Below are 57,671 nucleotides of genomic sequence, written 5' to 3'. Positions count from 1 at the left end.
TCCTTCGGCATGCCGGTCACGTCGGGCATCACCATGCCGGCGCTCACGAAGATGCCGACCTTCGCGCCCTCCTTGACCTTCTCGCCGGCCTCGGGGGAGCTGCGGATCACCTTGTTCCGCTCGACCTCGCCGTTGGGCAGGCGCTTGACGCTGCCCACGGTGAGCCCGGCCTCGGCGATCTTGACGCGGGCCTCGTCGCTGGTCAGGCCCCTGACGCTGGGGACGATCACCCGCTTGGGGCCGAGCGAGGGCACCAGCGTGATCGTGCTGCCGCTCTCCACCTCGGTCTTGCCCTCGGGGTCGGTACGCAGCACCAGCCCCTCGGCGGTGTCCTCGTTGTACTCGCCGGCGACCTTGTTGACCTTGAAGCCCTTGCTCGTGGCGGCGCGCTCGGCGACCACCACGTTCTGGCCGACGAGGTCGGGCACCTGCACGTACTGGGTCTGGGAGAAGTACCAGCCGGTCACCGCCACCGCGACGACCATGACCGCGGCGAGCAGGACCAGGAACCAGTTGGGCCTGAACGAACGCCTGGACGGCGGCGGCGACACCGGCGGCGTCACCTCGGCGCGCGGCTGGATCAGCGTGTGCGCCGGCGCGGCCAGCGGCATCGACGGGGCGCCCGCGCCGCTCGGCCGCGGCGGCATCGACTGGTTGAACACGGCCGTCATGGCCGGCGGGGTGCTCAGCCGGGGCAGCATCCGGTGGGCGTCGACCGCCTCGACCAGCATCGCCGTGGCGTCGGCCGGGCGGTCGTGGGGCTCGCGGGCCGTGGCGTGCCCGACCAGCGTGTCGATCAGCGGCGGCACCTCGGGCACCAGCGACGACGGCGGCGGCACCGTGTCGTGCACGTGCCGGTAGGCCACCGACATCGGCGTCTCGCCGTCGTAGGGCTGCTGCCCGGTCACCAGCTCGAACAGCATGATGCCGGCGGCGTAGACGTCGCTGCGCACGTCGGCGCCGCCGGTGGTGACCTGCTCGGGCGACATGTAGCCGATCGTGCCGATCATCACGCCGGTACGGGTCTGGTTGGTCGCCTCGATCGCCCTGGCCAGCCCGAAGTCGACGACCTTGACCCGGCCGTCGTCGGTCATCAGCACGTTCTCGGGCTTCACGTCGCGGTGGACCATCCCGGCCTGGTGGGCCGCGCCCAGGGCGGCCAGCACCGGGATCATGATCTCCAGCGCCTCGCGGGCGGGCAGCCTGCCGCGCTCGCGCAGGATGTCGCGCAGCGTGCGGCCCGGCACGTACTCCATCGACAGGTAGACGACGTCGGTGTCGGTGCCCTGGTCGAAGACGTGCACCACGTTGGGGTGGGACAGGCTGGCCACCGACTTGGCCTCGCCGATGAACCTGCGGACGAACGCCGGGTCCTCGGCGAGCGAGCGGTGCATGACCTTCAACGCGACAGTGCGATCCAGCCGGACGTCGAGCGCCAGGTAGACGGTCGCCATACCGCCCCGGGCGATCCGGCTCTCGATGCGGTAACGCCCATCGAGGAGCCGCCCGACCAGGGGGTCCGCAGTCGTCTTATCCACCACCCCCCTGAGTTTACGGGCGTTTTGCCACCGGCAGGGCCCACGCGCCCGAAACCGATGCGGAGACGTTCCCGCGAGAGCGGCCCCGACCGGCGGAAGGGCCGGCGCGAGCCGGTCCCTCCGGCAGTCTCGGAGGGGGATCTCCAGGGGATCACCAGGTCGTCTCCGGGGCGTCTCCGGGGCCGTCTCGCGCGGGCGTCTCCGGGCCGTCTCCCGGGGGCGTCCCCGGGGTGTCTCCGGGGTGTCTCCGGCCGTCTCCTGGGCGTCTCTGGGGCGCCTTTAGGGGGTCGTCGGTGAGGACGCCTCGGCGTAGCGCCGGCGCGGGATCCGGCCCGCCTGCCGAGCCTGGCGTCCGGCCGCCACGGCCGCCCTCATCGCCGAGGCCATGAGCTCGGGCCGCTGCGCCCGGGTGACCGCCGTGGCCAGCAGCACCGCGTCGCAGCCCAGCTCCATGGCCAGGGCGGCGTCGCTGGCCGTGCCGATGCCGGCGTCGAGGATCACCGGCACCCCGGCGGACTCCACGATGAGCTCGATGTTGTGCGGGTTCCTGATCCCGAGCCCCGAGCCGATCGGCGCGCCCAAGGGCATCACCGCCGCGCAGCCGGCCTGCTCCAGCCGCCGCGCCAGCGCCGGGTCGTCGCCGATGTACGGCAGCACCACGAACCCGTCGGCCACCAGCCGCTCGGCGGCGTCGAACGTCTCGATCGGGTCGGGCAGCAGCGTGCGCTCGTCGGCGATGACCTCAAGCTTGACCCAGTTCGTCCCCAGGGCCTCGCGGGCCAGCCGGGCCGTCAGCACGGCCTCGCCCGCGGTGAAGCAGCCCGCGGTGTTCGGCAGCACCTTGATGTCGCGGCGGCGCAGCACGTCCAGGACCGAGCCGCGGGCGCCCGGGTCGAGCCGCCGCATGGCCACCGTGGTCAGCTCGGTGCCCGAGGCGACCAGGGCCTGGTCGAGCACCTCCAGGGAGGGCGCGCCGCCGGTGCCCATGATGAGCCGGGAGGCGAACTTCTCCCCGGCGATGATCAGCTCATCCACCCTGCACCGCCGTCAGAACCTCGACGCGGTCGCGGTCGCCGAGCGCCGTCGTCTCCCACGAGCTCCGCGTCACCACCTCGTCGTTCACGGCCACGGCCACGCCGGTGGTGGCGGTGGTCAGCGTCCGTACGGCCTGGGCCACGGTGGTGCCGTCGGCCACCTCGTGCGCGGCGCCGTTGATCGTCACAATCATGAAATATCCCGAAATCTCGCGGGCGAGCACAGCGCGGCGAGCTCGCCCTCCTCACCCGTCAGAATCCCCGCGCCCGTCGAAACCCCCGCCACCCGAGCCGCCGCCTGGGCCGCCGGCTGCGTGCCTGTCTGCACCGCCGCCTGGGCCGCGGCCTGTGTGCCTGTCTGGGCCGTTGTCGGGGCCGCCGTCGGGGGCCTCGACGTCGCGGACGGGGGCGTCGTGGACGGTGTCAGCACCGCCGACGTGACCAGGGCCGCCGTCAGGGGGGCCAGCAGCACCCCGCCCCGATGGTGGCCGGTCGCCAGCACCAGCCCCGGGACCTCGCCCGCCCCGATGATCGGCAGGTTGTCGGGGGTGCCCGGACGCAGCCCGGCGACCACGTCGGCGACCTCCAGCTCGGTGACGCCCGGCACCAGCTCCCTGGCGTCGCGCAGCAGCTCGTAGAGCCCGCCCGCGGTCACCCGGGTGTCGAACCCCAGCTCCTCCTGGGTCGCCCCGAGCACCAGCTCGCCGTCGCCCCTGGGGACGAGGTAGACGGGCGCGCCGTGCACCATCCCGCGTACGCACCGGCCGAGCAGCGGCTGCGGCGAGCGCAACCGCATGATCTGCCCCTTGACCGGCCGGACGGGCACGTCGGCCAGCTCCCCGCTCCACGCCCCGGCGGCCAGCACCACCCGCTCGGCCGCGATCTCCGGCACCGCCGGCTCAGGCTGACCGAGCACGGCCTCAAGCCGCACCCCTGTCACAGCACCTGTCACGGCTCCCGCCACAGGTCCTGCCGCACCGCCTGCCCCAGCACCGATCCCAGCGCCGGTCCTAGAGCTGATCCCACCGCCGGTCAGAGCGCCGGTGCCAGAGCTGGTCCCAGCGCCTGTCGCGGCGCCCGGAGCGGCGTCGCCGTCGCGCAGCAGGCCGGTCACCCGCGCCCGCACCACGGGCACGCCCAGCCGGTCGAGCGCGGCCAGCAGCGCCGCCGTGACCCGGCGCGGATCGACCCAGGCGTCACCGGGGGCCAGCAGCCCGCCGCGCACCGAAGGGGCCAGCATGGGCTCCAGACGCCGGCACTCGCGCCCGGTCAGCCGCTCGACCCGCAGCCCCAGCTTGTCCATGAACGCCGCCAGGTCGTCGAGCGCCGCGAGGTCGTCGGCCCCGAAGGCGACGTCGAGCGTGCCGTCGGCGCGCAGGTCGAGCGCACGACCAGCGGCCCCCTCCGGCCCGATCACCCCGAACGCGCCCCCGAACGCCTCCCCGGCCCTCGCCCCGGCCCCGCCACCGGGACCGCCGCTCAGCCCCGTGCCGAGACCCGCCCCAGAGCCCGCACCGAGATCGGGGCCGAGGCCCGCGTCGGCGGCCAGTTCGGCGGCGAAGGACGGCCATCGGCTCAGCGAGGCGGCCCCCAGCCGCAGCAAAGGCTCCTCGGTGTAGGCGACCTCGCTGACGGGCGCCAGCATCCCGGCCGCCGCGTAGGACGCCCCGCGCCCCGGGGCCGGATCGACCACCGTGACGGGCAGCCCCTCGCGGGCCAGCCGCCAGGCGATCGACAACCCGACGACGCCGCCGCCCACGATCACATTCATCCGCGCTCCCTTCGCCGGCATGATCCGGATCAGGTGTCTTGCGGTCGAAGGCCCGCTCAAGCCTTCCTCTCAGCCCGGTGACGGCCGGACTCCCGCGCGTCTTGCGCCTCCAGCCTACGGCCTCGGCGCGACGTGCCGGCACCGCCCCCGTTATGGTCATGAACGTGAACCATGTCGTAGTGGTGGGAGCGGGCCTGGCCGGGCTGCGCAGCGCGGAGGCGCTGCGCGGGCGCGGCTTCACCGGACGGATCACGCTGATCGGCCAGGAGCGCCATCGGCCCTACGACCGTCCGCCGTTGTCCAAGGCCGTGCTGTCCGGCGCGGCCGACTCCAGCTTCCTGGAGGCCGACCTCGACGCGCTGGAGGTCGACTTCTGGCCAGGGGTCACCGCCAAGGCCCTGCGCGAGGGCGTCGTGGAGACGACCGAGGGCGAGCTCGGCTACGACGGCCTCGTGATCGCCACCGGCACCGAGCCGATCACCGTGCCCGGCGACGGCCCCCAGCACGTCCTGCGCACCCTCGACGACGCCCACGAGCTGCGCGCCGGGCTCGTGGCCGGAGCCCATGTGGCGATCATCGGCGCCGGCTGGATCGGCGCCGAGGTCGCCACCGCCGCCCGCAAGGCCGGCTGCTCGGTGACCGTGATCGAGGCCGGCCCCGCCCCGCTGGCCAACGCCGTGGGCCCGGAGATCGGCGCCCGCACGCGACACTGGTACGACGGCATCGACCTGCGCCTGAACACCATGGTCGACGAGGTGGACGAGGGCGGCGTGCGGCTGGTGGGCGGCGAGTTCGTCCAGGCGCACGTGGTCGTCACGGGCATCGGCGTGCGCCCGGCCGTCGAGTGGCTGGCCGGCTCCGACATCGACCTGCACAACGGCGTCGTCACCGACGAGCACCTGCGCACGTCCATGCCGAACGTGGTCGCCGCCGGCGACTGCGCGGCCTGGTGGTCGCGCCGCTACGGCGTCCGGCTGCGCGTCGAGCACTGGGACACCGCGCTCGGCTCGCCCGAGGTCGCCGCCGCGACCCTGCTGGGGGAGGAGGCCGTCTACGACCCGGCCCCCTACTTCTGGTCCGAGCAGTTCGGCCACATGGTCCAGTACATCGGCCACCACCCCTCCGGCGACCGCCTGCTCTACCGGGGCGAGCCCGAGGGCAAGTGGTCGGCCGTCTGGCTGACGTCCGGCGACACCCTCGCCGCCGTGCTCGCCGTCGACCGGCCCCGGGACTACGTGCAGGGCCGTAGGATCATCGAAGGCGGGCATCGCCTCGACACAGAACGCCTGGTAGATCCAGAGGTCCCCCTACGGGATTGTGTTGTTTGAGCAAGGACGGCATGTGGTAGTTGTGGTTTCGTGACGCTTTCTGTTGCACAGATCGACCGGGAGACCGACCAGCTCGTCGACGAGTGGCTCACTCTCCCCGAAGTGGCCTCACGCCTCGACCTCTCGATCGGGCGGGCCAAGCAACTCCTCAAGGACCACAAGCTGCTCGGCGTGCGCCGTGGCGGCGGCGGGCCACAGGTTCCCGCGGTGTTCCTCGACGGGAAGGACGTGATGAAGGGCCTGCCCGGCACACTGACCGTGTTGCAGGACGCCGGCTACGACGACATCGAGTCGTTGCGCTGGCTCTTCACCCCAGACGAGTCCCTGCCGGGGTCGCCCATCGAGGCGATCAAGGCCGGCCGTCACACGGAGGTCAAGCGGCGTGCCCAGGCCCTCGCTTTCTGAGGCCCGCCTCTATCTCTGCACCGACGGCCGCCGCGACCGCGGCGACCTGGCAGAGTTCCTCGACTCGGTGCTGGCCGGCGGCGTGGACATCATCCAGCTGCGGGAGAAGGGCCTGGAGGCACGCGAAGAACTCGCGCTCCTGGAAGTCTTCCGCGACGCCTGCGACCGGCACGGCAAGCTGCTGGCCGTCAACGACCGGGCGGACATCGCCTTCGCCGCCCGGCCCGACGTGCTCCACCTGGGGCAGGACGACCTTCCCGTGACGGTCGCGCGAGAGATGCTCGGCGACGACATCGTCATCGGCCGGTCCACCCACTCCGTCGCCGAGGCGTCCGCCGCGGCCGTGGAGGAGGGCGTCGACTACTTCTGCTGCGGCCCGATCTGGCCCACGCCGACCAAGCCGGGCCGCCACGCGCCCGGCCCGGCGCTGCTGCGGCACGCGGCCTCACTGGGACCGGCCCCGGGGGCGGCCGCGCCGCGGCCATGGTTCGGGATCGGCGGCATCGACCTCACCAACCTCGACGAGGTCATGTCGTACGGCGTGAGCCGCGTGGTGGTCGTACGCGCGATCACCGACGCGGAGGACCCGGGGGCGGCGGCGGCCGAGTTCGCCAAACGCCTGACCCCCTGACCCCTTGCCCCCCTGACCCTGACACTGACCCCCTGACACTGACCGGGCGCCCGTCCACGACGGGCGCCCGCACTCCGCGGCGAGGCCGCCTGCGAAGCGGGCCGCTCAGGCCGGCCGCCGGTACCAGGGGCCCGGGGTCAGGTCCTGCGGGATGTCGCGGCGATGGCCAGCTCGGTCAGCGCCGTGCGCGAACCGGCGGTGACCGGCGCCTCGTCGAGCGCGGCCAGCGCGTCGGCGAGATAGCCGGCGATCAGGTCCTCGCACTCCCGCAGCGCGCCGCTGTCCGTGATGATCTCGCGCAGGGCGCTCACCCCGTCCTCGTCGAGCGCGGGGTCGCCGAGCAGCCTGCGCACCGTCGCGGCCGCCTCCGGAGCCGCCCCGGCCAGGGTGCGGGCCACCAGCATCGTGCGCTTGCCCTCCCGCAGGTCGTCGCCGGCCGGCTTGCCGGTCTGGGCCGGGTCGCCGAAGACGCCGAGGATGTCGTCCCTGAGCTGGAAGGCGATGCCGACGCGGCGGCCGTAGCCGGTGCACAGCTCGTCCATCCACGGCTCCAGCGCGCCGGCCGCGAGCACCAGGCCGAGCCTGAGCGGCTGCTCCACCGAGTACTTGCCGCTCTTGAACAGCGCCACCCGCAGCGCCGACTCGAAGGTGTTCTCGCCGTGGGCCTGCTCCAGCAGGTCGAGGTACTGGCCGCACATCAGCTCGGTGCGCATGTGGTCGTGGACGGGCTGGGCGGCGGCCAGCGACGCCGGCGGCAGGCCGCTGGTGCGCCACATCTCGCCCGACCACACCAGCAGCAGGTTGCCCAGCAGGATGGCGGCTCCCTCGCCGAACTGCTCGGCCGAGCCGTGCCAGCCCTCCTTCTCGTGCAGGGACTGGAAACGGCGGTGGGCGGCCGGCATGCCCCTGCGCAGGTCGCTCTTGTCCATCACGTCGTCGTGCACGAGCGCGCTGGCCTGCAACAGCTCCAGCGACGCGGCGGCGGTGAAGATCTCGGGCACGTCGGTGCCGCCCGCGCCGCGCCAGCCCCAGTAGCAGAACGCGGGACGCAGGCGCTTGCCGCCGGCCAGCAGGTCGCCCGCGGCGGCGCGCAGCGGTTCGAGCTCGGCGTCGCCCGAGGCGGGCAGCTGCCGTTCGACGAACTCCCCGAGGGCGCGCTCCACCTGGGTGCGCAGGGCGTCCATGCTCGCGGCGTCAGTGGTCATGCCTTGAGACTAGTGGGCGCGGACTCGGGGTCGGGTCCCCGGTCTAGGGGCGGCCGACCCGGACACCGGCCTGTACGCTTGGGACATGGCGCTTGGTCGACCCTCCATCCTGCCCGATCGTGTCCCCACCGTCCGCGAGCTGCTCGCCGCCGGTGGCCGGTCGTTCTCCTTCGAGTTCTTCCCGCCGAAGACCGACGAGGGCGAGCGGCAGCTGTGGAAGGCGATCAGGGAGCTGGAGTCCCTGCGCCCCACGTTCGTGTCGGTGACCTACGGGGCCGGCGGCTCGACCCGCGACCGCACGGTCGACATCGTCGAGCGCCTGGCCCACGACACCACGCTCACCCCTGTGGCGCACTTCACGGCGGTCAACCACTCGCTGCGCGAGCTGCGCCACCTGGTCGGCCGCTTCGCCGACGCGGGGGTGCGCAACATCCTGGCCGTGCGCGGCGACCCGCCCGGCGACCCGACCGCCGAGTGGGTGCGGCATCCCGAGGGCGTGCTCTACGCCGAGGAGCTGGTGCGGCTCATCCGGCAGGCGGGCGAGTTCTGCGTGGGGGTGGCGGCGTTCCCGTACAAGCATCCGCGCTCGCCGTCGATCGAGTCCGACACCGAGTACTTCGTGCGCAAGTGCCGCGCGGGGGCCGACTACGCGATCACCCAGATGTTCTTCCAGGCCGACGACTACCTGCGGCTGCGCGACCGGGTGGCGGCCCAGGGCTGTGACACGCCGATCATCCCGTGCATCATGCCGGTCACGCAGATGAGCACGATCGCGCGGTCGGAGCAGTTGTCGGGGGCGCCGTTCCCGGCCGAGGTGGCGGCCCGCTTCGAGGCGGTCGCCGACGACCCGGCCGCGGTGCGGGCGCTCGGCATCGAGCACGGCGCGGAGTTGTGCCAGCGGCTGCTCGACGAGGGCGCGCCCGGCATCCACTTCATCACGTTCAACCGGTCCAGCGCCTCGCGCGAGGTGTTCCAGCGCCTGACGCCGGTCGCCGCCACAGCCTGACCCGCCGTCCCGACCCCACGCAGAGCGGATGCCCGTCACCCGCCCGCAGGGGGACCGGGCGGGTGACGGGCAGGGGGTGGTATCCAGTCGGTAACGTGTCCGTCACTTTCTGTCATGAAGATGCCCTCGGGCATGACCTGGCAAACCCTGCGAGTACGGGCTTTACCTGCGGTGATGTGCGGCGCCCTCAGTCGAGGGGGAGTGGGCGGCCGACGATCGCGTACTCCTCGTGGCCGCCGGGGAAGACGAAGCGGGTCAGCAGGTCGGCGAAGCCCATGCTGGCGTAGAGGTGGCGGGCGGCCGTGGGGCGGTCGTGCGTGGACAACACGGCCGAGCGCTCGGCGCGGCCGGCGCACAGAGTCCGGATCATGGCCCGGCCGATGCCCTTGCCCTGGTGGTCGGGGTGCACGTGGATCTCGGCCAGCTCGAAGGCGTGGCCCATCCAGGCGTGCGCGGCCTCCTCGCCCGCCTCGTCGGCCAGCGCCCTGCTCACCACGTCGTGCCACCACTGGCCGGTCGCGCCGCGGAAGCCGTACGCGAAGCCGACGGTCCGGGGGCGCGCCACACCGGTCGGGTCACGCAACTCTGCGAAATAGCACTGGAAATGGGGATATGTGCCGTGGTTTCGCATGATGGTCTTGCGGCCGGCGATCTGCTCGGGGGGCGGGTTCATCGCCGCCGTGTAGATGTCGATCACCGTGTCCAGGCGTTCGGTGAACTCGGCCGGGCCCGCCCCGCGAAACTCGATCACTCGTCGCACATTACTCGACGTCGACCGGAGTGCCTCCGGTGATCGCCACCAACTCCTCGAACGTCGTCGGGAACACTGTCAGCGGGTGGCCGCCGGCCGCCCACACCACCTCGTGCTTGCTCAGCCAGTTGTCCACCAGGGTGCGGACGGGGGCAGGATGGCCGACCGGGGCCACCCCGCCGATCGGCTGACCGGTCGCCGCCCTGACGAACTCCGGCGTGGCCCGCCGCACCTTGGCGACACCGGCCGTACGGGCGATGAGCTCGACGTCCACCCGGTGGGCGCCGCTGGTCAGGACCAGCAGCGGCGCGCCGTCGGCGTCGAAGATCAGGCTGTTGGCGATCGCCCCCACCTCGCAGCCGAGCTGGGCGGCCGCGGTCGCCGCGGTCGGGGCCTTCTCGGGCAGGACGACGATCTCTCCGGTGGCGCCCGCCGCGCGCAGGGCGGCCTCCACGACGACGGCGTTCGCCGGCAACTTCTCGGACATGAGGACACTCTAAACAGGTTGACCGGCTTATTACCTGTTCATGGTAGGTGGTGTAGGGTCCATCGATCCGGATAGTTCGTGATATGAGAGGTGGTACCGGTGGGGGCTCGACGGCTGCCCGGAGTGGCTGCTCTGCTGACGGCTGGGGCCGTCGTACTCACGGGCTGCGGCGCGCACGCGGGCACATCAGCCGCGACGACCGTCACCGGCGTGTCCAGCACGCCAGGCGCGGCGGGGGCCAAGGCAGGCCCCGCGAAGGCGCCCGTCACAGCGCCTGTCACGGCGCCTGTCACGGCGCCGCGCAAGACGCTGAAGCTGGGCGCGAAGGGCACGTCCGTCACCTGGCTGCAGCGGCGCCTGGCGGCTCTGGGCTACCTGCCCGGCAAGGCCGACGGCCGTTACGGCGGCACCACCCTCGCCGCCGTCTGGGCCTTCCAGAAGGTCAACGGCATCACGCCGACCAGCACGATCGCCCGCAGGACGTGGGAGGCGCTGGAGCAGCCGAAGACCCCGAAGGTGCTGGTGGGCAACGGCAAGCCGACCCGCGCCGAGGTCAACCTGACCAAGCAGATCATGGTCCTCTACATCGACGGCCAGGTGCGGCTCATCACCCACGTCTCCTCCGGCAGCGGCGTCCCGTACTGCGAGACGACCACTTGGCAGGGCAAGGAGCAGCGCTTCTGCGGCTCGGCCCGCACGCCGACCGGCGACTTCCGCACGACGTGGCGGGCGAGCGGCTGGCACAAGTCCTACCTGGGGCAGCTCTACAACCCGATCTTCTTCAACGGCGGCATCGCCTTCCACGGCGCGCTGTCGGTGCCGCTCTCCCCGGCCTCGCACGGCTGCGTGCGCATGCCGATGAACGTCGCCGAGGTGCTGCCCGGCCTGCTCGGCAAGGGCGTGCCGGTGCATGTGAGAGGCGCCTTCAGGCGCGCATAACGTCCGCATAACCGGATCCGGTGACGGCCGGGTTATCCGCCTCTTGCTGGACTTCCCCCGATTTGAGGGGGAATTCCATGACGACGTTCGCAGCTCGTGTTCCGGCTCCTGCCCCGTACGTGCGGCGCGGGAGCCGGTCGCGTTCGTGGTGGTTGCTGGCGATCGGATGGGTGGCGCAGGTCGCGCTGCGGCTGTGGTTGTTCCGGCAGCACGCCGGGCCCGTGGCCAACCCGGACGAGACCGGATACCTGATCGCCGCCCGGTGGCTGGCCGGCGGGCCCGGGGCGGATCTGACCGGCTTCACCTTCTACCAGGGCGGCTACCCGCTGCTGCTGACGCCGGTGTTCTGGTTCACGCAGGATCCGGTGGTGGCCTACCGGCTGGTCGTGGCGGTGGGGTCGATGGTGGCGGCGGGGGCGTTCCCGCTGGCGTACCTGCTGCTGCGGCGGCTGGGGACCGGGCCGCGGGCGGCGATGGCGGCGGCGTTCGCGGGCGGATTGTCGCCGTCGCTGCTGCTGTTCTCGGGGCTGGCGCTGGCCGACGCGGTCCTGCCCACCCTCGTCCTGGCCTGGCTGGTCGCGCTGCACGACCTCGTGGCCAGGGGGTCGGTCAGGGCGGGGGTGCTGGCGGGCGGCCTGGCGGGGTACGCCATGGCGGTGCACCTGCGCGGCACCGTCGTCCTGGCGGTGACCCTGCCGGCGATGGCGGGGCTGCTCATCGCGGGCCGCCGGGGCCCGGCAGGGAGGTTCTTCGCGCGCCGCCGCGGCGCGGTGGCCGGGACGGCGACGGCGGGGCTGTCCATCGCGCGCCGCAGGGGCGCGGCGGCCGGGCTGGTGGCCGCCGTGGTGGCGGCGGGAGCGGCGACGGCGCTCAACCGGGTGTTGTCCGCGGCGCTGTACCCCGGCGGGGCGCGTGACCTGTCCGGCCTCCTGGCCGAGCGGGTGAGCGGGCTCGACGGGCAGGCGTGGGCGCTGGCGGGGGCGGCCGGGCAGCTCTGGTACCTGATCGCCGGGACCTGGGGGCTGGCCGGGGTCGGGCTCGCGGGCGCCGTCGCCGTCGTGGCCAGGCGGTCGGCGCCGGGTCCGCGGCGCGTGCTCGCGGCCGTCCTGCTGGCCACGACCCTGGGCATCGCCTACGCCTCCTCGGCCGCGCTCCCCGACGAGCACCGGATCGGCAACTACGCCTACGGCCGTTACCTGGCCTGCGTGGCGCTCGCCTGGACCCTGGCCGGGCTGCTCGTGCTGGCCAGGGCCGGCCGCGGGGCCGTCGTGCGGCACGCGCTCGCGGCGGCCGGGCTGCTCGCGGCGACCGGCGGCGTGGTGGTCCGGTACGCCGGGGACCGGCTCCAGCGATACGCGTTCATCGCCTTCGACTTCCCCGAGGCGATCTTCCTCAGCCGGGTGCGGGACTCCTTCGACCTGGTCGCCACCTCCCTGGCGGCGCTCGTCCTGCTGGCGGGCCTGGTGGCAGCGGCGCTGCTGACCGCCCGCCGGGGGTGGCCGGCGGTCCTGGCCGTGCTGGCGGCGGTCAACGTGGTCTTCGCCGCCGACCTGGCGCCGAAGTCCGCGCCCGCCGCCGGGCCCGACTGGCTGCCCGTGCTCACGGGCCCGGGACGGGTGGCCGTGGACCGGCGGGTGGTGTGGAACGTCCGGGCCGTCCTGGCCTACCGCGTCTCCTGGACCGAGGCCGAGCTCTACGACGGCACGCCGCCGGCCGGCGTCTGCACCGCCGTCGTCCCGCCCGGCTCGGGGCCGGCGCCCGCGGGGTGGGCCGCGACCGGCGCGGGCGGCACCCGCGAGGGCTGGACCACCTGGGTCAGCGACCGCTGCCCCGGCGGGTCAGCGCGGGAGCGTTGACGCCGTCCGGGCCGCGGTGTACGCGCGGACCATGCCAATGGCCTGGGCCAGGGCCGCCGCCAGCAGGAGCAGGGCCGAGAACCACTGGTACGGCGGGAGCGCGTCGGCGAAAGCCTGATGGTCGTAGAATCCGGCCAGCCCCGGCACGGGGTTGTAGACGGCCGCCGCGAGCCCGAGCGTGTACGGCAGGATGAGCACGCCCGACAACACCAGCAGCGCGCCGCGACCCCGGGCCGCGCGGCGCAGCAGCAGCAGGCCCACCACGGCGATCCCCGCGGCCGCGACGCCCGCCACCAGCGCGATGCCCCTGACGATCCACCACAGGTCCGAGCCCAGCGACGTCAGGCCGCCGGAGGTCATCGGGTCCGCCGGATCGGGGCCCCGCGCGCCCGACGCCGTGCGCAGGGCCGCGTAGTTGACGGCCGCGTACGCCGCCGCCAGGACCGGCCCCGACAGCAGCAGGATGAGCGTGCCCGTCCGTCCTCGCACCGATCCCCCTCACCCGGCCGTGCCCGTACGGCCGATCCGCCGGTTGTCCGCCACCCGCGCCGATTCGCGTACGGCCGGTCCGTCAGCTGTCCGCCATCCGCGCCGACAGCCTGTCAGACGCGTGCCGTCACCCGCCACCCGCGGCCGCGCGGGCAGGGTGGTCAGCGGGGGAGGCCGTGGAGGGCGATGTCGGCGGCCCGGCGGGCGGCGTCGCGGGCCTCCTCCACCGGGAGGCCGTCGTTGAGCGTGGTCATCACGGCCAGCTTCACCGCGCCGATCAGCGACCCCACGGCGGCCGCCGCCTCGACCCGGTCGAGCCGGCCGGGATAGGCCGCCGACAGCGCGTCCGCCAGCCGAAGCTGGCTGTCGAACAGCAGGTGCAGCGCCCGCGCCTGGAGGGGCGGCTCGCGCATGATGAGCTCCAGGCGCAGCGCCGTCTGCTCCGACCAGGTGTCCTGGCCGTCGTCCGACGTCGAGAGCGCGTCCTCGATGAAGGCGCGCAGCAGGTCGGCGGGCGTCTGGCCGGGGGCGGGCGCGGACAGGAACGCCAGCGCGCGCTCGATCTGGTGCTCGGAGTCGTAGAAGAGCACGTCCTCCTTGCTGGCGAAGTAGCTGAAGAAGGTGCGCGTGGAGACCTCGGCGGCGGCGGCGATCTCCGCCAGCGTGGTCTCCTCGTAGCCCTTCTCGCCGAACAGCCGGAGCGCGCCCTCGATCAGCGCCCGGCGCGTGCGCTGCTTCTTGCGCTCCCGCAGTCCTACCATGACGGAACTCTACACCGATTTACGAATTTCATGCATTGAAGTTTTGCATCGATTGAGGTTTTCTAGGGAGTGAGCTCGGAAGGGAGCCAGCATGTCCGACCTGACCTTTCCCATCACCCGCCGGCGGCCGTTCGATCCGCCCGAGGAAGCCACGGCCCTGCGACAACAGGGCGCCATGCACCGCCTGACCTTCGCCGACGGCCACCTCGGCTGGCTGGTCACCGGCTACTCGGCCGCCCGCGCGATCCTGGCCGATCCCCGCTTCAGCAACCGTCCGGAGCGGCTGCACCCCGTCGTGCCCACCCGGGTGCAGCTCCAGCAGCAGCTGCCGCCCGGGTTCTTCCTGCGCATGGACGCGCCCGAGCACACGCGCTACCGCAAGCTGCTCATGGGACAGTTCACCGTCCGACGGATGAAGGCGCTGGAACCCAGGATCGAGGAGATCACCCACTCCTGCCTCGACGCCATGCAGGCCGCCGGGCCGCCCACCGACCTGGTGCAGTCCTTCGCGCTGCCGATCCCGTCGCTGGTGATCTGCGAGCTGCTCGGGGTGCCGTACGAGGACCGCGCGGTGTTCCAGGAGGAGACCAAGATCCTGGTCAACCTGGAGACCAAGGCCGACGACGCCCTGGCCGCGTTCGCCAGGATCGGGGCGTACCTGTCGGAGCTGATCGGCCGCAAGCGGGCCGAGCCGGCCGACGACCTGCTCAGCGGGCTCGTCGGGGAGCTGAACCACGAGGAGCTGACCGGGGTCGCGTTCCTGCTCCTGCTGGCCGGGCACGAGACGACCGCCAACATGCTGGGGCTGGGCACGTACGCGCTGCTCACCAACCCCGACCAGCTCGCCGCCATGCGCGACGACCCCTCCGTGGTGGACAACGGCGTGGAGGAGCTGCTGCGCTACCTCACGATCATCCACCTCGGTCCGGTGCGCAGCGCCCTGGAGGACGTCGAGATCGAGGGCCACCTGGTCAGGGCGGGCGAGTCGGTCGCCTTCCACCTGCCCACTGTGAACCGCGACCCCTCCCGCTTCCAGGACGCCGACCGCCTCGACGTCCACCGGCCGGTCGGCGGGCACCTGACCTTCGGTCACGGCATCCACCAGTGCCTCGGGCAGCAGCTCGCCCGGGCCGAGATGCGCATCGCGTACCCGGCGCTGCTGCGGCGGCTGCCTGGCCTACGCTTGGCCGTAACGCCTGAGGAGGTGCCGATGCGTTCGGACATGAGCGTCTACGGAGTGCACCGCCTCCCTGTCACTTGGTAGGTCACGATGAAGATCACAGCGGATACGACGGTGTGCATCGGGGCGGGCATGTGCGCCCTGACGGTGCCGGAGGTGTTCGACCAGAGTGAGGACGAGGGCACGGTGGTGCTGCTGCGCGAGGTGCCCGAGGAAGGGCAGGAGGAGGCCGTGCGGCGCGCGGTGTCCCTGTGCCCGTCGGGGGCCATCTCCGTGTCCTGAGCCGCCGTCTCGTCCGGTCTGACCGTCCGCCGCCGCCACCGCCCCCGGTGGCGGCGGCTTCGTGCGCTCCTGGCGCCCTCGCGGGCGGCGATCACCGTGCCCGAACGGAGGGACGTCGCGGGACGGATCGATCATTTCGCGGCATGGTCATCGAACCTGTGTTCGTGGAACAGGTTGACACCGAGCGTGATCGAAATTATGTTCGACCTAGTGGCGGTGAGGCTCGCGGCTCAACGTCACCCAAGGGCCTGGCCGCGGTCGTTCGCTTCCCCAAGCGATTCCCGTGGCCAGGCTCCACGGGCGAAGGGCGCGTCCTCGTCGTCGGCGGAGACGAGTGGGCGTGTCCTGGCCGGACGGGGAGAGGGGAAGCTCCTCGTCCGGCCGGCCCGGCGGAAATGTCGGTGGCGTCTGAGAGTGTTGGCCTCACCGGCGGAGACGCCGGCCGCCGCCCACGACTCCAAGGAGGCGCGCAAGATGGCACCACGGCCTAGAGAAACGCCCGGGCCCCGGCTGTCGCCTGCGGTTCGGGCACACTTGACCGATTCACGTTCCTGCCTGGCGGAGGCGACCGCCGCTCGCACCCCGGCATCCCGATATGTGGCCGCCCACCTGGCGGCTCTTCGTGCGGCTGCGGCGATCCTGGCCGCCCGTCCCCGTCCCATGGAGGGCCGCAGGCGCCGTCTGCGCAGCGCGTGGGAGCTGCTGCCCGAGGCCGAGCCGCACCTCGCCGAGTGGGCCGCCTACTTCTCCGTGAGCGCCGCCAAGCGCGCGGCCGCGGAGGCGGGCGTGGTCCGCGGCATCAGCGCGGCCGACGCCAATGAGATCCTGGCCGAGGCCGAGACGTTCGTCTCGACGGTGGAAGACCTGCTCGGCGTCCCCGCCCAGCCCCAGCTTCCGGTGGACGTGCCGCTGGCGGGCTGACCCCGCCGCCCGGCTCTCCAGGCGACGCCGCCGCGCGGAAGAGCGCGGGTGGCGGGGTCTAACAAAGCCGATGAACGTGAGCAAGGCGGCTGTTGCTGACACGTGTGCCCAAAGGGGCCGGGGGAGGTACCGCGACGCCTGTGGGGCCTGTTTCGAGGGGCGCGGCTTCGCCGGCTTTTCGCCAGGACGGCCGGGTCTTCGCTACGTCGGGCCTTGGTGGTCCCGCTTGTCCCTCTGATGGGCCTCGCTTCGCGCCTGGCCCCTCGGGGGCGCGTGCAGGCCGCAGGAATCCGTTTTTGGGATTCGGGCCCTTTGTCGCGTTCGCCGAATAATTGAAAGTTCATTTTCGGGGCGGTACGACGGAGGGCCCGCCAGGGGAATTGGCGGGCCCTTCGGGGGTGAAGCGGTGGGTTCTAGAAGGACTCGACGGCCCGGCGCGCCTCGGCGTCGAGCACGCCCCAGCTGATGAGCTCCTCGGTCAACTCGCTCGGCGACTTGTCATAGATCACAGCCAACGAACGCAGGTCCTCCTGGCGGATCGACAGGACCTTGCCGTTGTAGTCGCCACGCTGGCTCTGAATGGTGGCGGCGTAACGGGCAAGCGCTCCGGCCTTCTCCTTCGGCAGTGTCGCCAGGCGCTCCAGGTCGATCACAAGCTTGGGAGTGGGCCCGAGCGGGCTCGGCGCGGCGCCTCCGGGCAGCAGCTCGGAGACGGGCACCCCGTAGAAGTCGGCAAGCTCGGCAAGCTTCTGCACGGTGACAGCTCGGTCGCCACGCTCGTAAGAGCCCACGACCACGGCTTTCCACCTGCCGCGCGACTTCTCTTCGACTCCATGCAGGGACAGCCCCTGCTGGGTGCGGATGGCGCGGAGTCGTGCACCCAGCGACTTTGCGTACTCAGACGGCATCGTGTGGCCCCCCGGCTCTCGTATGTATCGCTCTTAGTAGATTGTGCTCCCTTGCGGCATATGCCCCAGCCACCGGGGGGTACGGTGCCAGGCTCGGCACCATCGGTAGCCGTGGCCCTGGGTTTACCCCAGAACGCCGCGCGGTGTGGTTACGCACAGTGACGGTAAAGGGGTGGGAGCCTAAGGTCAAGCTGATTGGAAAAAAGATGCCGAATCCGGTCCGGGAGGGAACGCAACAAACGCCCCTCTTGTACCGGTGGCAACACTACTTCGTCATAGTTTGACGAGTGAAATCGAGCGTCAGGTCTCGCGCGTCAGAATCATGACCGGGCAGGTCGCGGCCTGGACGATCTTGATGGACGTGTCGCCCAGGAAGACCCGGCGCAGCGGCCCCGCGTCGCTGGAGGCGCACACGAGCAGCTCTCCCGGCAGCCACGTGGTCGTGCCGAGCGCCTGTGCCACGTTCCGGCCCTCCAGGAGCTCCACCTCGACCTGAAGCCTGCGCCGCTGCCCCCGCGCCGCCGCGCGCAGGTCCGCGGCGGCCTGGTCGCGCAGCCGTACGAGCATGTCCTCCTCGACCTGGACGCGGCGGCCGGTCCTGACCACCAGGGTGACCAGCCGCAGCGGGATGTCCAGGGTGACCGCGGCCTTGGCCGCGCCCCGGACGGCGGCGTCGGCGCCGGGCCCGCGGCGGTAGGCGACGGTGATGCGCTCGAACGCGGCCGGCGGGTCGTCGCCGTAGCCGCGCGGGGCCAGCAGCACGGGCACCGGCGAGGAGTGCAGGAGCTGGTCGGCGGTGCTGCCGACGGTGATGCGGGACCGGGTGCCGCCGGGCGCCGAGCCGATGACCACGACGTCGGCGCCGCGCCTGCGGGCCACCTCCACCAGGCCGCGCCCGCTGCCCTTGTTGGTGTGGCGCACGTACTCGGCCTGGTCGCCGGCCAGCTCGCGGGCCCGCGCCAGCGCGGTCTCGGCCTGCTCACGCAGGTAGGAGCGCCAGGCGCCCTCGTCGGCGCGGGCGGGGCCCGGCGTGGTCGTCACGGGCGGCTGGACGGTCGCGACCGTCAGGCTGCCCCCGGTCTGCCGGGTCAGCACGACGGCCAGCGCGAGCCCGTCCCCGCCGCGCGGCTCGGCGATGTACCCGGCCAGCACCTTGTCGAACTTCATGTCACCGCACCTCGGCATTCAGCCGTGAATGCCCGTAGCCGTACAGGAAATAGCAGATCAGGCCGACCAGCATCCACAGGCCGAAGGCGGCCCAGGTGACGCCGGCCAGCCCGGCCATCACGATGACGCAGAAGATCGCGCCGAGTGCCGGGGTGAGGGGGAAGAGCGGCGTGCGGAAGCTGCGCGGCAGCTCCGGGCTGCGGTAGCGCAGGACCAGCACGCCGACGTTGACGATGAGGAAGGCGAACAGCGTGCCGATGCTGGTGGCCTCGGCGAGCTGGCCGAGCGGCACCAGCCCGGCCAGGACCGAGATGAACAGGGCCACGATCAGCGTGTTGGCGACCGGCACCTGGTGGCGCGGGTTCACCCGCTGGAAGATCCGGGGGATGAGCCCGTCGCGGGACATCGCGAACAGGATGCGGGTCTGGCCGTAGATGACCGTGAGCACGACGCTGGCGATGGCGATCACCGCGCCGAAGGAGACGATCACGCCCGGCCAGGTGGCGCCGGTGGCCTGGTCGACGATCTGCGACAGGCTCGCCTCGGTGCTCTCCGGGGCGAACTCGGTCCACGGCTTGGCCCCGATGGCGGCCACGGCGACCAGGACGTACACGGCGGTGACGATGAGCAGGGACAGCAGGATGGCCAGCGGCAGGTCGCGCTTGGGGTTCCTGGCCTCCTCGCCGGCGGTGGAGGCGGCGTCGAAGCCGATGTAGGAGAAGAACACCTGCGAGGCGGCCGCCGTGATCCCGGCCACCCCGAGCGGCGCGAACGGGGTGAAGTTCCCGGACTGGAACGCCGTGAACGCCACCGCGCAGAAGAACACCAGCACCGCGATCTTGATCAGCACGAACACCGCGTTGGCCTTGGCCGACTCCGAGGCCCCGTAGAGCAGCAGCCAGGTGGCCAGGAGCACGATGAGGATCGCGGTGACGTTGACCACGCCGCCGTCCTGGCCGGGGGAGCGGGTGATCGCCTCGGGCAGCGTCCAGCCGAACAGGCTGCGCAGGAACGCGTTGAGGTACTCGCCCCAGCCCACGGCCACGGCCGCGACGGACACCGCGTACTCCAGCATGAGGCACCAGCCGCACACCCAGGCCACCAGCTCGCCCAGCGTCGCGTACGCGTAGGAGTAGGACGACCCGGACACCGGGATCGTCCCGGCCAGCTCGGCGTACGACAGGGCCGAGAACAACGCCGTGACGGCCGCCAGCACGAACGCCAGCACCACCGCCGGCCCCGCCTTGGGCACCGCCTGGCCGAGGATGACGAAGATGCCGGTGCCCAGCGTGGCACCCACGCTGAACAGCGTCAGCTGCCACAACGTCATCGTGCGCCGCAGCTCGCCGCCCTCGCCCTGCCCGCCCTCGGCCACGATGCGCTCGGTCGGCTTGGTGCGCAGCAGCCGTGCGGCCAGTGTCACGTCGGTCTCCTAGCGGGTCGGTCTCCTAGAGGGTGCTGGTCAACGGCCACATCCCGTTGGGCGTGACAATCGTGCCCGCGGAACCGGCGAGTATGTCCTTCGCCTCGTCCAGCCTGCCGATGGCGGCCATGTCACCGGTCGTCTCGACGAAGCGGCACACCGCCTCGACCTTGGGTCCCATCGATCCGGCCGGGAAGCGCAGGCCGCGCAGCTCGTGCGGGGTGGTGCAGGCGATCTCGCTCTGGCCGGGGGCGCCGAAGTCGCGGTACACCCGCGGGACGTCGGTCAGGATGAGGAAGGCGTCGCACTCCAGCGCCTCGGCCAGCATCGAGGCGGTCAGGTCCTTGTCGATGACGGCCTCGACGCCCGCCAGCCGGCCGCGCGCGTCCCGCACCACCGGGATGCCGCCGCCGCCCGCGCAGACCACCACGACGCCCTCGCGGACCATCTTGCGGATCAGCCGGGTCTCCACGATGCGCTGCGGCGTGGGGGAGGGGACGACGCGCCGCCAGTGGTCGCCGTCGGGCTTGACCGTCCAGCCGTACTCGGCGGCCAGCTTGCGGGCCTCGTCCTCCTCGTAGATCTGGCCGACGAACTTGGTGGGGTCGTCGAAGGCCGGGTCGACGGCGCTGACCAGGGTCTGGGTGACCATGGCGAGCACCTGCCGGCCGGGCAGGGCGTTCTGCAGCGCCTGTTGCATCCAGTAGCCGAGCATGCCCTGCGTCTGCGCGCCGAGCGTGTCGAAGGGGTAGGGCCGGCTCAGGTTCGGGTCCGCGGCGCTCTCCAGCGCCAGCATGCCGACCTGGGGGCCGTTCCCGTGGGTGATGACCAGCTCGTGCTCGCCGGCCAGCTGTGCCAGCGTCCTGACGGCGGTGGCGATGTTGTCCCTCTGCACGCCGGCGTCCGGCTTCTGGCCGCGCTTGAGCACCGCGTTGCCGCCGAGTGCGACGATGACCCGCATTCAGTCCCCCAGGGTTGCGACCATGATCGCTTTGATGGTGTGCAGCCGGTTCTCGGCCTCGTCGAAGACGATGGAGTGCGGCGACTCGAAGACCTCGTCGGTCACCTCCAGGGCCTCCAGGCCGGTCCTGGCGTGGATGTCGGCGCCGACGCCGGTCTCCCGGTTGTGGAAGGCGGGCAGGCAGTGCATGAACTTCACGTCCGGATTGCCGGTGGCCCGGACGACGTCGTCGTTCACCTGGTACGGCAGCAGCAGCTCGATCCGCTCGTCCCACACCTCCTTCGGCTCGCCCATCGAGACCCACACGTCGGTGTAGAGGAAGTCGGCGCCCCTGACGCCCTCGGCCACGTCCTCGGTGATGGTGATCCGGGCGCCGGTGGACCTGGCCAGCTCCTCGGCGGGCCGCACCGCGAGGTCCCGGTCGGGCCGCAGCGCGGCCGGGGTGACCAGCCGGATGTCCAGGCCGAGCAGCGCGCCGGTGACCAGCAGCGAGTGGCCGGTGTTGTTGCGCGCGTCGCCCAGGTAGGCCAGGGACACCTCGCGCAGCGGCTTGTCGCTGTGCTCCTGGACGGTGAGCATGTCGGCCAGCATCTGCGTGGGGTGCCACTCGTCGGTCAGGCCGTTCCACACCGGCACGCCGGACAGCGCCGCCAGGTCCTCGACGTAGGACTGCTTGCTGCCCCGGTACTCGATGCCGTCGAACATGCGGCCCAGCACCCGAGCGGTGTCCCTGACCGACTCCTTGTGCCCGATGTGCGAGCCGGCCGGGTCGAGGTAGGTGACGTGCGCCCCCTGGTCGTGGGCGGCCACCTCGAACGCGCAGCGGGTGCGGGTGGAGGTCTTCTCGAAGATGAGCGCGATGTTCTTGCCCTTGAGCCGCTGCCGTTCGATCCCGGCGTACTTGGCGGCCTTCAGCTCCGCCGACAGGTGCAGCAGGAAGCCGAACTCCTCCGGCGTGAAGTCCAGTTCCTTGAGGAAACTGCGGTTGCGCAGGTTGAACGCCATGTCGCCCCTTCCTGTGGCCGTCCGGGTGCCGGCCGGACGTCCGCTAGATGCCGTCGCGCTCCAGCGGGCAGCTCATGCACCGCGGGCCGCCGCGCCCTCTGCCGAGCTCGCTGCCCCGGATGGTGATGACCTCGATGCCGTTGTCGCGCAGGTGGTTGTTCGTGGTGGTGTTGCGCTCGTAGGCGATGACGACGCCGGGCTCGACGGCCAGGCCGTTGCAGCCGTCGTCCCACTGCTCGCGTTCGGCGGCGTACACGTCCTGGTGGGGGGTCAGGACGGTGATGTCGTCCATGTCGAGGGCGCGGGCGATGGCCTTGTGCATGTCCTGGGGCGGGTGGTCGGTGACCCGCAGCTCCTTGGAGGTCTCGCCCGGCTCGATCGTGTACGTCGGCAACATCCCGAGCCCGGCGTACTTGGTGAACACCCCGACGTCCAGCATGGTCATGACCGTGTCGAGATGCATGAACGCGCGCGCCTTCGGCATGTCCAGCGCCACGATCCGGGTCGCGGACCCGGCCGCGAACAGCCGCTGGGCCAGCATCTCGACCGCCTGCGGCTGGGTGCGCTCGCTCATCCCGACCAGCACCGCGCCGCGCCCGATGACCAGCACGTCGCCGCCCTCCAGGGTCGCCGGGGCCATCGCGTGGCCGGGCAGCCAGCAGTGGAAGCCGCCCTCGTAGGGCCGGTCGAAGCCGGCGGCGAACATCGGGTGGAACCGGTAGACGGCCTCCAGGTTGACCGTCTCGCGCATGCGGGCCTTCTTGCGCATCGCGTTGATCGACACGCCGTCGTAGATCCAGCAGGAGGTGTCGCGGGTGAACAGGTGGTTGGGCAGCGGCGGCAGGACGAAGTCGTCGTCGGCGGTGGTGTGGAAGGCCACCGACTTGGGGTCGCAGCCCATCGCGACCAGCTCGCGCTTGGTGATGCCGCCGGTCAGGTGCATCTGGAGGGTGCCGGCGTCCATGCCGTCGAGGGTGTTGCGGATGTCGTCGATGGCGGTCGGGCCGAGCCAGCGTTCGTCGATGACCGCGTCCAGGATGTGCTTGCGGGCCTCGGGGATGTCGACCACGTCGCGCAGGAGGTCGGCCAGCATGTGGACGACGATGCCGCGCCCGCGCAGCACCCGCTCGAACTCCTCGTGCTCCTCCACCGCGCGCTGCACCCACAGCACGTCGTCGAACAGGAAGGCGTCCTTGTTGCTGGGGGTCAGCCGCTTGAGGGCCAGCTCCGGCTTGTGCAGCAGGACCTGGCGCAGTCGGCCGACCTCTGAATCGACATGAAAGGTCATTTTTCAGATATCCCCTCAGCGCGCCGGACATCACGCGGGCCGTACTCGCCGTGCCTGGCCTTCAGCCAGATGTAGACGGGCACGCCGACCAACAACATCAGCGTCCCGCCGAGCACGGCGGGGGGCCCCGAGCCGTACGCCATCCAGAACGAGAACAGCAGCGCGAGCACCGCGACGGCCAGGTCGCGGGCCAGCCGCCCGCGCTCGATCCGCCGCTCCCGGGTGACCAGCCAGAACAGTTGCGCGGCGGCCGAGAAGAAGTAGGGGATGACCGTGGTGAAGGAGGCCAGCAGCACGATCGTGTCGAAGGCGTTGGCGGAGGCGTAGCCCACCAGCAGCATGAGCGAGGTCAGGACGGTCCCGGCCAGGATGCCCGTCAGGGGCGCGCCGCGCCGGGAGACCACGGAGAAGGCGGGCGGGAACAGGCCGTCCTTGGCGGCGGCCAGCGGCATCTCGGCGACCAGCAGGGTCCACCCGTTGAGCGCGCCGATGCCGGAGACGACGGCGCAGGCCGCCATGAGCAGCCCGCCGCCGGTGCCGCCGAACATGTGGTCCAGCGCCGCGGCGAAGGGCGCGGTGGACCCGACGAGCTCCTCCTGCGGCACGGTGCCCATCACGGCGACCGTGCTCAGGATGTACATGACGGCGCAGGCCAGCACGCCGATGACGCTGGCCCGGCCGATGGTGCGGACCGGGTCCTTGACCCGGTCGGCCGCGATGGCGGCGCTCTCCACGCCCGAGTAGATGAACAGCGTGACCGCTCCCGCCAGGGAGACGGCCGAGACCCAGCCGCCGCCGCTGGCGTTGAACGCCGGGTAGTTGTCCTGGTGCACGAAGAACAGGCCCACGATCGCCACGAACAGCAGCGGGGTGAACTTCAGGACCGTGGTGACCACCTGGAAGGCGGCCGCGTTGCGCACGCCGGCCAGGTTGACCACGGCCGGGATCCACAGCCCGGTCAGGCCGATGAGGATCGCGCCGAACGTGCTGCCCCAGTTGAGCCCGAACAGCCCGTGGGCCAGGTACTGGACGTAGCCCACCCAGGCCACGGCGATGGCCGCGTTGCCGATCCACGCGGTCAGCCAGAACGACCAGGCGATCCAGAACCCGGCGAACTCCCCGAACGCCTCGCGCGCGTAGGCGTAGGGGCCGCCCGCCGCCGGGATGCGCCCGCCCAGGCGGCCGAAGACGATCGCCATGGCGATGGCGCCCGCGGTGACCAGGACCATGGAGACCAGGCTCACCGTGCCGAACGCGGCCAGCGAGGCGGGCAGCAGGAAGATGCCGGTGCCCACGACGTTCCCCATGACCAGCGCGACGGCCGCGCCGAGGCCGAGGCCGCCGGCGGCCGCCGGGCGCCTCCCGCGGGCCGCCGTGGTCACGCCGTCGGAGGGCGGACGTGGTTCCCCCATGCGTGCCCCCCGCGCGAGTCCCCAGGAAGAGCCGCCGCCGAGCGCGTACGGCCCTCGGGGACGTGCCCTACGCGAAGGACGCCGACACGGGAGGTTGCGGGGGTTTTACCTGATCACGGCGTGCGGCAGGGGGTCGGGTGAACCCGTCACCAGCAGCACGACGGCGAACACCGCCAGGCACAGCGCCATCAGCGCCAGCGGCCAGGCCAGCGACGCCGGAGCGCCGTGCCGGGACATGGCCGCGAACAGCTCGGGGTCCTCGTCCCTGACCTGCCGGGCGATGGCCTTGAGTACCGACTGCTCGCGTGCCGACAGCGCCATGTGAAACCTCCCCCGAGAAGACTTAGAGCAGGTTTTATACCTGTATGTCGGTAATTGCCAAATTCGCCGGGCCGGCCGGGGTGAACGGCCGGCCGGGACGCCCGCCACACCCGGACGGCAGGGCGGGGCGCTCACGTTGTACCAGGTAGCCCCTGGTACTGTGTGTCCCGACCAACACCCTTTTAAGACCCGTCCCGTGAGGCGGGAAAGGTGGTGAGATCCCTCCATGTCCGATTCCAGGGCCGTGCTCGAAGGCCCGGACATCCACCGGGCGCTGACCCGAATCGCGCACGAGATCCTCGAACGCACCAAGGGCGCCGGTGACGTAGTCCTCCTCGGCATCCCGACCCGCGGCGCCACGCTCGCCCGCCGGCTCGGCGACCGCGTCGAGCAGTTCGAAGGGCTCAAGATCCCCGTCGGCTCGATCGACATCACCATGTACCGCGACGACCTGCGCCGCGGCCCCGTCCGCCCGCTCGGGCGCACCGAGCTGCCGCCCGACGGCATCGACGGCAAGGTGGTCGTCCTCGTCGACGACGTGCTCTACTCCGGCCGCACCGTCCGCGCCGCGCTCGACGCGCTCAACGACCTCGGCCGCCCGACCGCCGTGCAGCTCGCCACGCTGGTCGACCGCGGCCATCGCGAGCTGCCCATCCGGGCCGACTACGTGGGCAAGAACCTGCCCACCGCCAAGAGCGAGAAGGTCAAGGTCTACCTCTCCGAGATCGACGGCCGCGACGCCGTCCTGCTCATGAAGGAGGACGACAGGTGAACCGGCACCTCATCTCGGCGGGCGACCTGACCAAGGACGACGCGCTGCTCATCCTCGACACCGCCGAGGAGCTGGCCAGGGTCTCGGAACGATCCATCAAGAAGCTGCCCACGCTGCGCGGCCGCACGGTGGTCAACCTGTTCTTCGAGGACTCCACCCGCACCAGGATCTCCTTCGAGGCGGCGGCCAAGCGGCTCTCGGCCGACGTCATCAACTTCTCGGCCAAGGGGTCGAGCGTCTCCAAGGGCGAGTCGCTCAAGGACACCGCGCTCACCCTGGAGGCCATGGGCGCCGACGCCGTCGTCATCCGCCACGGCTCCTCCGGCGCGCCGCACCGGCTGGCCGGCTGGGTGCGCGGCAGCGTCGTCAACGCCGGCGACGGCACCCACGAGCACCCCACGCAGGCGCTGCTCGACGCCTTCTCGATGCGCCGCCGCCTCGGTGGGCTCGACGGCCGCCGGGTCACCATCGTCGGCGACGTGCTGCACAGCCGGGTCGCCCGCTCCAACGTGCTGCTGCTCAACACGCTCGGGGCCGAGGTCACCCTCGTCGCGCCGCCCACGCTGCTGCCCGTCTCGGTCGGCACCTGGCCGTGCGAGGTGTCCTACGACTTCGACGCCGTGCTGCCCAAGTCCGACGCGGTCATGATGCTGCGGGTGCAGAAGGAGCGGATGAACGCCGCCTACTTCCCCAGCGAGCGCGAGTACTCCCGCCGCTACGGCCTCGACCGCGACCGCTTCGCCAAGATGCCGGACGAGGCCATCGTCATGCACCCCGGGCCGATGAACCGGGGCATGGAGATCGCCGCCGAGGTGGCCGACTCACCGCGCTCCACCATCGTGGAGCAGGTCGCCAACGGCGTGACCATCCGCATGGCCGTCCTGTACCTGCTGCTCGGGGGAGAGATCCAGTGATCATCAAGAATGTCAGGATCCTCGGCGGCGAGCCGGTGGACCTGCGGATCGCCGACGGGCGCATCGCCGAGATCGGCGCCGGCCTCGACGCCGGCCCCGGCGGCGAGACCGTCGACGGCGGCGGCGCGATCGCGCTGCCCGGCCTGGTCGACCTGCACACCCACCTGCGCGAGCCCGGCCGCGAGGACGCCGAGACCGTCCAGACCGGCACCCAGTCCGCGGCCCGCGGCGGCTACACCGCCGTGCACGCCATGGCCAACACCTCGCCCGTCGCCGACACCGCCGGCGTGGTCGAGCAGGTGTGGCGGCTCGGCCACGAGTTCGGCCACTGCGACGTGCAGCCGGTCGGCGCGGTGACCGTCGGCCTGGAGGGCAGGCAGCTCGCCGAGCTCGGCGCGATGGCCGACTCGGCGGCCCGGGTCCGGGTCTTCTCCGACGACGGCAAGTGCGTCAGCGACGCCGTGCTGATGCGCCGCGCCCTGGAGTACGTCAAGGCGTTCGACGGCGTCGTCGCCCAGCACGCCCAGGAGCCCAGGCTCACCGAGGGCGCCCAGATGAACGAGGGCGTCGTCTCCGGCAGGCTCGGCCTGACCGGCTGGCCGGCCGTGGCCGAGGAGGCGGTCATCGCCCGCGACTGCCTGCTGGCCGCGCACGTCGGCTCCCGCCTGCACGTCTGCCACGTCTCCACCGCCGGCTCGGTCGAGATCATCCGCTGGGCCAAGTCCAAGGGCTGGAACATCACCGCCGAGGTCACCCCTCACCACCTGCTCCTCACCGACGACCTCGTCGAGGAGTCCCCGGTCGGTGCCTACAACCCGATCTACAAGGTCAACCCGCCGCTGCGCACGCACGCCGACGTCCAGGCGCTGCGCGCCGCGCTGGCCGACGGCACGATCGACGTCGTCGCCACCGACCACGCCCCGCACCCGGTCGAGGACAAGGAGACCGAGTGGCCGGCCGCGGCCATGGGCATGATCGGCCTGGAGACCGCGCTGAGCGTCGTCCAGGAGGCCATGGTCGAGACCGGGCTGCTCGACTGGGCCGGGGTCGCCGAGCGCATGTCGATCACCCCCGCCCGCATCGGCCGCCTGTCCGGCCACGGCCGTCCGCTGGAGCCGGGCGCGCCGGCCAACATCACGCTGTACGACCCGTCGGCCCGCACCGAGGTGGACCCCTCCGCCTACGCCTCCAAGAGCAGGAACACCCCGTACGAGGGGATGACGTTGCCCGGCCGGGTGGTCGCCACGTTCCTGCGCGGCACGCCGACCGTTCTCGAAGGGAAGCTGGTTTGAACACCGCGGTGCTCGTCCTGGAAGACGGCCGCGTCTTCCACGGAACTCCTTACGGCGCCGAAGGCGAGACGTTCGGCGAGATGGTCTTCAACACCGGCATGACCGGCTACCAGGAGACCCTCACCGACCCCTCCTACCACCGGCAGATCGTCGCCATGACGGCCCCGCACATCGGCAACACCGGCGTCAACGACGAAGACCCCGAGTCGGGCCGCGTCTGGGTCGCCGGGTACGTCGTGCGCGAGCCGTCCAGGATCGTCTCCAACTGGCGGGCCGACCGCTCGCTCGACGACTACCTCAAGCAGCAGGGCGTCGTCGGCATCGCCATCACCGGCACCCGCGCCCTGACCCGCCACCTGCGCGAGCGCGGCGCGATGCGGGCCGGCATCTTCTCGGCCCCCTCCGCGACGGTCGAGGAGCTCGTCGAGCGGGTGCGGCGCGCGCCCGCCATGGAGGGCGCCGACCTGGCCGCCGAGGTGGCCACGGCCGAGCCCTACGTCGTGCCCGCCGTGGGCGAGAGGCGCTTCACGGTCGCCGCCGTCGACCTCGGCATCAAGGGCATGACCCCGCACCGCATGGCCGAGCGCGGCTGCGAGGTGCACGTGCTGCCCGCCACGGCCACGTACGAGCAGATCATGGCGGTCGAGCCCGACGGCGTGTTCTTCTCCAACGGCCCCGGCGACCCCGCCACCGCCGACGTGTCGGCGCTGCGCGGCGTCCTTGAGGCCGGGGTGCCGTTCTTCGGCATCTGCTTCGGCAACCAGCTGTTCGGCCGGGCGCTCGGGCTGTCCACGTACAAGCTGCGCTACGGCCACCGCGGCGTCAACCAGCCGGTCCAGGACGTGCGCACCGGCAAGGTCGAGATCTCGGCCCACAACCACGGGTTCGCCGTCGAGGCGCCGATCGGCGAGCCGTTCGAGACGCCCTACGGCCCGGCCGAGGTCAGCCACGTCAACCTCAACGACCGGTGCGTGGAGGGCCTGCGCCTGCTCGACGGGCGCGCCTTCAGCGTCCAGTACCACCCCGAGGCCGCCGCGGGGCCGCACGACGCCGCTTATCTCTTCGACGAGTTCTGTGAGGTCATGAGCCGTGCCCAAGCGTGAGGACATCCGGTCGGTCCTGGTGATCGGCTCCGGCCCGATCGTGATCGGCCAGGCGTGCGAGTTCGACTACTCGGGCACGCAGGCCTGCCGCGTGCTGCGGGCCGAGGGCTTCCGCGTCATCCTGGTCAACAGCAACCCGGCCACGATCATGACGGACCCCGAGTTCGCCGACGCCACGTACGTCGAGCCGATCACCCCCGAGTACGTCGAGAAGATCATCGCCAAGGAGCGCCCCGACGCGCTGCTGCCCACCCTGGGCGGCCAGACCGCGCTGAACACCGCGGTCGCGCTGCACGAGTCGGGCGTGCTGGAGAAGTACGAGGTCGAGCTGATCGGCGCCGACTTCGACGCGATCCAGGCGGGCGAGAACCGCGAGAAGTTCAAGGAGATCGTCGCCAAGGTCGCCCGCGAGCACGGGCTGAACGCCGAGTCGGCCAAATCGGTCATCTGCCACACCATGGAGGACTGCCTGGCCGCCGCCGGCGAGCTGGGCTACCCGCTGGTCGTACGGCCCAGCTTCACCATGGGCGGCGTCGGCTCCGGCTTCGCCTACGGCGAGGACGACCTGCGCCGCATCGCCGGCGCCGGCCTCGACGCCTCGCCGACCACCGAGGTGCTCCTGGAGGAGTCCATCCTCGGCTGGAAGGAGTACGAGCTGGAGGTCATGCGCGACAAGGCGGACAACGTCGTCATCGTGTGCTCCATCGAGAACATCGACCCGATGGGCGTGCACACCGGCGACAGCGTCACCGTCGCGCCCGCGCTGACCCTGACCGACCGCGAGTACCAGAACATGCGCGACGTGGCCATCGCGGTCATCCGCGAGGTCGGCGTGGACACCGGCGGCTGCAACATCCAGTTCGCCGTCGACCCGCGCACCGGGCGCATGATCGTCATCGAGATGAACCCGCGCGTCTCCCGCTCCAGCGCCCTGGCCTCCAAGGCCACCGGCTTCCCGATCGCCAAGATCGCCGCCAAGCTGGCCATCGGCTACACCCTCGACGAGATCCCCAACGACATCACCAAGGAGACCCCGGCCTCCTTCGAGCCGACCCTCGACTACATCGTGGTCAAGGTGCCGCGCTTCGCCTTCGAGAAGTTCCGCGGGGCCGACCGCACGCTGACCACGCACATGAAGTCCGTCGGCGAGGCCATGGCCATCGGCCGCTCCTTCACCGAGGCGCTGCAGAAGGCGCTGCGCTCGCTGGAGAAGAAGGACTCCGCCTTCACCTGGGCGGGGCCCGTCCAGGACAAGGACGAGCTGCTGGCGGCCTGCCGCACCCCGCACGACGGGCGGCTGCGCACGATGCAGCAGGCCGTGCGCGCGGGCGCGACCGCGGCCGAGCTGTTCGAGGCCACCAGCGTCGACCCCTGGTTCCTCGACCAGCTCCTCCTGCTGGAGGAGGAGGCCCAGGAGATCGCCGCCGCGCCCGAGCTCACCGCCGCCGCGCTGACCCGCGCCAAGCACCACGGCTTCTCCGACGCGCAGATCGCCGAGATCCGCGGCGTCGAGGAGGCCCACGTGCGCGGCCTGCGCCACGCGCTCGGCGTGCGGCCGGTCTACAACACCGTCGACACCTGCGCCGCCGAGTTCGCCGCCAGGACGCCGTACCTGTACTCCACCTACGACGAGGAGACCGAGGTCCCCTCCGGCGAGCGGGAGAAGGTCATCATCCTCGGCTCCGGGCCCAACCGCATCGGGCAGGGCATCGAGTTCGACTACGCGTGCGTGCACGCCTCCTTCGAGCTGTCGCGGGCCGGGTTCGAGACCGTCATGGTCAACTGCAACCCCGAGACCGTCTCGACCGACTACGACACCTCCGACCGGCTCTACTTCGAGCCGCTCACGCTGGAGGACGTCCTGGAGGTCGTGCACGCCGAGCAGCAGACCGGCCCGGTCGTGGGCGTGATCGTGCAGCTCGGCGGCCAGACGCCGCTCGGCCTGGCGCAGGCGCTCAAGGACGCGGGCGTGCCCGTGGTCGGCACCTCGCCCGAGTCGATCCACCTGGCCGAGGAGCGCGGCGCGTTCGGGCGGGTGCTGGCCGAGGCCGGGCTGCCCGCGCCCAAGCACGGCACCGCGCTGACGGTGCCCGAGGCGCTGGAGATCGCCGGGGAGATCGGCTACCCGGTGCTCGTGCGGCCCTCGTACGTGCTCGGCGGGGCCGGCATGGCCATCGTCTACGACGACGAGACGCTGACGACGTACATGGCGGCCCAGGAGGGCGGCCACCCGGTCCTAGTGGACAAGTTCCTCGACGAGGCCATCGAGATCGACGTCGACGCGCTCTACGACGGCCAGGAGCTGTTCCTCGGCGGCGTCATGGAGCACATCGAGGAGGCCGGCATCCACTCCGGCGACTCGGCCTGCGCGCTGCCGCCGCTCACGCTGGGCAGCCACGACGTCAAGCGCATCCGCGCCGCCACCGAGGCCATCGCCGCCGGGGTGGGCGTGCGCGGGCTCCTGAACGTCCAGTACGCCATGTCGGCCGGCGTCCTGTACGTCCTGGAGGCCAACCCGCGGGCCAGCCGTACCGTGCCGTTCGTGTCCAAGGCGACGGCCACGCCGCTGGCCAAGGCGGCGGCCCGGGTGATGCTCGGCTCCTCGATCGCCTCGCTGCGCGCGGAGGGCATGCTGCCGGCCACCGGCGACGGCGGCACGCTGCCGCTGGAGGCGTCCATCGCGGTCAAGGAGGCCGTGCTGCCCTTTAACCGCTTCCGGGGCGTCGACACCGTGCTCGGGCCCGAGATGCGCTCCACGGGCGAGGTCATGGGCATCGACGCGTTCTTCGGCGTGGCGTTCGCCAAGTCCCAGGCCGGGGCCTACGGCGAACTTCCGACCAAGGGACGCGCGTTCGTGTCCGTGGCCAACAGGGACAAGCGTGCGATGATCTTCCCTGTGAAGGCACTGGCCGACCTCGGCTTCGAGATCCTCGCCACCGAGGGCACGGCCGAGGTGCTGCGCCGCAACGGTGTCCATGCCAAGATCGTGCGAAAGCACAGCGAGGGGACCGGGCCCGGAGGTGAGCCTACGAGCGTGCAGGCGATTCTCGACGGCGAGGTGGACCTGATCGTCAACACGCCGTTCGGCAGCCCCGGTCAGTCCGGGCCGCGCCTGGACGGCTACGAGATCCGCACCGCGGCGGTGCTGCGCGGCATCCCGTGCATCACCACCGTCGCGGGGCTGGCCGCGGCGGCGGCCGGGATCCAGGCGATCGTCCGCGGCGACGTCGGCGTGCGGTCACTCCAGGAGCACGCACAGGCACTACGCGGCTGACCCGCGCGGGAGGTGAAGACGACTGGCCGGCACACCTGTGCAGGTGACGGGCACGGTGCTGACGACGCGCCGGGTCGACGCCTACCATGCGCTGACGGTGGTGGCGCCCGGCATCGCCGAGCGTTACCGCCCCGGCCACTTCGTCTCCGTGGCGGTCGGCGGGGCCCACACGTCGATGGTGACGCGCCGCGCGCTGTCCATCCATGACGTCAAGTCCGACTACGGCGGCACGGTCGAGCTCGTCTTCACCGTCGCCGGGCCGGGCACGTCCTGGCTGGCCGAGCGGCGCGCCCGCGACACGCTCGACCTGGTGGGGCCGCTCGGCCGGCCCTTCCCGCTGCCGCGCGACCCGGTCAACTGCGTGCTGGTCGGCGCCGAGTACGGCTCTGCCGTGCTGTTCCCGCTGGCCGACGCGCTGCTGGCGCGCGGCTGCCGGGTCGACTTCGTGCTCGGCGGCGCCGGGGCCGACCGCGTCTTCGGCGCCATGCGGGCCCGCCGCATCGCCGAGACGACGACCCTGACCACCGAGGACGGCTCGCTCGGCCTGCGCGGCAAGGTCACCGACGCGCTGCCCTCGGTGATCGCCGACACCCGGGCCGACGCCGTCTACGCCTGCGCGCCCATGCCGGCGCTGCGGGCGGTGACGGCGGTGGCGATGGAGTTCGACATCCCCGTGCAGGTGGCCGTCGAGGAGCAGATGGCCTGCGGCATCGGGGTGTGCATGACGTGCGTCATCCCCGTCATCGGCGACGACGGCGCGACCAGGATGGTCCGCGCGTGCGCGGAGGGACCGGTGTTCCGGGGGGAGCGGGTGCGCTTCGAGGACGTGGGAACGATCCCGTTCGACGCGCTCGGCGCCCCCGGAGGCGGTGCACGACATGTCAGTTGATATGCGTACGTTTCTGGCGCACGTCGAGCTGGCGAACCCCGTCACCACGGCCGCCGGCTGCGCGGGCTCCGGACGCGAGCTCGCCCAGTTCTTCGACCTCCACCGGCTCGGCGCGCTGACCACCCGGTCCATCACCATGGCCCCCCGGGCGGGCCGGCCGACCCCGCGCATGGCCGAGACGCCCTCCGGCATGCTCAACGCCGTCGGGCTCCAGGGGCCGGGCATCGAGGCGTTCCTGGAGCGCGAGCTGCCCTGGCTGGCCCAGCGCGGCATCAAGACCATCGTCTCGATCGGCGGCGGCACCGTCGCCGAGTACTCCGAGCTGGCCCGCAGGCTCGCCGACGCGCCCGGGGTGACCGCGCTGGAGGTCAACCTTTCTTGCCCGAACATGGAGGACAGGGGGCGTGTCTTCGCGCGCGAGGGCAGCGCCGCGGCCGAGGTGATCGCCTCGGTGCGCTCCATCATGCGCTACGACGTCCCCGTGGTGGCCAAGCTCGCGCCCGACGTGGCCGACATCGTCTCGGTCGCGCGCGCCTGCGTGGACGCCGGGGCGGACGCCCTGTCCATGATCAACAACCCGCTCGGCATGGCCATCGACACCGAGGCGCTGCGCCCGTCGCTGGCCGCCGTCACCGGAGGGCTGTCGGGGCCCGCCATCCTGCCCCTGGCCGTCCGGTGCGTGTGGCAGGTGCACGCGGCCCTGCCCGGGGTGCCGCTGATCGGCATGGGCGGCGTGATGACCGGCCGGGACGCCTTCCAGCTCATCCTGGCGGGCGCCTGCCTGGTCGGGGTGGGCACCGCGCTGTTCCACGACCCCTACGCGTGCCTGCGCATCGAGCGCGAGCTGGAGGACCTGCTGCGGGCACGCGGCTTCCAACGCCTCGCCGACGCCGTCGGCCTGGCCCACCGGCCGCCGGGGAGCGCTCCCCGGCACCTTCTAGTCGACTCCGAGGAGAGCTCCCCTTGACGCCCGCACCCATCGCCGTCGCCCTCGACGCCCCCGACCTGGAGACCGCCGCCAGGTGGGCGAGCCTGGTGACGCCGCACGTCAGCACCATCAAGGTGGGCCTGGAGCTGTACCTGCGCTACGGCCCCGACGTGATCGCCTCCGTGCGCGGCGCCAGCGGCGTCCAGATCTTCCTCGACCTCAAGCTGCACGACATCCCCAACACCGTCGCGGGCGCCGCCAAGGCCGTCGCCCGCCTGCGTCCGGCCATCCTGACCGTGCACGCGGCCGGCGGGGCCGCCATGATCCGGGCCGCGGTCGAGGCCGCCCCGCAGACCAAGATCGCCGCTGTGACGATCCTCACCTCGCTGGACGAGTCCGACCTCGACCGCATGGGCCTGGCCGGACCGGCCGACGAAGCCGTGCGCCGCCTGGCCGCCCTGTCGGTCGAGGCCGGGGCCACGGCGCTGGTGTGCTCGCCCAACGAGGTCGCGGCGGTGCGGGCCGAGGTGGGGCCCGGCATCACCCTCATCACGCCGGGCGTGCGCCCTCAGGGGGCCGACGTCCAGGACCAGGTGCGCGTGGCGACGCCCGAGCAGGCGCTGGCCGACGGCGCCGACCTGCTGGTCATCGGACGTCCGATAACGGGCGCGGCGGACCCGGGCGCGGCGGCCGCCGCCATCGCCGCCTCACTGCGCCGCACGACCGCCTCCTGAACCCCGGCCGAGGCCCCGCCCCCGGCCACCCGCCTCCCACCCGCCGCGCCGGCTCCCGGCTCAGGCGGGCCCCGGCCTCGGGCACCCGCCTCCGACCCCCCGGCGGCGGCTCCCGGCTCGGGTGTGGCCTCGCGAGGGCAGGGCAGGGCTCTTTGCGGCGCGCGGAGGCGCGCTTCTGGCGTGCCGCGAGGTGTGCTTGTCCGCGGGAGGCGGGGGCACGATCGTCGCGTGCGCGGAGGGGGTGTTCTCCGTGCGGGCGCGGGGCATGGCGGCAGGTGTCGCCGGACCGTTCGCACAGCCCTCGCTTCACAAGATCGTAATGCATCCGCAGGGCGTTCGCGCACCCTTCCTGATTCTGGTTTCGGTCCAGGTCCGGCCCTGGTTTCGGACATCGTCCGGTGCCGCGCGGGCGATCTTCGCCCTGCTCCGGGACGCCGTCCGGAGCGGACGCGCGAAGCGGGAAGTGAGGGCGATTTGATCAGCAGTGTGTAATTTTACGCTCACGGACAGTGATGAAGTGGATTTTGTGAGGAGAGAAACCGCTCTTGACGTTGCTTAGGGGGCGATGACCAGCTAGTTTCCCTTCCCGTCCGAGTACATCGACAGAAATTCGAGGTGACCCGGCGTGGCTCTTCCTCCCCTGACCCCTGAGCAGCGCGCCGCAGCCCTTGAGAAGGCTGCCAAGGCCCGTAAAGAGCGTGCCGAGGTCAAGAACCGGCTCAAGCATGGCGCGGTTTCTCTGGCTGAGGTGCTCAAGGATGGGCAGACCGACGACGTCATCGGCAAGATGAAGGTGTCGGCCCTGTTGGAATCGCTCCCCGGCGTGGGCAAGGTCCGCGCCAAGCAGCTCATGGAGCGGCTTGCCATCGCCGAGTCCCGCCGCGTGCGGGGTCTCGGCGCGAACCAGAGGGCTTCCCTCGAGCGCGAGTTCGGTGGCAACGAGAGCTAATCTCTGTTCCACAAGAAAGCGCAGGTTCAACGGGGGGTAGGAAGTGACCGACAGGTCCTGGTCCGGCGAAGCAAGGGCCCACGAGGCAGTCGGATCGGGAGCGAAGGTCGGCTTCCTCCCCCTGAGCAGGAGGCGTCTGACGGTCCTGTCAGGGCCGTCGGGCGTCGGCAAGTCCACGGTCGTCGCCGAGCTCCGGCGGGCACACCCCGAGGTGTGGCTGTCGGTCTCGGTGACCACCAGGAGGCCCCGTCCCGGCGAGGTCAACGGGGTCCACTACTTCTTCGTCGACGGCGAGGAGTTCGACCGGCTCGTCGAGGCCGGCGAGCTGCTGGAGTGGGCCGAGTTCGCGGGCAACCGCTACGGCACCCCGCGCGAGCCGGTGCTGGACAAGCTCGCCCAGGGCGTGCCGACCGTCCTGGAGATCGATCTGGAAGGCGCCAGGCAGGTGCGCACCACCATGCCCGACGCCCTGCTGGTCTTCCTGGCCCCCCCGACGTGGGAGGAGCTGGAGAAGCGGCTGCGCGGCCGCGGCACCGAGCCGGAGGACGTCATCGAGCGCCGGCTCAAGGCCGGCCGGGTCGAGATGGCGGCCGAATCGGAGTTCGACCTCACGCTGGTGAACACGAGTGTCCAAGAAGTGTGCCACCGGCTGATAGCCTTGATGACTGACCCTCAGGGGGTCACCACCACCATCAACCGAGAGGTCTGACAATCGTGGCAGGCACCACCCCGGCCGCGGAGGGCATCACCAACCCGCCGATCGACGCGCTGCTCGACATCGTCGACAGCAAGTACTCCCTGGTGATCATGGGTGCCAAGCGCGCCCGCCAGATCAACGCCTACTACTCCCAGCTCGGCGAGGGCCTGCTGGAATACGTCGGGCCGCTGGTCGAGACGCATGCTCAGGAGAAGCCGCTGTCCATCGCGCTGCGCGAGGTCTCCGAGGGCCTGCTCAACGCCGAGCCCATCGAAGGCGCGGTCTGACCCCTTCGATGAAGGTCGTCCTCGGCGTCAGCGGCGGCATCGCCGCGTACAAGGCATGTGAGCTGCTGCGGCTGTTCACCGAGTCAGGTCACGAGGTGCGGGTCGTGCCGACCCGCGAGGTCCTGCGTTTCGTGGGCGAGCCCACGTGGGCCGCCCTGTCGGGCAACCCCGTGACCGCCGACGTCTGGGACGACGTTCACGAGGTGCCCCACGTCCGCATCGGCCAGCGCGCCGATCTCGTCGTGGTGGCGCCGGCGACCGCCAACACCCTGGCCAAGGCGGCCCACGGGCTCGCCGACGACCTGCTGACCAACACGCTGCTGACGGCGCGCTGCCCGGTCGTGTTCGCCCCGGCCATGCACACCGAGATGTGGCAACATCCGGCCACCCGCGCCAACGTCGCGACCCTGCGCGAGCGCGGGGCCGTCGTCATCGACCCGGCCGTGGGGCGCCTCACCGGCGCCGACACCGGCCCCGGCCGCCTGCCCGACCCCGCCGAGATCTTCCAGGTCTGCCTGCGCGTGCTGCGCGGCAGGCCACGCGACCTGGCCGGGCGCAAGGTGGTGATCTCCGCCGGGGGCACCCGCGAGGCGATCGACCCGGTCCGCTACATCGGCAACCGCTCGTCCGGCCTGCAGGGGTACGCCCTGGCCCGCACGGCGGTCGCGCGTGGCGCGGAGGTGACCCTCGTGGCGGCCAACGTCGCCCTCCCCGATCCCGCGGGGGCCGCCGTGGTGCGGGTGGGGTCCACGGCCGAGCTGCGCGAGGCGGTGCTGGCCGCCACCGAGAAGGCCGACGCCGTCGTCATGGCGGCCGCGGTGGCCGACTTCCGCCCGGCGTCCCGGCACGAGACGAAGATCAAGAAGACCGACGGCGAGCCCGATCCCATCCACCTGACGAAGAACCCCGACATCCTGGCCGAGCTGGGCCGGCTGCGGCGCGAGGGCGGCGCAGGTCCGCGTGTGATCGTCGGGTTCGCGGCCGAGACCGACGACGTGCTCGCCAACGGGCAGGCCAAGCTGGCCAGGAAGGGCTGCGACCTGCTGGTCGTCAACCAGGTGGGGGAGGGGCTGGCGTTCGGCACGCCCGACAACGCCGCCACCGTCCTCGTCGCCGGCGGCGAGCCGGTCGAGGTGCCGCGCGGCCCCAAGGACGACGTCGCCGACGCCGTCTGGGACCTGGTCGCGCCCCGTCTGTCCTGACGCGCGGTTTTCGCGCAAGAACGATTACCTGATCGCCAGTTGCGGCACCCCGGACGCCTACCGATACTTGGGGGCAAAGGGGGACGGAATGCCGGTGGGTTCCGCTGTCAGGGAACGTTGCAGGAGATTGCTGGAGGACCAGGGAGGTATCCGTTACGTCTTCCCCGCGTTGTCCGTGGGGCCGACGGGAACGGGCCACTTCCTCATCGTCGTCACCGATTCGTCCGTCTCGGTGCTCACCACCAGGACCCTCAGGAGCGACCGGCCGGTCGCGGTGTTCGCCACGTACCCGCGGCACACCAGGCTCGGCCCGATCCTGCCCGGCCCGTTCATCGAGCTCGGCACCACCGTGTTCGAGTTCGACGAGGAGTACGCGGCGGTGGTGTCCGCCGCCGACGCCGAGGTCTTCGCGCCGGAGACGCTGCCGCCGGATCCCCTTCCCGACCTGTGACCGGTCACAGGTCCGGACACATGCCGGACATGTGACCGGACACGGACACGGGACGGTTTCGCGACCGGACGCCGGGTGGGGCTAGACTTCGGCGAGGCCCTGGCGTGTTCTTCCGTCCCGGGCCCAACATCCGTCAGCAGCCGCTGCATGAGGAGCCACTGAGTTGTCACGTCGCCTGTTCACCTCCGAGTCGGTCACCGAAGGCCACCCGGACAAGATCGCCGACCAGATCAGTGACGCGATTCTCGACGCCATGCTCAAGGACGACCCCAAGAGCCGGGTCGCCGTCGAGACGCTGATCACTACCGGCCAGGTCCATGTCGCAGGCGAGGTCACGACCGAGACCTACGTCGACATCCCCGGCGTCATCCGGGAGAAGATCCTGGAGATCGGCTACGACGCTTCCCACAAGGGCTTCGACGGCGCCTCCTGCGGCGTGTCGGTGTCCATCGGCGCGCAGTCGCCCGACATCGCCCAGGGTGTCGACGACGCCTACGAGCACCGCGTGGGCGGCGACGCCGACGAGCTCGACCGCCAGGGCGCCGGCGACCAGGGCCTGATGTTCGGCTACGCCTGCCGCGAGACGCCGGAGCTGATGCCGCTGCCGATCACGCTCGCGCACCGGCTCGCCCAGCGCCTGTCCGAGGTCCGCAAGACCGGCAAGGTTCCCTACCTGCGCCCCGACGGCAAGACCCAGGTCACCATCGAGTACGACGGCGACAAGCCCGTCCGCCTCGACACCGTGGTCGTCTCCACCCAGCACGCGGCCGAGATCGACCTCAAGGAGATGCTCGCCCCCGACATCAAGGAGCACGTGGTCGACCCCGTGCTCGACGGTCTGGAGATCGAGACCGAGGGCTACCGGCTGCTGGTCAACCCGACCGGCCGCTTCGAGATCGGCGGCCCGATGGGCGACGCCGGCCTGACCGGCCGCAAGATCATCATCGACACCTACGGCGGCATGGCCCGCCACGGCGGTGGCGCGTTCTCGGGCAAGGACCCGTCCAAGGTCGACCGCTCGGCGGCCTACGCGATGCGCTGGGTGGCCAAGAACGTCGTCGCGGCCGGGCTGGCCGACCGGTGCGAGGTGCAGGTCGCGTACGCGATCGGCAAGGCGCAGCCGGTGGGCCTGTTCGTGGAGTGCTTCGGCACCGAGAAGCTGCCGGTGGAGCAGATCCAGGCGGCCGTGCTGCGCGTCTTCGACCTGCGTCCGGCCGCGATCATCCGCGACCTCGACCTGCTGCGCCCGATCTACTCCGAGACCGCCGCCTACGGGCACTTCGGCCGTGAGGGCTTCTCCTGGGAGTCCACCGACCGCGCCGAGGCCCTTCGGACGGCTGCGGGTCTCTGACCTACTCGGTTTCTGGTTTCGTGCAGGTGCCGCATTCGGCCCTTTTGAGGGCTGGGTGCGGCACTTGTCGTCGGCTGGGGTGGTTCGGTGCGGGCGTTCGCCTGGTCTCTTGAAGGCCGCAGCTCGCCGGTGGCTGCTGATCTTTTGAGGGGCGGCGGGTTCGCTGGTGGCTGCTGATCTCTTGGGGCGGCGGGCTCGCGGGTGGCTGCTGGGCTGACGCTCTCTTCTGCCGCGCCTGCGGCCCGGTGACGATCTCGGGCTGGTTTCCTGGACGGCGGCTTCGGCGGCGGCGGTCGGTGGGCGTCGGGGGCTCGTCGGCCGTGTTCGGTGGGCGACGGCTGTGCTCGGTGTGAGGCGCGGGTGAGGCGGCTTCTGGCGGGGGCTGCGTTTCTTCGGTGCGGGCGGGTTCGTCCGTCTTCGCGGGGGCGTTCCTGATCGGATTTGGCGGTGGGCGCGGGTCTGCGTGCTTGTCGCGTCCTGTGTGCTCTTCTGCGCTGTTCGGGCTGGTGGGGGAGTGGGTGGCCGGCGGGGGCGGTGCGGGGGTGTGCGCCGGTGGTGTGGGGATGGCGGGGCGCGGGGTCTGGTAGACGTTAGTGCGTGACCCACTCCGACGACGCCCTCCTGCCGCTCGACGCCGTGCGGCCTCCTGCGTCGTCCAAGGACACCAAGGGGGCGGTGGTCGCGGCGCCCGAGCGGCCCGTCGCGCGGGTGGTCGTGGACAGCCCGCTGCCGCACCTCGACCGGCCCTTCGACTACCTGGTGCCCGCCGCCATGCACGAGGCGGCCCGGCCGGGGGTGCGGGTGCGGGTGCGGTTCGCGGGCAAGCTGATCGACGCGTTCGTGATGGAGCGGGTGGACGAGAGCGACCATGAGGGCAAGCTGACCCCGCTCGAACGGGTGGTCTCGCCCGAGCAGGTGCTCACGCCGGAGATCGCCGGTCTGGCCCGCGCGGTGGCCGACCGTTACGCGGGCACCCTCACCGACGTCCTGCGCCTGGCCATCCCACCGCGCCACGCCAAGGCCGAGGCGGAGGTCCCGCCTCCAGCAGACCCGCCCCCCGCCGATCTGGTCCCGGCGGCCGTCCCCTCCGGGGAGGCGGCGCAGTGCGCTTCCCCGGCCGTGGCCCGAGCCGCCGCGAGTGCGTCTCCCGTCGCGGTCCAGGCGGCTGAGCCTGGGGCTCCTGCCGCGGCCCGAGCTGCCGGGAGCGGGGTTCCCGACATCGTCCGGGCCACCGGGAACGAATCTGCCGCCGTCGCGGTCGCACAGGTCGCCTCGGGTGCGCCTGCCGCGATCGGGCAAGCGCGAGACGTGGGGGGCTCGTCCTTCTCGGGACGGGGGCTGGAGCCGGCGGCCCCGATGGACGGGCGGGCCGAGCAGGACGGCACCCCGCGCCGGGTCGCGGCCCGACCGGCGGAGGCCCCGGCGCGCGGACGGACGGCGGCACGTCCGGAGCACATGAACGGGACGGACACCCCCGAACGGGCGGCAGAGGGCCGCAAGAGCGCCTGGGACGCCTACCCGACCGGCCCCTCCTTCCTGGACGCCCTGCGCCACGGCCGCGCCCCCCGCGCCGTGTGGTCCGCGCTGCCCGGCGCCACGGGATGGGCCGGAGCCATGGCGGAGGCGGTGCTCGCCACCCTCGACGGCGGGCGCGGAGCGGTCCTCGTGGTGCCCGACGGCAAGGACGTCGCGCTGGCGGACGCCGAGTTCGAGCGGCTGCTCGGCCCCAGCAGGCATGTGGCGCTCACGGCCGACCTCGGACCCGCCGAGCGGTACAGGCGATGGCTGAAGGTCCTCAGAGGCCAGGTGCGCGCCGTCGTGGGCACCCGGGCCGCCATGTTCGCCCCCGTCGCCGAGCTCGGCCTGGTGGCCATCTGGGACGACGGCGACGACCTGCACGCCGAACGCCTGGCCCCCTACCCCCACGCCAGGGAGGTCCTCGGCCTGCGCGCCCACCGGACGGGCGCGGCCATGCTGATCGGCGGCTACGCGCGCACGGCCGAGGCCACCCAGCTCATCGCCGCGCGCTGGGCGAGGCCGATCGTGGCCGCCCGCACGACGATCAGGAGCCTGGCCCCGCGGGTGCGTCCCGCCGGTGAGGACGCCGAGCTGGCCAAGGACCAGGCGGCCCGGCAGGCGAGGCTGCCCAGCCTGGCCTGGCGGGCGCTGCGCCAGGGGCTGGAGAGCGGGCCGGTGCTGGTCCAGGTGCCCAGGCGCGGTTACCTGCCGGCGCTGGCCTGCCGGCACTGCCGCGCCCCGGCGCGCTGCGTCCTGCCGCCCACCAGGATCGCCCCGCACCTGGCCGCGCCGGTCCCCGGCGGCCGGCAGACGGCGGCTCTCGGCGAGGCGGAGCCGGACGCCGGAGCCCTGAGCACCGCCACGGACGCGACGGGCGGGACGCCGGAAGGCCACGGGAGCGGCGAGTCGCTGTGCCACGGGCCGCTCGCGCTCAGAGCCGGGCACGCCGCCCCCTACTGCCGCTGGTGCGGCCGGGTGGACGCCGACTGGCGGTGCCCGTCCTGCGGCAGCCCCCGGTTGCGGGCGGTCGTCACCGGGGCCCGGCGCACCGCCGAAGAGCTGGGGCGGGCCTTTCCGTCGGTGCAGGTGCGCACCTCGGGCCGCGACGGCGTGCTGGCCGGCGTGCCCGCCACGCGCGCCCTCGTGGTCGCCACGCCCGGCGCCGAGCCGGTGGCCGAGGGCGGCTACGCGGCGGCCGTGCTGCTCGACGGATGGGCGCTGCTCGGCCGGGCCGACCTGCGGGCGGGGGAGGAGACGCTGCGCCGGTGGATGAACGCCGCCGCGCTGCTGCGGCCCTCCGCCGAGCTGGTGGTGCTCGGGGACGCCGGGCTGCCGTCCGTGCAGGCGCTGCTGCGGTGGGACCCGATCACGCACGCCGAGCGCGAACTGGGCGACCGGGCCGAGCTCGGGTTCCCGCCCGCCGTGCGGATGGCGACGCTGACGGGTTCGGCGAGCGCCGTCCGGCAGATGCTCGACGAGGTGCGCCTCCCGCCGGACGCCCAGGTGCTGGGCCCGGTCCCGGTCGACGAGTCTGGCCTGGAACGGGCCATGATCCGGGTACGGCGCGGCGGCGGGGCGGCGTTGTCGGCCGCGCTCAAGGGGGCCAGTGGGGTGCGTGCGGCGCGTAAGACACCAGATGTCGTGAGGGTGAGTGTCGACCCACTCGACCTGATTTAGACCGTTTCCCCGATTCGCTCATCTGTTGGTCAGCCGTTAGCGTGCCCCTGTGTCGATCGAATGGGTGAACCAGGCCATCGACGACCTGCGCGCATGGGGGCGCGCGCGGGAAGTCGAAGTGGACGCGGACGAGGTCCGCCTGCTCTGCGACTACGCCAGCGACTATCTCAACGTCAACGAACTGCGCGACTTCACGCCGGAGACCTTCGACGAGCTGCTGCTGTCCATCTACCCGCGCAAGGTCATCGCGCCGCCCGAGAGCGCGCCCGAGACCGTGGCGGCCGCCCGCACGCTGGTGGACTACCTCGGCGAGGCCGGTCACGCCAGCCCGGCCACCGTGGCCGGAATGCGTGCCCGGCTCGACGACATCGGCCCCCGCATGCCCGAGGCGCTGGCCGACCCGGCCAACTTCGGCATGGCCAAGAGCCTGTTCAGCTCGATCGGGCCCGAATCGCTCGAACAGGCGGTGCCGATCCCGTCCGGGGAGCTGCCCGACCTGGGCGAGGCGCCGTGCGACTGTCCGGGCTGCACCCCGCTGCCCGCCGTCCGGCTGGCCTCGGAGGAGGAGCTGACCGAGGCGCTGCGGACCGTTCCGAAGCTGGCCGGCGGCCCCCCACCGGGCGACGGCGAGCCGCTGGACGCCTGGGCCCAGACCGTGGCCCGGCTGCTGGAGGACGACACCGGCGGCGAGATCACCGGCCACGCCGAGCTCGACGAGGGCCTCTACGACCTGTTCGACATGCTCTACCGCCTCCAGACGCCGGTGCCGCTCCAGGTCGTCGCCGACTACCTGGAGGAGGTCTCGGGCGAGGGCGGCATCGACGTGGCCGGGGCGCTCGACCGGCTGGCCGGGTGGGGCATGGTCCGCCTCGACGGCGAGGCGGCCGAGCTGACGCCGCTGGCGGTCTGGGGGCTGCGCGAGCACTACCTCTCGCTCGGACTCGACGCCCCGGTCGCCCCCGACCTGGGCGAGGCCGACGCGCGCGGCCTCATCGAGGGGCTGCTCGAAGGGCTGCCGGCCGAGCTGGCCGAGCAGGACATCTCCCGCTGGCTGTCCGGCCGCGCGCCGGGCGAGGCCGCGGCCGAGCTGCTGACCGCCGCCTCCGGCGCGCCCGCCGTGGCCCGCGGCATCGCGATCACCATCGTCGACCGGCTGGGCGCCGAGGCCGAGCCGCAGGTGCGCGACCACCTCGACGACCAGGAGTTGCGCCCGCACGTCATACACTGGCTGGCCGCACGTGGTCTCGGCGCGCCGCCGCTCACCCAGGACGAGCTGCTCTGGGTCAGCGTCGACATGCTCGCCCTGGCGATGCCCGCCGCGCGGGAGGATCCGGAGATCTTCGCCGAGAACATGGCGGCGTCCGGTCCGCCGGCCCATCTGATCGAGGAGATGTGGCGGGTCGACCACCCCGACGTCGTCGAGGTTCTGGAGCTGCTCGGACGCTCCATCCCCGACGACACGGTGGCCAAGGCGGCGCGCAAGGCGGCGTTCAAGGCGCGCTCCCGGGCCATCCGTTGAGTACGTCCTTGTGACTGCTGTGCAGTAAGTTTCCTGGGTGGCAAACAATGTCTTCGACCTCGCCGAGCTGCGCAAGCTGATCGATGAGCAGGCCGCCGTGCCTCCACGGCCACCTGAGGAGACCTCCGTGGAGCACGAGGCGCTGACCTTCCCGCCCGTCCTGCTGGCGAGCGACGCCGAGCTGGCCCGCGCGGTGCCCGCGGTGCCGCTCGTCGCCGACGCCATCCGCCTGACCGCCTGGACGGGCAGCCGCGAGGTGGGCGCCGACGGCATGCTGAGCGAGTCCGACGCCAGGGCCGCCGCGGAAGAGCTGGGGCTCCAGGAGTCGCGGCTGCGGCTCATCTGGATCGTCGCGGTCAACACCGGCCTGCTGCGCATCCTCGGCGGCCGGGCCTCCCGCGGCCCGCTGTCGATGCAGCTCACCGTCGAGGCCACGCTGGAGTTCTGGGACGGCGTGGTGATGGACGTCCTCGACCGCGCCGACGAGGGCCTGACCGGCTCCTCCGTGGTCGACGACCACCTGGCCGAGATGCTGGCCACGATCTACTCGGTGCGCTCCGGCGTCGCTGTGGGCAACCTGGCCAGGGGCATCCTGCAGTCGCACGAGGTCGCCTGCGCGCCTGGCCCGGTCGAGATGCGCAGGCTGGCCGCCGCGCTGCCGGCCGAGCTGCTGGAGGCGGTCTCGCTGCTGGCGTACTGCGGGCTGGTGGAGCAGACCGAGGCCGGGCGCACGGCGCTCACCCCGCTCGGGGTCTGGGCCGTCCGGCGCGACCTGCTGCGCGAGGGCCACGACGCGCCCACCGCCGCCGAGGTGCAGGTCTTCGCCGACCTGTCGGCCGCCGAGCTGGTCGAGGCGCTGGTGAAGGGCACCGCCACGCAGAGCGCCGTGGCGGGCTGGCTGGAGCGGCGGCCCCCCGAGGCGGCCGCCCGCGAGCTGATCGAGATCGCCGCCTCCGGCACCGCCGGGCAGCGCGGCGCGGTCGGCGCGATCCTGGAGGAGCTGGGCCCCGAGGCCGAGCAGCCCGTGCGGCAGGCGCTCGACCACCCGCTCATGCGCCGCTACGCCGCCTCCTGGCTGCACATCCGCGACCTGGAGGCCCCGCCGCTCAGCCCCGAGGACCACACCTGGATCGCGGTCGACAACCTCGCCGCGCTCATGCACCTGTCCGGTCCGGCCGCGGGCCGCCTCGACATGCCCGAGCCGGGCGAAGACCTGATCAAGCTCGTCGGCCAGATGCCCGCGGTCGGCCACCCCGACACGCTGGCCGTGCTCGACATGCTCGCCGGCTCCCACGACGACCGGGCGGTGGCCAAGGCGGCGCGCAAGGCCGCGATGAAGGCCCGCTCCCTGCGCCACGACCGGCCGCCGGCCCACCGCCGGTAAACTGGGCTGATCCACGTTCGAGAACAGGAGTGAGCCCCTTGGCGATCCAGTCGATCCGGCTGTTCGGAGATCCGGTGCTGCGCACCCCGGCGGCCCCGGTCGTCGACTTCGACAAGGAGCTCCGCAAGCTGGTCAAGGACCTCACCGACACGATGATGGACGCCCCGGGCGCGGGCCTGGCGGCCCCGCAGATCGGCGTCGGCCTGCGGGTGTTCACCTACTACGTCGACGACCAGCTCGGCCACCTCATCAACCCCGACCTCGACCTGTCGGCCGACCTCGACGAGGAGGGCGAGGAGGGCTGCCTGTCCTTCCCCGGCCTGTCCTACCCGACGCCGCGCGCCGTCCGCGCCGTGGCCAAGGGCTTCGACATGCACGGCGAGCCGGTCACGCTGGAGGGCACCGACCTGATGGCCCGCTGCTTCCAGCACGAGACCGACCACCTCGACGGCATCCTGTTCATCGACCGCATGGACCCCAAACAGCGCAAGCTGGCCATGAAGGCGATCCGCGAGGCCGAGTGGAGCGGCCTGTCCGCCCCCGTGATCAAGATGTCGCCGCACGCCACCGGCGGAAGGGCGCTCTGACGATGCGGCTGGTCTTCGCGGGCACACCCGAGACGGCGCTGCCGTCGCTGCGCATGCTGATCGACTCGCCGCGGCACGAGGTCGTGGCCGTCATCTCCCGTCCCGACGCCCAGTCAGGGCGGGGGCGCAAGGTCCACCCCTCGCCGGTGGCCGAGCTCGCGGAGGAGGCCGGCATCGAGGTGCTGCGCCCGGCCAAGGTCGGCGACCCCGCCTTCCTCGACACGCTGCGCGCGCTGGAGCCCGACTGCTGCCCGGTGGTGGCCTACGGCGCGCTGTTGCCGCAGTCGGCCCTCGACGTGCCCCGCCACGGCTGGATCAACCTGCACTTCTCGGTCCTGCCGGCCTGGCGCGGCGCGGCGCCCGTCCAGCACGCGGTGCTGCACGGCGACGAGATCACCGGCGCCACGACGTTCCAGATCGTCAAGGAGCTCGACGCGGGCCCGGTCTACGGCGTCGTCACCGAGGAGATCCTGACCCACGACACCAGCGGCTCCCTCCTCGAACGCCTGTCGGTCTCCGGCGCCGGCCTGCTGGCCGCCACGCTCGACGGCGTCGAGGACGGCGCGCTGGAGGCCCGTCCCCAGCCGCTCGACGGCGTGACGATCGCGCCCAAGATCAACGTCGCCGACGCGCGGGTCGACTGGACCAAGCCCGCCATGCGGGTCGACCGCCTGATCCGCGCCTGCACCCCCGGCCCGGGGGCGTGGAGCGAGTTCCGGGGCCAGCGGGTGAAGCTCGGCCCCGCCAAGGTCGCCGTCCAGGCCGACCGGCTCGCGCCCGGCCGGATCCTGGCCACGAAGAGCCACGTGCTCGTCGGCACCGCCACCGACCCGGTCGAGCTGGGCGAGGTGCAGCCGCAGGGCAAGCGGGCGATGGGCGCGGTCGAGTGGGCGCGCGGCGTCCGGCTTGCGAGTGACGATGCCTTCGCGTGAACCCCGCCGGTCGCCGGCCGGCTCCACGGGCACCAGGCCCCGCGGAGCGAACCGCCCGCGCCGCCCCGCCCGCGACCACGCCCGCAACGCCGCCTTCGACCTCCTGCGGGCCGTCGACGAGCGCGACGCCTACGCCAACCTGCTCCTGCCGCGCCTGCTGCGCGAGCGCGACATCCGCGGGCGCGACGCGGCGCTGGCCACCGAGCTGGCCTACGGCACGCTGCGCGGCCTCGGCACCTACGACGCGATCATCGAGATGTGCAGCGACCGGGCGCCCGACCCTGCCGTGCGCGACGCCCTGCGGCTGGGGGCCCACCAGCTCCTGCGCATGCGCGTCCCGCCGCACGCCGCCGTCGGCACCACCGTCGATCTCGTACGCCTGCGCATCGGCCAGGGCGCGGCCAAGTTCGTCAACGCGGTGCTGCGCAAGATCGGCTCGCGCGAGCTGGAGGACTGGATCCCCATCGTCGCGCCCGACTCCGACCAGGACCCGGTCGGCCATCTGGCCGTCGCCTACGGGCATCCCCGGTGGATCGTCTCGGCCTTCCGCGACGCGCTGGGCGGCGGCGGGGAGCTGGCCGACCTGCTCGACGCCGACAACGTCCGGCCGCTGGTGACGCTGGTCGCCCGGCCGGGGCGCAGCTCGGTGGCCGAGCTGGCCGAGTCCGGCGCTGATCCCGGCCGTTACTCGCCGTACGCGGCTTACCTGCGTGAGGGCGACCCCGGGCAGATCGAGGCCGTGGCCGAGACCCGCGCGGCCGTCCAGGACGAAGCCAGCCAGCTCGTGGCGCTCGCCCTGACCCGCGTGCCGCTCGACGGCGAGGACGAGCTCTGGCTCGACATGTGCGCCGGGCCGGGCGGCAAGGCGGGCCTGCTCGACGCCGTCGCCACGTACGGCGACCTCGCGGGCCTCGACGGCGAGCGCCGTCCGGGCGACGGCGACGCGGCGAGCGGCGGCGGTGCGGCGAGTAACGGCGGTGCGGCGGGCGGCGGCCCTGTGGCGTTCCCCGGTGGGGCGCGGGTGCTGGCCGCCGACGTGCAGTACCACCGGGCGCGGCTGGTCTGGCAGACCACCAGGACCGCCTCGGTCGTCACCGCCGACGGCACCGAACCCGCCTGGCGGCCCGGGGTGTTCGACCGGGTCATGCTCGACGCCCCCTGCACGGGGCTGGGCGCGCTGCGGCGGCGTCCGGAGGCCCGGTGGCGGCGCGACCCGGCCAGCATCGCCGAGCTGGGCGCGTTGCAACGGCGGCTCCTCGGCACGGCCCTCGACGCCGTGCGCCCCGGTGGGGTGGTGGCGTACGTGACCTGCTCGCCGCACCTGGCCGAGACGCGCGTCGTGGTCGGCGACGTCATGGGCCGCAGGGGTGACGTGGAGCAGCTCGACGCGCGCGACTACCTGCCGGAGGTCGACGGGCTCGGCGACGGCCCGTACGCGCAGTTCTGGCCCCACCGCCATGGCACCGACGCCATGTTCCTGGCCCTCCTCCGCAAACGCCCCTGACCCCGCCCGCCCCTCGCCCGCGAGCTGGGCGTCTGCGTGCTGGGCGCCTGTGCTGGGCGTCTGCGTGCCGGACTCCCGCGTGCCGGGCGCCCACGCGTTGAGCGCCCACGCGTTGGGTGCCCGTCCGCTCCTCTCCCGTCCCTTGCCCGTGTGGTGGCGGGTTGGCGTGGTGGGAGGGGGCGTCGAGGGGGAGCGGGGGGTTCAATAGACTGGCGCATCATGGCCGTACAGATCTCGCCCAGCATCCTCGCCGCCGACTTCGCGCGGCTGGCCGACGAGGCCGCCGCCGTGCCGAACGCCGACTGGCTGCACGTGGATGTCATGGACTACCACTTCGTGCCCAATCTCACCCTCGGGCTGCCCGTGGTGGAGTCCCTGCGCAAAGCCACCCAGACGCCTCTCGACTGCCACCTCATGATCGCCGACCCCGACCGCTGGGCCCCCCAGTACGCCGAGGCCGGAGCGGGCAGCGTGACCATCCACGCGGAGGCGTCCAAGGCGCCGGTGCGGACGTTGCGCGAGATCCGGTCGCTCGGCGCCAGGGCGGGGCTCGCGCTCAACCCGGCCACGGCGGTGGAGCCGTTCGAAGGGCTGTTCGGGGAGATCGACATGCTGCTGCTGATGACGGTCGAGCCCGGCTTCGGGGGGCAGAAGTTCCTCGACATGGTGCTGCCGAAGGTGCGGGCGGCGCGGGCGATGATCGAGCGGCACGGCGGGTCAGTCTGGCTGCAGGTCGACGGTGGTGTGACGGCCGAGACGATCGAACGCTGCGCGGAGGCGGGCGCCGACGTGTTCGTGGCCGGCAGCGCCGTCTACGGGGCCGCCGACCCGGTGGCCGCCATCGACGCCCTCCGCGCCGCCGCCACCCGCTGACCCTCCCTCGGCACTCGCCCAAGGTTCCCCGGCACTCGCCTGACGTTCCCGGGCACTCGCCGGCCGTTCCCGCCACCCGCTGACCCTTCCCCGTTCACCGCTGCCCCCTTCCCGCCACGGGCGTGCCCCGCGCGCTCCCGTGGCCCCTTCGCCCCTCCACAAGGTGTGGTCGGCGGCAGGGGTGTGCGGCTCCTTCGCCTCACCACGAGGCGTGCGCCGCACTGGGTGGAACCTCGCGAGGCCCGTCAGGCACCCCCGCGGCCTCTCCACGAGGCGCGCACCACAGTCCTGCCGCCGCGCCTCGGTCCACTGGGGCGCGCGCCCTCTGGGGCACGCGCTCACTGAAGCTGCGGGCCAGAGGAGTTGCATGCCCACTGGGGTGCAGGCTCACCAGGGGTGCAGGCCCGCTCAGGGTGCAGGTCCGCTCGTGCGAGGTCCGCTCGGAGGGTAGGTCCGCCCAGGGTGGAGGGCTCAGGGGAGTGCAGACGCTCTGGGGGCTCACCAGGGGTGCCGGTCCGTTGTGGGCGCAGGTTCGCTCGGGGTGAAGGCCCGCTCGGGGTGCGGATCCGCTCGGGGGCGGGCCAGGGGAGTGCAGGCCCACTTGGGGGTTGAGGTCCGCTCGGGGCGAGCCCATCCGGGGTGCGGGGCTCTCTGAGGGGTGTGGGTCTGCTGGATGTACGGGGGCCGCTGGGGGCGGGGTTGGGTGGCGGGGCCGGTCTCGTGCCGAGGGGCGGCGGGGGCCGGGAGCCGCAGTGGTGAGCGGAGCGTGAGCGTGGGGGGATCGTCCCGGGGACGCCTTCGGGGCGGGCGGCAGCGTGCCCTCGGACCGACCCACCTCGGCCACCCGCCTGAGATCAATAGCCGCGACATCGCGAAATATCAATCCCCAGCCTATTGATCAGTATGACGTGCGTCACTTCGGGATTGGGTTATTTTTTGTCAGGATTCTGTGACATACGCCGATCCGATAGCGCGCGTTACCGATCTTGGTAGAGCGCGTTTCCCCAGGTCAACCCCCCTGTAGGGCGATGATCGACGACGAGCCGCCACCGTGCTTAGTGACCCTACCGTTATGTCGAACTATTGCTGACTGTGATGTTTGGCTAGATATCCTGCGTTTTGATCGCCGTTCCGCGTCATGACTTTTCGCGGCGTAAGACGGTCTTTTTCCATTGCGGGGGTCTTCTCCTACCGGGGTTTCCGGGCCCTCGTTCAGTGCGAACGGAGGGTAATGGGCAAGTACCTGCTCCGCAGGTTGGCGATCAATCTGATCTTGGTCGCGATCGCGGCCAGCTTGGCTTACATGCTCGCCGCGACGACCATGAACCCCCGCGGCGCGTATGAAGGCCGCCAGCCTCCCGTCGCCGAGGAAGTCATCGACGCCACCCTCGACAGCTACAACCTCAACGACAAGACGCCCGTCCTGGAGCGCTACGCGACCTGGGCCAAGGGCGTCGTCACGGGTGACTTCGGCAAGACCTGGAACGGCGGTTCGGTCAACGACGAGATGGGCCGGCGGATCTTCGTCAGCCTCCGGCTGCTGCTGGTGGGCACGATCCTCGGGTTCGTCTTCGGAGTGGCGCTCGGCGCCCTGTCGGCGATCAAGCAATACCGGGTGACCGACCGGGTGATCGGCGTCGGCTCGTTCGTGATCATGGCGATTCCGGTGTTCGTGCTGGCCACGCTGCTGGCGATCAGCGCCTACAACCTCAACCGCGGGCTCGGCTTCACGCTGATCGAGTTCACCGGCGAATACAACCCCAAGCTGTCCGGCTGGGACCAGTTCACCAACCGGCTGAACCACCTGATCCTGCCGACCATCTCGCTCAGCCTGGGCTCGATCGCCTTCTACAGCCGCATCCAGCGCAACATGATGCTGGACGTGCTCGGCCAGGACTTCGTCCGCACCGCGATGGCCAAGGGCCTGCGGCGCAGGACGGCCCTGATCAAGCACGCGCTGCGCACCGCGCTGATCCCCGCGGCCACGTACTTCGCCTTCGCCTTCGGCACGATGCTCACCGGCGCCACCTTCACCGAGAAGATCTTCGCCTGGAACGGCATGGGCGCCTGGCTGGTCGACTCGATCAACCAGAACGACGTGAACTCGGTGGCCGCGGTCAGCATGTTCGCCTCCGTCTGCGTCCTGTTCGCCGGCTTCCTGTCGGACCTGCTGGTGGCGGCCCTCGACCCTCGAGTGCGGGTGAGCTAAGTGCGTTCCAAGGTTGTTCTCGGGCGGATGCTGCGCAACCGGCAGGCCCGCTACGGCTTCATCGCCCTCGTGCTGCTGGTGGCGCTGGCCTACATCGGCCCCCTGTTCGGCGCCTACGACTGGACGGACAAGGACTTCCTCGCCTTCCTGTCGGCGCCGTCGTCCGACCACTGGTGGGGCACCACCACGATCGGCCAGGACATGTACGCCGTCACCCTGCGCGGCATGCAGAAGTCGATCATCATCGGCCTGCTCGTGGCGCTCATCTCGACCGGCCTGGCCGCCGTGGTCGGCGCCTTCGCCGGGTACTTCGGCGGCTGGGTGGACCGCGTCCTCATGTGGGGCGTGGACCTGCTCCTCGTCCTGCCCAGCTTCCTGATCATCGCGATCGCCTCGCCGCGCCTGCGCGGCGCCTCCTGGCTCTGGTTCGTGGTCCTGCTGGCGGCGTTCGCCTGGATGATCACCTCCAGGGTGGTGCGCAGCATGACGCTCTCGCTCCGTGAGCGCGAGTACGTGCAGGCGGCCGTCTACATGGGCATCCCCCGCTGGAAGATCATTTTCCGGCACATCGTGCCGAACCTGTCCTCCTTGCTGATCATCGACGCCACCCTCAACGTGAGTGGCGCGGTCATCGGCGAGGCCGCGCTGTCCTTCTTCGGCTTCGGCATCCAGCCGCCCGACGTCTCGCTCGGCACGCTGATCGCCGAGGGCTCCCGCAACGCCACCGGCTACCCCTGGCTGTTCGCCTTCCCCGCCGGGCTCCTGGTGCTGCTGGTCCTGAGCATCAACCTCATCGGAGACGGCCTGCGCGACGCACTCGACCCGGGGAGCAACTCATGAGCATCCTGGAGGTTCAAGACCTCACCGTGACGTTCCCGGGCGGCATCGAGGCCGTGCGCGGCGTCAGCTACGAGGTGGCCCGCGGCGAGGTCCTGGGCATCGTGGGCGAGTCCGGTTCGGGCAAGTCCGTCACGTCCCTGGCGATCATGGGCCTGCTGCCGCGCGCCGCCCAGATCAGCGGCTCGGTCAAGCTCCACGGCCAGGAGCTGATCGGGATGAAGGAAGACGACCTGGTCAAGGTCCGCGGCAAGTCGATGAGCATGATCTTCCAGGATCCGCTGTCGGCCTTCACGCCCGTCTACACGATCGGCGACCAGATCTCCGAGGCGCTGCGCGTCCACCAGAAGCTGGGCAAGGACAAGGCCGCCAAGCGCGCCGTCGAACTGCTCGACCTGGTCGGCATCCCGCACCCGGACGTGCGGGCCAAGGCGTTCCCGCACGAGTTCTCCGGCGGCATGCGCCAGCGCGCGATGATCGCGATGGCCATCGCCAACGACCCCGACCTGCTGATCTGCGACGAGCCGACCACCGCGCTCGACGTGACCATCCAGGCCCAGGTGCTGGAGGTGCTCAAGACCGCCCAGCGCGAGACGGGCGCCGGCATCGTCATGATCACGCACGACCTGGGCGTCGTCGCGGGCATGGCCGACCGGGTGCTGGTCATGTACGCCGGCAAGCCGGTCGAGCAGGGCAACGTCGACGACATCTACTACCGGCCGCGGATGCCGTACACGATGGGACTGCTCGCCTCGATCCCCAGGATCGACGGCGAGGAGGGGCCGCTGGTGCCGATCGAGGGCAACCCGCCCTCCCCGGCGGCGCTGCCGCCGGGCTGCCCGTTCGCGCCGCGCTGCCCGATGAAGATCGACTCGTGCGACGACGAGGAGCCCCCGCTCACCGACGTCGGCGGCGGCAGGCACGTCGCCTGCATCCGCTCCCGCGAGATCGAGTACAAGGGCCTGACCGGCACGGACGTGTTCCCGGTCCCGGTCATCCCGGTCAGCGAGGTGGTCCGCGTGCCGCGCGAGCAGCGCGCGACCGTGCTGGAGCTGGACAACCTCATCCGGCACTACCCGCTGATGAAGGGCGCGGTGTTCAAGCGCCGCGTCGGCACCGTGCACGCCGTGGACGGCATCAGCTTCGACATCGCCGAGGGCGAGACGCTGGCCCTGGTCGGCGAGTCGGGCTGCGGCAAGACCACGACCCTGCAGCAGATCATGCAGCTCGCCCCGCCGCAGAGCGGCCGGATCGTCGTGCTCGGCCAGGACAGCGCCAAGCTCGGCCCGTCCGGGCGCAAGGCGCTCAGGGGCGACCTGCAGATCGTCTTCCAGGACCCGATGGCGGCGCTCGACCCGCGCATGCCGGTCGGCGACATCATCGCCGAGCCGCTGCGCGCCCACGGGCGCAAGAACGTCAAGCAGCGGGTGGCCGAGCTGCTCGAACTGGTGGGGCTGGCGCCCGAGTACGCCGAGCGCTACCCGCAGAGCTTCTCCGGCGGCCAGCGCCAGCGCATCGGCATCGCCCGCGCCCTGGCCCTGGAGCCCAAGCTGCTCGTCCTGGACGAGCCGGTCTCGGCACTGGACGTGTCCATCCAGGCCGGCGTGATCAACCTGCTGGACGAGCTGAAGAACACCCTGGGGCTGTCGTACCTGTTCGTGGCGCACGACCTGGCCGTGGTCCGGCATCTGGCCGACCGCGTCGCGGTCATGTACCTCGGCAGGATCGCCGAGATCGGCACGGTCGAGGAGGTCTACGACCGCCCCGCGCACCCCTACACGCAGGCGCTGCTGTCAGCGATCCCGCTGCCCGACCCCGAGATGGAGCGCACGCGCAAGCGGATCCTGCTCGAAGGCGACCTGCCCAGCCCGGCCGACCCGCCATCGGGTTGCCGGTTCCGCACCCGCTGCCCCAAGTTCGCCCTCCTCACCGAGGCCGAACGCCGGCGCTGCGTGGACGAAGAGCCCTCGGTTGCCCGGCTCGCGACCGCCGTGGACCACGGCGCCGCCTGCCACTACGCGGAGGAAGTCGAGGTCATCACGGCCTCGGACGATCAGGAGGAAAAGTGAAGGTTCGTTACCGGGCGGCGGCGGGAATCGCCGTCCTCGCCATGGCCGCGGCGGCTTGTGGCGGTGGTGGCGGCGAGGCCAAGAAGCCGAGCGCCGAGCAGTCGCAGCAGGCTCAGCAGCAGATGTCGCAGACCCCTGGCATCGCGATCAACCCCGTCCCGTACGAGCAGGTCAAGGACGGCGGCACGCTCACCCTCTCGGTCGGCCAGTGGCCGAGCCAGTGGAACGGCAACCACGTCGACGGCAACCAGCGCGACACGGCGGACATGCTGGACTCGCTGATGCCGCAGCTGATGGTCGCCGACTCCGAGGCCAACTTCAAGGCGAACCCCGACTACCTCACCGACGTCAAGATGGACCTGTCGTCGGGCAAGCAGGTCGTCACCTACACGCTGAACGAGAAGGCCCAGTGGTCGGACGGCACGCCGATCACCTGGAAGGACCTCGAGGCGGCGTGGAAGGCCAACAGCGGCAAGGACAAGAAGTTCAAGCCGGCCTCCACCGACGGCTGGGACCGCATCGAGTCGGTCACCAAGGGTGACAGCGACAAGGTCGCCATCGTGACGTACGGCAAGAACTACCCCGAGTGGATGGGGCAGTTCTCCCGCTCGCCGCACCTGTACCCGGCCTCCCACATGGAGACCCCGGAGAAGTACGAGAAGGACTACCTGCAGAAGATCCCGGTCACCGCCGGGCCCTTCAAGGTCGAGAGCATCAACGAGGGCACCAAGACCCTGACCGTGGTGCGCGACGACAAGTGGTGGGGCCGCAAGGCCAAGCTCGACAAGGTCATCTTCCGTACCATCGAGACGCCCGCCGCGCAGGTCAACGCCTTCGCCAACGGTGAGCTCGACGCGGTGGAGATCCCGCCGGGCAGCCCGGCCGACCTCAAGCGCGCCAAGGAGGTCCCGAACGTCGACGTCCGCAAGGCGCTCAGCCCGAACTGGCGGCACATCACCGTCAACAACCAGAGCGAGTTCCTGAAGGACAAGTCGGTCCGCCAGGCCGTCGCGTACGCGATCAACCGTGACGTGATCACGCAGTCCGACCTCAAGGACATGGACTGGCCGCTGCAGACGCTGGGCAACCACGTCTTCATGAACAACCACAAGGCGTACGTCGACAACTCCGGCGAACTGGGCAAGTACAACCTGCCCAAGGCCAAGGAGCTGCTCGACGCGGCCGGCTGGAAGCAGGAGGGCGACGTCCGCAAGAAGGACGGCAAGGAGTTCTCGCTGAACTTCGTCGTCCCGGCGGGCCTGCCGTACGCCAAGACCGAGGGCGAGCTCACCCAGGCCATGCTCAAGGAGGCCGGGATCAAGCTGACGATCCGCCCGGTCCCCGATGACAAGTTCTTCACCGACTACATCATCAAGGGCGACTTCGACCTGGTGCCGTTCTCCTGGATCGGCACGCCGCTGCCCCTCGGCGGCCTGCCGCAGATCTACAAGACCGGCTCCGAGTCGAACTTCCCCAAGGGCAGCGACCCGGCGCTGGACGCCGCGATCGACGCCGCGGTCAGCGAGATGGACCCGACCAAGGCCTACGAGCTGGCCAACGCGGCCGACAAGCTGATCTGGGACCAGGTGCACACCATCCCGCTGTACCAGCGTCCTGACATCCAGGCCACCAAGAAGACGCTGGCCAACTACGGCGCCTTCGGCTACCAGGCCGCCGACTACACGGCGATCGGCTTCACCGGCTGATCTCCGTAGCCTCGACGAAAGCCCCCGGCCGGTTCCCGGCCGGGGGTTTTTGGCATGGTTTGTCGCCCCACTGGGTAACTGTTCACTTATGGACGACGACTATGGGATCTTCGGCCCCGAGTCGGTGACCTGGCGGGTGATGGGGGAGCCGATCCAGCTCGTCGGCGGCTTCCGCGCGCTGCTGATGCAGGGGCTGCACCCCAGGGCGATGCGCGGCGTGCTGCAGAACTCGGCGCTGCTCGATCCGGCCGAGGCGTGGTCGCGCTTCCTGCGGACCAGCGAGTTCGTCCGGGTGCGCACGTACGGCACGCGCGCGGAGGTGGAACGGGCCGGCCGCCGGGTGCGCAAGATCCACGCCACGCTGACCGCCCGCGACCCCGACACCGGCGAGACCTACCACCTCGACGACCCCGAGGCGCTGCGCTGGGTGCACGTCGGCGAGGTCGACTCCTACCTGACGGTGGCCCGCCGCGCCGGCGTGCGGCTGTCCGACGCCGACGCCGACCGGTTCGTCGCCGAGTGGCGGCGCGCCGCCGAGGTCGTGGGCCTGGACGGGGACGACGTGCCAGGCTCGGTGGCCGAGCTGCGCGCCTACATCGACGGACGGCGTCCGGGGCTGCGGCTGGTGCCCGAGGCGGCCCATCCGCTGCGGCTGTCGCTGCACACGCCGCTGCCCGGCGCGTTGTCCGCGCTGCGGCCCGCCGTGCCCGCGCTGACCGTGCTGGCCCTGGCCACGCTGCCGCGCTGGGCCCGCCGCCTGTACGGCCTGCCCGCCACGCCGGTCGGCGACCTGTGGGCCTCGGCCACGCTGCGCGCCCTGCACACCGGCATCGGCCTGGTCCCCGAGCAGGTCCGCTACGCGCCCTCGGCCCGCCGGGCGCGCAAGTTGATGGCCGCCTGAGCGAGCGCTTGTTCAAATAGCACGGGGGCGGTCGCGCTTTCCG

The 57,671-nt window shown here is 72.0% G+C and carries 52 protein-coding genes and 1 riboswitch (1 of these 53 cut by a window edge); of the genes, 35 read left to right on the top strand and 17 right to left on the bottom strand.

What is annotated here, in order from left to right; all coding sequences use genetic code 11:
- The 4 genes from pknB to ACIBK9_RS30025 all read right to left on the bottom strand — a co-directional run.
- A protein-coding gene (gene pknB, locus ACIBK9_RS30040) for a Stk1 family PASTA domain-containing Ser/Thr kinase (protein WP_397162195.1) crosses the window boundary here: on the bottom strand, positions 1-1,538 show its 5' portion. Its footprint begins 388 nt before the window's first position; only the first 1,538 of its 1,926 coding nucleotides appear in the window; it begins with the start codon at positions 1,536-1,538; its stop codon lies beyond the left edge, outside the window.
- Positions 1,539-1,817: 279 nt separating this feature from the next.
- Positions 1,818-2,573, bottom strand: a complete 756-nt coding sequence (locus tag ACIBK9_RS30035) for a thiazole synthase (RefSeq protein WP_397162194.1) — start codon at positions 2,571-2,573, stop codon at positions 1,818-1,820.
- Positions 2,566-2,766, bottom strand: coding sequence for a sulfur carrier protein ThiS (gene thiS, locus ACIBK9_RS30030; protein ID WP_352331034.1), 201 nt, complete (start codon positions 2,764-2,766; stop codon positions 2,566-2,568). The genes ACIBK9_RS30035 and thiS overlap by 8 nt, the downstream gene beginning before the upstream one ends.
- The gene (locus ACIBK9_RS30025; protein WP_397162193.1) at positions 2,763-4,343 is read right to left on the bottom strand and encodes an FAD-dependent oxidoreductase; all 1,581 of its coding nucleotides are present in this window, start codon (positions 4,341-4,343) and stop codon (positions 2,763-2,765) included. Before ACIBK9_RS30025 ends, thiS begins: the two co-directional genes overlap by 4 nt.
- Positions 4,333-4,449: riboswitch (TPP riboswitch) on the bottom strand. It overlaps the preceding gene by 11 nt.
- A 52-nt stretch (positions 4,450-4,501) precedes the next feature.
- On the opposite strand from ACIBK9_RS30025, the gene ACIBK9_RS30020 reads away from it, so the two are divergent.
- Genes ACIBK9_RS30020 through thiE form a run of 3 tightly spaced genes read left to right on the top strand, consistent with a single transcriptional unit; the run spans position 4,502 to position 6,707 of the window.
- The gene (locus tag ACIBK9_RS30020; protein WP_358294043.1) at positions 4,502-5,671 is read left to right on the top strand and encodes an FAD-dependent oxidoreductase; all 1,170 of its coding nucleotides are present in this window, start codon (positions 4,502-4,504) and stop codon (positions 5,669-5,671) included.
- A 30-nt stretch (positions 5,672-5,701) separates the two neighbouring features.
- Complete coding sequence (locus ACIBK9_RS30015) at positions 5,702-6,076, top strand: Rv2175c family DNA-binding protein (RefSeq protein ID WP_358294041.1); 375 nt, start codon at positions 5,702-5,704, stop codon at positions 6,074-6,076.
- Positions 6,054-6,707, top strand: coding sequence for a thiamine phosphate synthase (thiE, locus tag ACIBK9_RS30010; protein ID WP_358294039.1), 654 nt, complete (start codon positions 6,054-6,056; stop codon positions 6,705-6,707). Before ACIBK9_RS30015 ends, thiE begins: the two co-directional genes overlap by 23 nt.
- 137 nt (positions 6,708-6,844) lie before the next feature.
- Here thiE and ACIBK9_RS30005 read toward each other — a convergent pair whose 3' ends face one another.
- The gene (locus ACIBK9_RS30005; protein WP_397162192.1) at positions 6,845-7,912 is read right to left on the bottom strand and encodes a polyprenyl synthetase family protein; all 1,068 of its coding nucleotides are present in this window, start codon (positions 7,910-7,912) and stop codon (positions 6,845-6,847) included.
- A gap of 85 nt (positions 7,913-7,997) precedes the next feature.
- Here ACIBK9_RS30005 and metF point away from each other — a divergent pair, with 85 nt between their 5' ends.
- Positions 7,998-8,918 carry a methylenetetrahydrofolate reductase [NAD(P)H] gene (gene metF / locus ACIBK9_RS30000; RefSeq protein WP_397162191.1) on the top strand — a complete coding sequence of 307 codons (921 nt, stop codon included), beginning with the start codon at positions 7,998-8,000 and terminating at the stop codon, positions 8,916-8,918.
- 187 nt (positions 8,919-9,105) lie between these two features.
- On the opposite strand, the gene ACIBK9_RS29995 is transcribed toward metF, so the two are convergent.
- Entirely contained in the window at positions 9,106-9,669 is a 564-nt protein-coding gene (locus tag ACIBK9_RS29995) for a GNAT family N-acetyltransferase (RefSeq protein WP_397162190.1), read from the bottom strand.
- 10 nt (positions 9,670-9,679) lie between these two features.
- Positions 9,680-10,156: a YbaK/EbsC family protein gene (locus ACIBK9_RS29990; RefSeq protein ID WP_358294035.1), complete on the bottom strand. Its 477-nt coding sequence runs from the start codon at positions 10,154-10,156 to the stop codon at positions 9,680-9,682.
- A gap of 210 nt (positions 10,157-10,366) precedes the next feature.
- On the opposite strand from ACIBK9_RS29990, the gene ACIBK9_RS29985 reads away from it, so the two are divergent.
- Both ACIBK9_RS29985 and ACIBK9_RS29980 read left to right on the top strand, forming a co-directional pair.
- The gene (locus tag ACIBK9_RS29985) at positions 10,367-11,095 is read left to right on the top strand and encodes a L,D-transpeptidase family protein (protein ID WP_397162189.1); all 729 of its coding nucleotides are present in this window, start codon (positions 10,367-10,369) and stop codon (positions 11,093-11,095) included.
- 77 nt (positions 11,096-11,172) lie between these two features.
- Positions 11,173-12,951 (top strand): hypothetical protein, encoded by a 1,779-nt coding sequence (locus ACIBK9_RS29980; RefSeq protein WP_397162188.1) that lies wholly within the window; start codon positions 11,173-11,175, stop codon positions 12,949-12,951.
- Here the strand turns inward: ACIBK9_RS29980 and ACIBK9_RS29975 are convergent.
- Entirely contained in the window at positions 12,934-13,440 is a 507-nt protein-coding gene (locus ACIBK9_RS29975) for a hypothetical protein (protein WP_397162187.1), read from the bottom strand. The two genes, ACIBK9_RS29980 and ACIBK9_RS29975, sit on opposite strands and share 18 nt — an antisense overlap.
- Before the next feature lie 161 nt (positions 13,441-13,601).
- On the bottom strand, positions 13,602-14,201 hold the full coding sequence (locus tag ACIBK9_RS29970; protein WP_397162186.1) for a TetR/AcrR family transcriptional regulator: 600 nt from the start codon (positions 14,199-14,201) through the stop codon (positions 13,602-13,604).
- A gap of 91 nt (positions 14,202-14,292) precedes the next feature.
- On the opposite strand from ACIBK9_RS29970, the gene ACIBK9_RS29965 reads away from it, so the two are divergent.
- The 3 genes from ACIBK9_RS29965 (at position 14,293) to ACIBK9_RS29955 (ending at position 16,584) form a co-directional block, all read left to right on the top strand.
- Complete coding sequence (locus tag ACIBK9_RS29965; RefSeq protein ID WP_397162185.1) at positions 14,293-15,465, top strand: cytochrome P450; 1,173 nt, start codon at positions 14,293-14,295, stop codon at positions 15,463-15,465.
- A gap of 6 nt (positions 15,466-15,471) precedes the next feature.
- Entirely contained in the window at positions 15,472-15,663 is a 192-nt protein-coding gene (locus ACIBK9_RS29960) for a (4Fe-4S)-binding protein (protein WP_357705325.1), read from the top strand.
- A gap of 534 nt (positions 15,664-16,197) precedes the next feature.
- Positions 16,198-16,584, top strand: a complete 387-nt coding sequence (locus ACIBK9_RS29955) for an SAV_6107 family HEPN domain-containing protein (protein ID WP_387666304.1) — start codon at positions 16,198-16,200, stop codon at positions 16,582-16,584.
- Between the two features lie 413 nt (positions 16,585-16,997).
- Here ACIBK9_RS29955 and ACIBK9_RS29950 read toward each other — a convergent pair whose 3' ends face one another.
- The 8 genes from ACIBK9_RS29950 to ACIBK9_RS29915 all read right to left on the bottom strand — a co-directional run bounded on the left by ACIBK9_RS29950 (position 16,998) and on the right by ACIBK9_RS29915 (position 25,069).
- Positions 16,998-17,492 (bottom strand): transcriptional regulator, encoded by a 495-nt coding sequence (locus tag ACIBK9_RS29950; protein ID WP_026214021.1) that lies wholly within the window; start codon positions 17,490-17,492, stop codon positions 16,998-17,000.
- Between the two features lie 300 nt (positions 17,493-17,792).
- Positions 17,793-18,659 carry a universal stress protein gene (locus tag ACIBK9_RS29945; RefSeq protein ID WP_358294021.1) on the bottom strand — a complete coding sequence of 289 codons (867 nt, stop codon included), beginning with the start codon at positions 18,657-18,659 and terminating at the stop codon, positions 17,793-17,795.
- Position 18,660: 1 nt separating this feature from the next.
- Positions 18,661-20,082, bottom strand: coding sequence for an amino acid permease (locus ACIBK9_RS29940; RefSeq protein ID WP_397162184.1), 1,422 nt, complete (start codon positions 20,080-20,082; stop codon positions 18,661-18,663).
- A gap of 25 nt (positions 20,083-20,107) precedes the next feature.
- A complete protein-coding gene (gene arcC, locus ACIBK9_RS29935) occupies positions 20,108-21,043 on the bottom strand; it encodes a carbamate kinase (RefSeq protein WP_397162183.1) in 936 nt (311 codons plus the stop codon).
- Entirely contained in the window at positions 21,044-22,048 is a 1,005-nt protein-coding gene (gene argF, locus ACIBK9_RS29930; protein WP_397162182.1) for an ornithine carbamoyltransferase, read from the bottom strand. It abuts the gene before it with no gap.
- Positions 22,049-22,091: 43 nt separating this feature from the next.
- The gene (locus ACIBK9_RS29925) at positions 22,092-23,336 is read right to left on the bottom strand and encodes an arginine deiminase (RefSeq protein WP_364331550.1); all 1,245 of its coding nucleotides are present in this window, start codon (positions 23,334-23,336) and stop codon (positions 22,092-22,094) included.
- Entirely contained in the window at positions 23,333-24,748 is a 1,416-nt protein-coding gene (locus ACIBK9_RS29920; protein WP_397162181.1) for an amino acid permease, read from the bottom strand. The genes ACIBK9_RS29925 and ACIBK9_RS29920 overlap by 4 nt, the downstream gene beginning before the upstream one ends.
- A 105-nt stretch (positions 24,749-24,853) precedes the next feature.
- Positions 24,854-25,069, bottom strand: a complete 216-nt coding sequence (locus tag ACIBK9_RS29915; RefSeq protein WP_387666315.1) for a DUF3040 domain-containing protein — start codon at positions 25,067-25,069, stop codon at positions 24,854-24,856.
- Between the two features lie 226 nt (positions 25,070-25,295).
- Here ACIBK9_RS29915 and pyrR point away from each other — a divergent pair, with 226 nt between their 5' ends.
- The 26 genes from pyrR (at position 25,296) to ACIBK9_RS29785 (ending at position 57,628) form a co-directional block, all read left to right on the top strand.
- On the top strand, positions 25,296-25,841 hold the full coding sequence (gene pyrR / locus ACIBK9_RS29910) for a bifunctional pyr operon transcriptional regulator/uracil phosphoribosyltransferase PyrR (RefSeq protein ID WP_352322601.1): 546 nt from the start codon (positions 25,296-25,298) through the stop codon (positions 25,839-25,841).
- Positions 25,838-26,755, top strand: a complete 918-nt coding sequence (locus ACIBK9_RS29905; protein WP_352353188.1) for an aspartate carbamoyltransferase catalytic subunit — start codon at positions 25,838-25,840, stop codon at positions 26,753-26,755. The genes pyrR and ACIBK9_RS29905 overlap by 4 nt, the downstream gene beginning before the upstream one ends.
- Positions 26,752-28,047, top strand: a complete 1,296-nt coding sequence (locus ACIBK9_RS29900; RefSeq protein WP_397162180.1) for a dihydroorotase — start codon at positions 26,752-26,754, stop codon at positions 28,045-28,047. The genes ACIBK9_RS29905 and ACIBK9_RS29900 overlap by 4 nt, the downstream gene beginning before the upstream one ends.
- On the top strand, positions 28,044-29,150 hold the full coding sequence (gene carA, locus ACIBK9_RS29895; protein WP_397162179.1) for a glutamine-hydrolyzing carbamoyl-phosphate synthase small subunit: 1,107 nt from the start codon (positions 28,044-28,046) through the stop codon (positions 29,148-29,150). Before ACIBK9_RS29900 ends, carA begins: the two co-directional genes overlap by 4 nt.
- Positions 29,137-32,424, top strand: coding sequence for a carbamoyl-phosphate synthase large subunit (carB, locus tag ACIBK9_RS29890; RefSeq protein ID WP_352322597.1), 3,288 nt, complete (start codon positions 29,137-29,139; stop codon positions 32,422-32,424). The genes carA and carB overlap by 14 nt, the downstream gene beginning before the upstream one ends.
- A gap of 37 nt (positions 32,425-32,461) precedes the next feature.
- Complete coding sequence (locus ACIBK9_RS29885) at positions 32,462-33,313, top strand: dihydroorotate dehydrogenase electron transfer subunit (RefSeq protein WP_397162178.1); 852 nt, start codon at positions 32,462-32,464, stop codon at positions 33,311-33,313.
- On the top strand, positions 33,303-34,280 hold the full coding sequence (locus ACIBK9_RS29880) for a dihydroorotate dehydrogenase (RefSeq protein ID WP_352353184.1): 978 nt from the start codon (positions 33,303-33,305) through the stop codon (positions 34,278-34,280). Before ACIBK9_RS29885 ends, ACIBK9_RS29880 begins: the two co-directional genes overlap by 11 nt.
- Positions 34,277-34,975 carry an orotidine-5'-phosphate decarboxylase gene (pyrF, locus tag ACIBK9_RS29875; RefSeq protein WP_358294005.1) on the top strand — a complete coding sequence of 233 codons (699 nt, stop codon included), beginning with the start codon at positions 34,277-34,279 and terminating at the stop codon, positions 34,973-34,975. Before ACIBK9_RS29880 ends, pyrF begins: the two co-directional genes overlap by 4 nt.
- A 625-nt stretch (positions 34,976-35,600) precedes the next feature.
- A complete protein-coding gene (gene mihF / locus ACIBK9_RS29870; RefSeq protein ID WP_020541698.1) occupies positions 35,601-35,924 on the top strand; it encodes an integration host factor, actinobacterial type in 324 nt (107 codons plus the stop codon).
- Positions 35,925-36,045: 121 nt separating this feature from the next.
- Entirely contained in the window at positions 36,046-36,633 is a 588-nt protein-coding gene (gene gmk / locus ACIBK9_RS29865; protein ID WP_358294299.1) for a guanylate kinase, read from the top strand.
- A gap of 5 nt (positions 36,634-36,638) precedes the next feature.
- Positions 36,639-36,908, top strand: a complete 270-nt coding sequence (gene rpoZ / locus ACIBK9_RS29860) for a DNA-directed RNA polymerase subunit omega (RefSeq protein ID WP_043638590.1) — start codon at positions 36,639-36,641, stop codon at positions 36,906-36,908.
- An 8-nt stretch (positions 36,909-36,916) separates the two neighbouring features.
- Complete coding sequence (coaBC, locus tag ACIBK9_RS29855; RefSeq protein WP_352353182.1) at positions 36,917-38,110, top strand: bifunctional phosphopantothenoylcysteine decarboxylase/phosphopantothenate--cysteine ligase CoaBC; 1,194 nt, start codon at positions 36,917-36,919, stop codon at positions 38,108-38,110.
- A 127-nt stretch (positions 38,111-38,237) separates the two neighbouring features.
- The gene (locus ACIBK9_RS29850) at positions 38,238-38,561 is read left to right on the top strand and encodes a hypothetical protein (protein ID WP_358294002.1); all 324 of its coding nucleotides are present in this window, start codon (positions 38,238-38,240) and stop codon (positions 38,559-38,561) included.
- Between the two features lie 163 nt (positions 38,562-38,724).
- A complete protein-coding gene (gene metK / locus ACIBK9_RS29845; protein ID WP_352322591.1) occupies positions 38,725-39,912 on the top strand; it encodes a methionine adenosyltransferase in 1,188 nt (395 codons plus the stop codon).
- Positions 39,913-40,509: 597 nt separating this feature from the next.
- Positions 40,510-43,107: a primosomal protein N' gene (locus ACIBK9_RS29840; RefSeq protein ID WP_397162177.1), complete on the top strand. Its 2,598-nt coding sequence runs from the start codon at positions 40,510-40,512 to the stop codon at positions 43,105-43,107.
- Positions 43,108-43,156: 49 nt separating this feature from the next.
- The gene (locus ACIBK9_RS29835; protein WP_397162176.1) at positions 43,157-44,626 is read left to right on the top strand and encodes a hypothetical protein; all 1,470 of its coding nucleotides are present in this window, start codon (positions 43,157-43,159) and stop codon (positions 44,624-44,626) included.
- Positions 44,627-44,663: 37 nt separating this feature from the next.
- Complete coding sequence (locus tag ACIBK9_RS29830; protein WP_397162175.1) at positions 44,664-46,010, top strand: hypothetical protein; 1,347 nt, start codon at positions 44,664-44,666, stop codon at positions 46,008-46,010.
- A gap of 38 nt (positions 46,011-46,048) precedes the next feature.
- Positions 46,049-46,597 (top strand): peptide deformylase, encoded by a 549-nt coding sequence (gene def / locus ACIBK9_RS29825; RefSeq protein ID WP_358293995.1) that lies wholly within the window; start codon positions 46,049-46,051, stop codon positions 46,595-46,597.
- 2 nt (positions 46,598-46,599) lie between these two features.
- A complete protein-coding gene (fmt, locus tag ACIBK9_RS29820; RefSeq protein ID WP_397162174.1) occupies positions 46,600-47,529 on the top strand; it encodes a methionyl-tRNA formyltransferase in 930 nt (309 codons plus the stop codon).
- Positions 47,516-49,033 carry an RsmB/NOP family class I SAM-dependent RNA methyltransferase gene (locus tag ACIBK9_RS29815; RefSeq protein WP_397162173.1) on the top strand — a complete coding sequence of 506 codons (1,518 nt, stop codon included), beginning with the start codon at positions 47,516-47,518 and terminating at the stop codon, positions 49,031-49,033. The genes fmt and ACIBK9_RS29815 overlap by 14 nt, the downstream gene beginning before the upstream one ends.
- A 219-nt stretch (positions 49,034-49,252) precedes the next feature.
- Positions 49,253-49,906 carry a ribulose-phosphate 3-epimerase gene (gene rpe / locus ACIBK9_RS29810; RefSeq protein WP_352353174.1) on the top strand — a complete coding sequence of 218 codons (654 nt, stop codon included), beginning with the start codon at positions 49,253-49,255 and terminating at the stop codon, positions 49,904-49,906.
- Positions 49,907-51,137: 1,231 nt separating this feature from the next.
- The gene (locus tag ACIBK9_RS29805) at positions 51,138-52,115 is read left to right on the top strand and encodes an ABC transporter permease (RefSeq protein ID WP_358293989.1); all 978 of its coding nucleotides are present in this window, start codon (positions 51,138-51,140) and stop codon (positions 52,113-52,115) included.
- Positions 52,116-52,955 (top strand): ABC transporter permease, encoded by an 840-nt coding sequence (locus ACIBK9_RS29800; protein WP_364331511.1) that lies wholly within the window; start codon positions 52,116-52,118, stop codon positions 52,953-52,955.
- On the top strand, positions 52,952-55,021 hold the full coding sequence (locus ACIBK9_RS29795; protein WP_358293985.1) for an ABC transporter ATP-binding protein: 2,070 nt from the start codon (positions 52,952-52,954) through the stop codon (positions 55,019-55,021). The genes ACIBK9_RS29800 and ACIBK9_RS29795 overlap by 4 nt, the downstream gene beginning before the upstream one ends.
- A complete protein-coding gene (locus ACIBK9_RS29790; RefSeq protein ID WP_387666351.1) occupies positions 55,018-56,727 on the top strand; it encodes an ABC transporter family substrate-binding protein in 1,710 nt (569 codons plus the stop codon). The genes ACIBK9_RS29795 and ACIBK9_RS29790 overlap by 4 nt, the downstream gene beginning before the upstream one ends.
- Positions 56,728-56,815: 88 nt before the next feature.
- Positions 56,816-57,628 (top strand): oxygenase MpaB family protein, encoded by an 813-nt coding sequence (locus tag ACIBK9_RS29785; RefSeq protein WP_358293983.1) that lies wholly within the window; start codon positions 56,816-56,818, stop codon positions 57,626-57,628.
- Positions 57,629-57,671: the final 43 nt, after the last annotated feature.

Source organism: Nonomuraea sp. NPDC050227 (genome assembly GCF_044459705.1).
GTDB lineage: Bacteria > Actinomycetota > Actinomycetes > Streptosporangiales > Streptosporangiaceae > Nonomuraea.
Note: the sequence above shows the minus strand (reverse complement) of the source record. Positions and strands in the feature narration are given on the sequence as shown.

Coding starts and splice junctions, on each gene's coding strand:
- argF (WP_397162182.1), bottom strand. CDS start 22,048: ATGGCGTTCAACCTGCGCAACCGCAGTTTCCTCAAGGAACTGGACTTC.
- ACIBK9_RS29815 (WP_397162173.1), top strand. CDS start 47,516: ATGCCTTCGCGTGAACCCCGCCGGTCGCCGGCCGGCTCCACGGGCACC.
- rpe (WP_352353174.1), top strand. CDS start 49,253: ATGGCCGTACAGATCTCGCCCAGCATCCTCGCCGCCGACTTCGCGCGG.
- ACIBK9_RS30025 (WP_397162193.1), bottom strand. CDS start 4,343: ATGAATGTGATCGTGGGCGGCGGCGTCGTCGGGTTGTCGATCGCCTGG.
- ACIBK9_RS29990 (WP_358294035.1), bottom strand. CDS start 10,156: ATGTCCGAGAAGTTGCCGGCGAACGCCGTCGTCGTGGAGGCCGCCCTG.
- ACIBK9_RS29805 (WP_358293989.1), top strand. CDS start 51,138: ATGGGCAAGTACCTGCTCCGCAGGTTGGCGATCAATCTGATCTTGGTC.
- metF (WP_397162191.1), top strand. CDS start 7,998: ATGGCGCTTGGTCGACCCTCCATCCTGCCCGATCGTGTCCCCACCGTC.
- ACIBK9_RS29965 (WP_397162185.1), top strand. CDS start 14,293: ATGTCCGACCTGACCTTTCCCATCACCCGCCGGCGGCCGTTCGATCCG.
- coaBC (WP_352353182.1), top strand. CDS start 36,917: ATGAAGGTCGTCCTCGGCGTCAGCGGCGGCATCGCCGCGTACAAGGCA.
- thiS (WP_352331034.1), bottom strand. CDS start 2,766: ATGATTGTGACGATCAACGGCGCCGCGCACGAGGTGGCCGACGGCACC.
- ACIBK9_RS29980 (WP_397162188.1), top strand. CDS start 11,173: ATGACGACGTTCGCAGCTCGTGTTCCGGCTCCTGCCCCGTACGTGCGG.
- pyrR (WP_352322601.1), top strand. CDS start 25,296: ATGTCCGATTCCAGGGCCGTGCTCGAAGGCCCGGACATCCACCGGGCG.
- ACIBK9_RS30020 (WP_358294043.1), top strand. CDS start 4,502: ATGAACGTGAACCATGTCGTAGTGGTGGGAGCGGGCCTGGCCGGGCTG.
- ACIBK9_RS29785 (WP_358293983.1), top strand. CDS start 56,816: ATGGACGACGACTATGGGATCTTCGGCCCCGAGTCGGTGACCTGGCGG.
- ACIBK9_RS29970 (WP_397162186.1), bottom strand. CDS start 14,201: ATGGTAGGACTGCGGGAGCGCAAGAAGCAGCGCACGCGCCGGGCGCTG.
- ACIBK9_RS30005 (WP_397162192.1), bottom strand. CDS start 7,912: ATGACCACTGACGCCGCGAGCATGGACGCCCTGCGCACCCAGGTGGAG.
- ACIBK9_RS29915 (WP_387666315.1), bottom strand. CDS start 25,069: ATGGCGCTGTCGGCACGCGAGCAGTCGGTACTCAAGGCCATCGCCCGG.
- ACIBK9_RS29925 (WP_364331550.1), bottom strand. CDS start 23,336: ATGACCTTTCATGTCGATTCAGAGGTCGGCCGACTGCGCCAGGTCCTG.
- ACIBK9_RS29945 (WP_358294021.1), bottom strand. CDS start 18,659: ATGAAGTTCGACAAGGTGCTGGCCGGGTACATCGCCGAGCCGCGCGGC.
- ACIBK9_RS29920 (WP_397162181.1), bottom strand. CDS start 24,748: ATGGGGGAACCACGTCCGCCCTCCGACGGCGTGACCACGGCGGCCCGC.
- ACIBK9_RS29950 (WP_026214021.1), bottom strand. CDS start 17,492: ATGCCGTCTGAGTACGCAAAGTCGCTGGGTGCACGACTCCGCGCCATC.
- ACIBK9_RS29880 (WP_352353184.1), top strand. CDS start 33,303: ATGTCAGTTGATATGCGTACGTTTCTGGCGCACGTCGAGCTGGCGAAC.
- fmt (WP_397162174.1), top strand. CDS start 46,600: ATGCGGCTGGTCTTCGCGGGCACACCCGAGACGGCGCTGCCGTCGCTG.
- arcC (WP_397162183.1), bottom strand. CDS start 21,043: ATGCGGGTCATCGTCGCACTCGGCGGCAACGCGGTGCTCAAGCGCGGC.
- ACIBK9_RS29960 (WP_357705325.1), top strand. CDS start 15,472: ATGAAGATCACAGCGGATACGACGGTGTGCATCGGGGCGGGCATGTGC.
- ACIBK9_RS29795 (WP_358293985.1), top strand. CDS start 52,952: ATGAGCATCCTGGAGGTTCAAGACCTCACCGTGACGTTCCCGGGCGGC.